This window comes from Streptomyces sp. NPDC001222 (assembly GCF_042896945.1).
Taxonomy (GTDB): Bacteria; Actinomycetota; Actinomycetes; order Streptomycetales; family Streptomycetaceae; genus Streptomyces; species Streptomyces gibsoniae.
Genome location: NZ_JBIAXT010000040.1, coordinates 1 through 57,671, shown reverse-complemented (window position 1 = coordinate 57,671; position 57,671 = coordinate 1). Strand labels below are relative to the sequence as shown.

Annotated in this window: 39 protein-coding genes and 3 tRNA genes (1 of these 42 running past the window's edge); 24 read left to right on the top strand and 18 right to left on the bottom strand. The window is 72.6% G+C overall.

Annotated elements, in window-relative coordinates:
* The 9 genes from ACFY2Z_RS35860 to ACFY2Z_RS35820 form a co-directional block, all read left to right on the top strand.
* On the top strand, positions 1-105 hold the end of the coding sequence (locus ACFY2Z_RS35860; RefSeq protein WP_390748171.1) for a DUF3068 domain-containing protein. The gene continues 873 nt to the left of window position 1, outside the view; 105 of the gene's 978 nt are visible here — the last part of the coding sequence; its start codon lies off the left edge, out of view; its stop codon occupies positions 103-105.
* Between the two features lie 344 nt (positions 106-449).
* Positions 450-1,637: a glycosyltransferase family 4 protein gene (locus tag ACFY2Z_RS35855; protein WP_390748170.1), complete on the top strand. Its 1,188-nt coding sequence runs from the start codon at positions 450-452 to the stop codon at positions 1,635-1,637.
* Between the two features lie 80 nt (positions 1,638-1,717).
* A complete protein-coding gene (locus ACFY2Z_RS35850; protein WP_390748188.1) occupies positions 1,718-2,428 on the top strand; it encodes a class I SAM-dependent methyltransferase in 711 nt (236 codons plus the stop codon).
* Positions 2,425-6,717, top strand: a complete 4,293-nt coding sequence (locus tag ACFY2Z_RS35845; protein WP_390748169.1) for an alpha-(1->3)-arabinofuranosyltransferase family protein — start codon at positions 2,425-2,427, stop codon at positions 6,715-6,717. The genes ACFY2Z_RS35850 and ACFY2Z_RS35845 overlap by 4 nt, the downstream gene beginning before the upstream one ends.
* Positions 6,714-8,015, top strand: a complete 1,302-nt coding sequence (locus tag ACFY2Z_RS35840; protein WP_390748168.1) for a condensation protein — start codon at positions 6,714-6,716, stop codon at positions 8,013-8,015. The genes ACFY2Z_RS35845 and ACFY2Z_RS35840 overlap by 4 nt, the downstream gene beginning before the upstream one ends.
* Positions 8,012-8,746 carry a class I SAM-dependent methyltransferase gene (locus tag ACFY2Z_RS35835; protein ID WP_390748167.1) on the top strand — a complete coding sequence of 245 codons (735 nt, stop codon included), beginning with the start codon at positions 8,012-8,014 and terminating at the stop codon, positions 8,744-8,746. The genes ACFY2Z_RS35840 and ACFY2Z_RS35835 overlap by 4 nt, the downstream gene beginning before the upstream one ends.
* Before the next feature lie 16 nt (positions 8,747-8,762).
* Entirely contained in the window at positions 8,763-9,674 is a 912-nt protein-coding gene (locus ACFY2Z_RS35830) for a hypothetical protein (protein ID WP_390748187.1), read from the top strand.
* The gene (locus ACFY2Z_RS35825; protein WP_390748166.1) at positions 9,671-9,889 is read left to right on the top strand and encodes a Trm112 family protein; all 219 of its coding nucleotides are present in this window, start codon (positions 9,671-9,673) and stop codon (positions 9,887-9,889) included. The genes ACFY2Z_RS35830 and ACFY2Z_RS35825 overlap by 4 nt, the downstream gene beginning before the upstream one ends.
* The gene (locus ACFY2Z_RS35820; RefSeq protein ID WP_390748165.1) at positions 9,886-10,695 is read left to right on the top strand and encodes an FkbM family methyltransferase; all 810 of its coding nucleotides are present in this window, start codon (positions 9,886-9,888) and stop codon (positions 10,693-10,695) included. Before ACFY2Z_RS35825 ends, ACFY2Z_RS35820 begins: the two co-directional genes overlap by 4 nt.
* Here ACFY2Z_RS35820 and ACFY2Z_RS35815 read toward each other — a convergent pair.
* The 3 genes from ACFY2Z_RS35815 to ACFY2Z_RS35805 all read right to left on the bottom strand — a co-directional run bounded on the left by ACFY2Z_RS35815 (position 10,652) and on the right by ACFY2Z_RS35805 (position 15,753).
* Positions 10,652-11,026, bottom strand: a complete 375-nt coding sequence (locus tag ACFY2Z_RS35815) for a hypothetical protein (protein WP_390748164.1) — start codon at positions 11,024-11,026, stop codon at positions 10,652-10,654. The genes ACFY2Z_RS35820 and ACFY2Z_RS35815 overlap by 44 nt on opposite strands.
* A 246-nt stretch (positions 11,027-11,272) precedes the next feature.
* Positions 11,273-11,650, bottom strand: a complete 378-nt coding sequence (locus tag ACFY2Z_RS35810) for a hypothetical protein (RefSeq protein WP_390748163.1) — start codon at positions 11,648-11,650, stop codon at positions 11,273-11,275.
* Between the two features lie 20 nt (positions 11,651-11,670).
* Positions 11,671-15,753: a polymorphic toxin-type HINT domain-containing protein gene (locus ACFY2Z_RS35805; RefSeq protein ID WP_390748162.1), complete on the bottom strand. Its 4,083-nt coding sequence runs from the start codon at positions 15,751-15,753 to the stop codon at positions 11,671-11,673.
* 908 nt (positions 15,754-16,661) lie between these two features.
* Here ACFY2Z_RS35805 and ACFY2Z_RS35800 point away from each other — a divergent pair.
* Complete coding sequence (locus ACFY2Z_RS35800) at positions 16,662-17,246, top strand: hypothetical protein (RefSeq protein ID WP_390748161.1); 585 nt, start codon at positions 16,662-16,664, stop codon at positions 17,244-17,246.
* Between the two features lie 205 nt (positions 17,247-17,451).
* On the opposite strand, the gene ACFY2Z_RS35795 is transcribed toward ACFY2Z_RS35800, so the two are convergent.
* Complete coding sequence (locus ACFY2Z_RS35795; RefSeq protein ID WP_390748160.1) at positions 17,452-18,354, bottom strand: RimK family alpha-L-glutamate ligase; 903 nt, start codon at positions 18,352-18,354, stop codon at positions 17,452-17,454.
* A 186-nt stretch (positions 18,355-18,540) separates the two neighbouring features.
* On the opposite strand from ACFY2Z_RS35795, the gene ACFY2Z_RS35790 reads away from it, so the two are divergent.
* From ACFY2Z_RS35790 to ACFY2Z_RS35780, 3 genes are all read left to right on the top strand, one after another.
* Positions 18,541-20,055 carry an acyl-CoA synthetase gene (locus ACFY2Z_RS35790; protein ID WP_390748159.1) on the top strand — a complete coding sequence of 505 codons (1,515 nt, stop codon included), beginning with the start codon at positions 18,541-18,543 and terminating at the stop codon, positions 20,053-20,055.
* Entirely contained in the window at positions 20,048-21,409 is a 1,362-nt protein-coding gene (locus tag ACFY2Z_RS35785; protein WP_390748158.1) for a carboxyl transferase domain-containing protein, read from the top strand. Before ACFY2Z_RS35790 ends, ACFY2Z_RS35785 begins: the two co-directional genes overlap by 8 nt.
* Before the next feature lie 206 nt (positions 21,410-21,615).
* The gene (locus tag ACFY2Z_RS35780) at positions 21,616-22,653 is read left to right on the top strand and encodes a rod shape-determining protein (RefSeq protein WP_390748157.1); all 1,038 of its coding nucleotides are present in this window, start codon (positions 21,616-21,618) and stop codon (positions 22,651-22,653) included.
* Between the two features lie 1,097 nt (positions 22,654-23,750).
* On the opposite strand, the gene ACFY2Z_RS35775 is transcribed toward ACFY2Z_RS35780, so the two are convergent.
* From ACFY2Z_RS35775 to ACFY2Z_RS35765, 3 genes are all read right to left on the bottom strand, one after another.
* Positions 23,751-23,824, bottom strand: a tRNA-Ile gene (locus tag ACFY2Z_RS35775).
* A gap of 166 nt (positions 23,825-23,990) precedes the next feature.
* A tRNA-Asn gene (locus ACFY2Z_RS35770) sits at positions 23,991-24,063 on the bottom strand.
* A gap of 5 nt (positions 24,064-24,068) precedes the next feature.
* Positions 24,069-24,141, bottom strand: a tRNA-Asn gene (locus ACFY2Z_RS35765).
* 160 nt (positions 24,142-24,301) lie between these two features.
* Here ACFY2Z_RS35765 and ACFY2Z_RS35760 point away from each other — a divergent pair.
* The 4 genes from ACFY2Z_RS35760 to ACFY2Z_RS35745 all read left to right on the top strand — a co-directional run bounded on the left by ACFY2Z_RS35760 (position 24,302) and on the right by ACFY2Z_RS35745 (position 30,194).
* Positions 24,302-24,607 carry a YtxH domain-containing protein gene (locus ACFY2Z_RS35760; protein ID WP_355919599.1) on the top strand — a complete coding sequence of 102 codons (306 nt, stop codon included), beginning with the start codon at positions 24,302-24,304 and terminating at the stop codon, positions 24,605-24,607.
* A gap of 206 nt (positions 24,608-24,813) precedes the next feature.
* Positions 24,814-26,274 (top strand): FGGY family carbohydrate kinase, encoded by a 1,461-nt coding sequence (locus tag ACFY2Z_RS35755; protein WP_390748156.1) that lies wholly within the window; start codon positions 24,814-24,816, stop codon positions 26,272-26,274.
* Positions 26,275-26,532: 258 nt separating this feature from the next.
* Positions 26,533-28,266, top strand: coding sequence for an ABC transporter ATP-binding protein (locus ACFY2Z_RS35750; protein ID WP_390748155.1), 1,734 nt, complete (start codon positions 26,533-26,535; stop codon positions 28,264-28,266).
* On the top strand, positions 28,266-30,194 hold the full coding sequence (locus ACFY2Z_RS35745) for an ABC transporter ATP-binding protein (RefSeq protein WP_390748154.1): 1,929 nt from the start codon (positions 28,266-28,268) through the stop codon (positions 30,192-30,194). The genes ACFY2Z_RS35750 and ACFY2Z_RS35745 overlap by 1 nt, the downstream gene beginning before the upstream one ends.
* Positions 30,195-30,227: 33 nt before the next feature.
* Here the strand turns inward: ACFY2Z_RS35745 and ACFY2Z_RS35740 are convergent, their stop codons facing one another.
* The 5 genes from ACFY2Z_RS35740 to ACFY2Z_RS35720 form a co-directional block, all read right to left on the bottom strand.
* Positions 30,228-31,454: an RNA polymerase sigma factor gene (locus ACFY2Z_RS35740; protein WP_390748186.1), complete on the bottom strand. Its 1,227-nt coding sequence runs from the start codon at positions 31,452-31,454 to the stop codon at positions 30,228-30,230.
* A gap of 233 nt (positions 31,455-31,687) precedes the next feature.
* Positions 31,688-33,595 carry a DNA primase gene (dnaG, locus tag ACFY2Z_RS35735; RefSeq protein ID WP_390748153.1) on the bottom strand — a complete coding sequence of 636 codons (1,908 nt, stop codon included), beginning with the start codon at positions 33,593-33,595 and terminating at the stop codon, positions 31,688-31,690.
* Positions 33,596-33,641: 46 nt separating this feature from the next.
* On the bottom strand, positions 33,642-34,907 hold the full coding sequence (locus ACFY2Z_RS35730; RefSeq protein WP_390748152.1) for an NAD(P)/FAD-dependent oxidoreductase: 1,266 nt from the start codon (positions 34,905-34,907) through the stop codon (positions 33,642-33,644).
* A 138-nt stretch (positions 34,908-35,045) separates the two neighbouring features.
* Positions 35,046-36,422: a deoxyguanosinetriphosphate triphosphohydrolase gene (locus ACFY2Z_RS35725; RefSeq protein WP_390748151.1), complete on the bottom strand. Its 1,377-nt coding sequence runs from the start codon at positions 36,420-36,422 to the stop codon at positions 35,046-35,048.
* Between the two features lie 84 nt (positions 36,423-36,506).
* A complete protein-coding gene (locus ACFY2Z_RS35720; RefSeq protein WP_390748150.1) occupies positions 36,507-37,403 on the bottom strand; it encodes a sirohydrochlorin chelatase in 897 nt (298 codons plus the stop codon).
* Positions 37,404-37,613: 210 nt separating this feature from the next.
* Here ACFY2Z_RS35720 and ACFY2Z_RS35715 point away from each other — a divergent pair, with 210 nt between their 5' ends.
* Positions 37,614-38,309 carry a vancomycin high temperature exclusion protein gene (locus ACFY2Z_RS35715; protein ID WP_390748149.1) on the top strand — a complete coding sequence of 232 codons (696 nt, stop codon included), beginning with the start codon at positions 37,614-37,616 and terminating at the stop codon, positions 38,307-38,309.
* 82 nt (positions 38,310-38,391) lie between these two features.
* Here the strand turns inward: ACFY2Z_RS35715 and ACFY2Z_RS35710 are convergent, their stop codons facing one another.
* Positions 38,392-39,300, bottom strand: coding sequence for an intradiol ring-cleavage dioxygenase (locus tag ACFY2Z_RS35710; RefSeq protein WP_390748148.1), 909 nt, complete (start codon positions 39,298-39,300; stop codon positions 38,392-38,394).
* 113 nt (positions 39,301-39,413) lie between these two features.
* Complete coding sequence (locus ACFY2Z_RS35705) at positions 39,414-39,824, bottom strand: gamma-glutamylcyclotransferase family protein (RefSeq protein WP_390748147.1); 411 nt, start codon at positions 39,822-39,824, stop codon at positions 39,414-39,416.
* A gap of 226 nt (positions 39,825-40,050) precedes the next feature.
* On the opposite strand from ACFY2Z_RS35705, the gene ACFY2Z_RS35700 reads away from it, so the two are divergent.
* From ACFY2Z_RS35700 to ACFY2Z_RS35690, 3 genes are all read left to right on the top strand, one after another.
* Entirely contained in the window at positions 40,051-41,700 is a 1,650-nt protein-coding gene (locus ACFY2Z_RS35700) for a M4 family metallopeptidase (RefSeq protein ID WP_390748146.1), read from the top strand.
* A 334-nt stretch (positions 41,701-42,034) separates the two neighbouring features.
* Complete coding sequence (locus ACFY2Z_RS35695; protein WP_390748145.1) at positions 42,035-42,553, top strand: hypothetical protein; 519 nt, start codon at positions 42,035-42,037, stop codon at positions 42,551-42,553.
* A gap of 134 nt (positions 42,554-42,687) precedes the next feature.
* Positions 42,688-43,326 carry a class F sortase gene (locus ACFY2Z_RS35690; RefSeq protein ID WP_390748144.1) on the top strand — a complete coding sequence of 213 codons (639 nt, stop codon included), beginning with the start codon at positions 42,688-42,690 and terminating at the stop codon, positions 43,324-43,326.
* 39 nt (positions 43,327-43,365) lie between these two features.
* On the opposite strand, the gene nirD is transcribed toward ACFY2Z_RS35690, so the two are convergent.
* The 4 genes from nirD to ACFY2Z_RS35670 all read right to left on the bottom strand — a co-directional run bounded on the left by nirD (position 43,366) and on the right by ACFY2Z_RS35670 (position 51,081).
* Positions 43,366-43,716 (bottom strand): nitrite reductase small subunit NirD, encoded by a 351-nt coding sequence (nirD, locus tag ACFY2Z_RS35685; RefSeq protein WP_390748185.1) that lies wholly within the window; start codon positions 43,714-43,716, stop codon positions 43,366-43,368.
* A 5-nt stretch (positions 43,717-43,721) separates the two neighbouring features.
* Positions 43,722-46,355: a nitrite reductase large subunit NirB gene (gene nirB / locus ACFY2Z_RS35680; protein ID WP_390748143.1), complete on the bottom strand. Its 2,634-nt coding sequence runs from the start codon at positions 46,353-46,355 to the stop codon at positions 43,722-43,724.
* A gap of 260 nt (positions 46,356-46,615) precedes the next feature.
* Complete coding sequence (gene ppdK / locus ACFY2Z_RS35675; protein WP_390748142.1) at positions 46,616-49,357, bottom strand: pyruvate, phosphate dikinase; 2,742 nt, start codon at positions 49,355-49,357, stop codon at positions 46,616-46,618.
* Between the two features lie 503 nt (positions 49,358-49,860).
* Positions 49,861-51,081 carry an ROK family protein gene (locus ACFY2Z_RS35670; RefSeq protein ID WP_390748141.1) on the bottom strand — a complete coding sequence of 407 codons (1,221 nt, stop codon included), beginning with the start codon at positions 51,079-51,081 and terminating at the stop codon, positions 49,861-49,863.
* 120 nt (positions 51,082-51,201) lie between these two features.
* On the opposite strand from ACFY2Z_RS35670, the gene ACFY2Z_RS35665 reads away from it, so the two are divergent.
* The 3 genes from ACFY2Z_RS35665 (at position 51,202) to ACFY2Z_RS35655 (ending at position 57,519) form a co-directional block, all read left to right on the top strand.
* Complete coding sequence (locus ACFY2Z_RS35665; RefSeq protein WP_390748140.1) at positions 51,202-53,004, top strand: hypothetical protein; 1,803 nt, start codon at positions 51,202-51,204, stop codon at positions 53,002-53,004.
* A complete protein-coding gene (locus ACFY2Z_RS35660) occupies positions 53,001-54,938 on the top strand; it encodes a glycogen debranching N-terminal domain-containing protein (protein WP_390748139.1) in 1,938 nt (645 codons plus the stop codon). Before ACFY2Z_RS35665 ends, ACFY2Z_RS35660 begins: the two co-directional genes overlap by 4 nt.
* A gap of 949 nt (positions 54,939-55,887) precedes the next feature.
* The gene (locus tag ACFY2Z_RS35655) at positions 55,888-57,519 is read left to right on the top strand and encodes a sulfatase-like hydrolase/transferase (protein ID WP_390748184.1); all 1,632 of its coding nucleotides are present in this window, start codon (positions 55,888-55,890) and stop codon (positions 57,517-57,519) included.
* Positions 57,520-57,671 lie beyond the last annotated feature (152 nt).

Here is a 57,671-nt window from a genome sequence, read left to right as displayed (position 1 = left end):
GCCGCGACGGGGTTCGTCCTCGCCGTGGTGGGCGGTGTGCTGCTGGTACGGGGGCGACGGGATCCCGGAACATCCGGGTTGTCCGGGCCGACGGCCACGATGTGATGAGGCGTCAGCTCCAAATGGCATCGAAATTGTCACTCCCGTGAGTAGCCCGCGACGGACTCCTGGGCCAAAACTGTCCACCCCCACCCGAGCACGACCTGCCGGCCCGCCCCCGAGGAAAGGCACGCCCCGCCCCACCCGTACCACCGGCGTCACCGCGCCACCCCCCACCACCGGCACCACCCTGCACCCCCCGCACTCCCGCACCGGCCGACCGCGCACCCCGGCCTCGGCGCCCCCCGCACCGGGCGCCGGCCCGCAGCCGCACCGGCGGCCGGGCGGCGATCACCGTCGCTCCCTGCCCCCACGCCGAGTTCCGCACCCCGAGACGAGTTGGAGCACCCATGCCCCAGCACGTACCGTCCCCGCTGCGCGCCGCCGTCCCGCGCGTCGCGCAGCACCCGGCGGCGCTCCCCCCGCACCCGCGCCGCATCGTCTTCCTCGCCCGACGCGATCTCGGCAATCCGGCCGCGGGCGGCTCCGAACTGCTGGTCGACCGCCTCGCCGACGGACTCACCCGCCTCGGCCACCAGGTCACCCTGCTGTGCGGCGGGCCCGCCTCCCCCGCCGCCGACCACGCCCGGGCCGGCGGCAGTCCCCTGCGTGACTACCGGGTCGTCTCGGCGGGCGGCGACCTGGGCCACTATCTGCGCGCCAGGCCCGCCCTGCACCGCCGGATCGGCGACTGCGATCTGCTGGTCGAGGTGTGCAACGGCATGCCGTACCTCGCCCCGTTGTGGCACCACGGCCCCACCCTCTGCCTGGTCAACCATGTCCACACGGACCTGTGGCGGATGCGGTTCCAGGGCCCGCTGGCGCCCGCCGCGCGGATCGGCCGGCGGCTGGAGCACTGGGCCCTGGCGGGCGGGCAGCGCGGCGGTCTGCTGGTCGCGGTCTCCCCGTCGACGGCGCACGCGCTGCGGGCGATCGGGGTCGAGCGCGAGCGGATCCGGGTCGTGCACAACGGCGTCGAGGATCCGGGGCCGCTCGTGCCCAAGGCCCCCGAGCCGCTGTTCGTGGCGATGGGACGGCTCGTCGAGTACAAGCGGATCGAGCTGCTGCTACGGCTGTGGGAGCGGGTCCGCCCGGTCACCGGCGGGCGTCTGGTGATCGTCGGCGACGGGCCAGAGCGGGAGCGGCTGGCGCAGCTCGCCGGTCCGGGCGTCGAGTTCACGGGCCATGTCCCCGAGGCCGAGAAGCACCGGCTGTTGTGCGCCGCCTGGATCCTGCTGCACCCCTCCGCCGTCGAGGGCTGGGGCCTGGTGGTGACCGAGGCGGCGGTGCGCGAGACCCCGGCGATCGCCTTCGACGTGCCCGGACTCAGGGACTCCGTCACGGACGGGGAGACGGGGGTGCTGGCGCGCGGGGAGTCCTCCTTCGCCGCCGCCTGGTGCGCCCTCGCGCTCAGCGACGACCGCCGCCGGCTCATGGGCAGGGCGGCCCGCGAACGCGCGGCCCGATACCGCTGGCACCGTACGGTCCAGCGGTTCCGGGCGGTGGCGGCGGAGGCGGTGAGGAGCTGGGCGCCGTGACCGCGGCGACCGGCCCGGACAGGGACCCCGGCACCCCGGCCACGGGCGCGCCCCCCGGCTCCGGCCTCAAGGACCCCTCCCTGCGCCGCTCCCTCGCCCTCTTCCGTGCCTTCCGTCGGGAGCAGCGGGACCCGGACGCCTGCTACTCGCTCCTCGCCCGGGACGCCGCCGACCAGGTGGAGGCGTACGGCGGCCCGGTGCGCGAGCGCACGGTGGTGGACGTCGGCGGCGGGGGCGGCTGGTTCACCGAGGAGTTCCGGCGGCGCGGCGCGCACGCCTATCTCTTCGAGCCGGACGTGCGGGAGCTGGGCCCGCGGCCGCCCGCCGGGGCGGTGATCGCCGACGGCTATCTGCTGCCCCTCGCCGACGGGGCGGCCGACGTCGTCTTCTCCTCCAACGTCCTGGAGCACGTGGCCGACCCGGGAACCTTCCTCAGCGAGCTGGTGCGGGTGACCCGGCCCGGCGGACTGGTCTATGTGTCGTTCACCAACTGGCTCTCCCCGTGGGGCGGTCACGAATGGGCGCCCTGGCACTACCTGGGCGCCGAGCGGGCCCGGGCCCGCTACCGGCGCCGTACCGGGCGGCCCGCCAAGCACACCCTCGGCGAGAACCTCTTCGCCGTGCACATCGGCCCCACCCTGCGGCAGGTGCGCGCCCGCGACGACGTCACGGTCGTCGCGGCGCGCTCCCGCTACTGGCCGTTCCTCGCGTCCGCGGTCGTGAAGGCGCCGGGGCTGCGCGAGTTCGCCACCTGGAACCTCCTCCTCATCCTCCGGCGGTGTTCCCCATGACGACCACGGTCCAGGCCCCTCCCCCGGCAGCCGTCCCCACCACCGCGGGGAGCGCGGACCCGCCGGAGGGCCCCCGCTCACGGCGCTGGCTGCTGGGGTTCTGGGCCGTGGTGTTCGTGCTGTTCCTGGCCGTGCAGCCGGGGCGGCAGACCTTCGACACCAAGCTCGGGGTCACCGTCGACCCCTGGCAGTTCCTGTCCGACCTCGGCCAGGTGTGGCACGACCGGGGCGGCTTCGGGGGCCTCCAGGACCAGTACGCCGGCTATCTGTGGCCGATGCTGCCGTACTACGCGCTGGCCAGACTGGTCCATCTGCCGGTGTGGCTCGCGGAGCGGCTGTGGATGTCGCTGATCGTGTCGGTGGCCTTCTGGGGCGCGCTGCGGCTGGCCGAGCGGCTGGGCGGGGGCACCCGCGCGTCCCGGCTGACGGGCGCGGTGGCGTACGCGCTGTGGCCGGTGTTCACCGTGGTGATCGGCTCGACGTCGGCCGCCGCGCTGCCCGGCGCCTTTCTGCCCTGGGTGCTGCTGCCGCTGACGGACGAGCGCAGCACCGCCCGGGTCGCCGCCTTCCGCTCGGCGCTGGTCGTGCCGTTCATGGGCGGGGTCAACGCCGCCTCCACTCTGGCGTCCCTGCTGCCCGCCGGTCTCTATCTGCTCTCCCGGCCACGCGGGCCACGGCGGCGCAAGCTGATCGGCTGGTGGGTGCTCGGCGTGGTCCTGGCGACGGCGTGGTGGGTGGTCCCGCTGCTGGTGCTCGGCGTCTACGGCGAGAACTTCCTCCCGTACGTGGAGAGCGCGCAGACCACGACGGACACCATGTCGGCGGTGGAGTCCCTGCGCGGCGCCGGGAACTGGGTGGCCTACCTGCACTTCGGCGAGGCGTGGCTGCCGGCCGGCTGGGCCGTGGCGTCCTCGGGCCTGGTGATCGTCTGCTCGGCGCTCGCGGCGGGGCTCGGTCTCGCGGGCCTGGCCAGACGGGACATGCCGGAGCGGCGCTGGCTGGTGCTGACCGTGCTGGTGGTCGCGGTGGTCACGCTGGCCGGGTACGGCGGCGCGTTCGGCGCGCCCTTCCACGGGGTCGTACGGGACTGGCTGGACGGCGGGCTGTCGCCGTTCCGCAACGTCTACAAGTTCCAGACGGGCACGGCGCTCGCGCTGGCGCTCGGTCTCGTCCATCTCCTGGGGATCGCCGCCGATCCCCGTGGGGCCCGCCGGGTCCGGGGCCGCCGGTTCGCCCCGCTGATCGCGGTGGTGCTCGTCCTGCCCGGACTGGCCTGGCCGTATCTCAACGGCTCGATCCTCCAGCCCGGTTCCTTCCAGCAGCTCCCGAAGTACTGGCAGACCACGGCCGACTGGCTGAAGAAGTACTCCCCCGACTCCCGTGCCCTCGTCGTCCCGGCGACCGCGCACGGCCTGTACACCTGGGGCTCCCCCGTCGACGAGCCGCTCGACGTGCTCGCGGACTCCCGCTGGGCCGAGCGGGACTTCGTGCCCTTCGGCACCGCCGGCAACCGGCGCGCGATGGACGCGGTCGAGCAGGCCCTGATGACGGGCGGTGACATCCCCGGGCTCGCCGACTATCTGAGCCGGGCCGGCCTCTACTACGTGGTCGTCCGCAACGACCTCGACCCGGACCAGATCGGCGCCGTCCCCACCACCACCACCGTGAAGCGCGCCCTCGAACAGTCCGGCTACCGCCGGGTGACCGGTTTCGGGCCGGAGATGACCGGGGGACGGATCGCGCACGACACCCCGCTGCAGATCGAGGGCCTCTATCCCCGCGCGCGGGCCGTGGAGATCTACGAGCCGGCGAACGCGGAGGTGGCGCGGCCGGGCCCGGCACGGCTGCTGCCGGTCGCCGACACCGCCGTCGTCTCCGGCGGCCCGGAGGCGCTGCTGCCGCTGGCCGCCGACCCGGCGATACGGGGTCGCGCGGCCGTGCTCACCGGCGACAGCACCCCGGGACTCGGGACCTCGCCGGTGCAGGTGGTGGGCGACGGGCTGCGCCGCGCCGACACCCGCTTCGGCCTGGTCGACGCCAACACGTCGTACACCTACACCCGTGACGAGAGGAACGCCCCCGACGCCGTACAGGACCCCGGGCGGCAGCCGCACCAGATCCTGCCGGTCACGGGGCTCGGCCACCAGACGGTCGCCGAGCTGCGCGGGGCCCGCTCGGTGACCGCGTCCTCCAGCGGCAACTGGCTGTTCCAACTGCCGCAGTACGACCCGGTGAACGCCTTCGACGGCAACCCGGACACGGCCTGGGCGGAGGGTGCCCCGGGCTCGGCCGACGGGCAGTGGCTGCGGATCACGTTCACCGGACCGGTGGACCTGCCGTCTTCCTTGAAGGTGACGCCGCTGCCGCAGGACGGGGTCCGCGCGGCGGCGACCCGGATCCGGGTGGAGACCGCGAAGGGCTCGGTGAGCAGCTATCTCCGCCCCGACGGTACGACCCAGACCGTCAAGTCCCCCGCAGGCGAGACGGGTTGGCTGCGGATCACGATCCTGGACTCGGTACGGCACCGGACCGGGCTCACGGGCGCGGGCTTCTCGGAGATCAGGATCCCCGGGGTCCAGGTGACCCGGCTGCTCAGGCTGCCGACGGACGCGAACGCAACCGACGCGAGCGCCGAGATCGTCTCCCTGCACCGCGCCGCCGACCCCACCGGGCTGTCCGCCACGGGCACGGAGGCCGGACTGCACCGGCGCTTCACGACCTCGGCGGCGGGGACGTACGAGGTGGCGGCGAGCGCCGTACCGATCCCGGGCGATGCCCTGGACAAGCTGCTGTACCAGGTGGAACCCGAGCGGCGGAGCCGTATCACCGCGACCGCCGACTCCACGGCACAGCTGGGCGCCGGTCTGTCGGCCCGCAACCTCACGGACGGCGATCTGACCACGGCGTGGATCGCCGGGGACCGACCGACGATCCATCTCTCCTGGCCCGGGAAACAGCCGGTGAGCTCGATCGTGCTGGCCGCCGCGGGCGGCCTGTCGAGCCGTCCGACGAAGGTGGAGATCAGCTCCCCGGACGGCGCGACGATCGCCGGCGCCGACGACAACGGCTGGGTCCGCTTCGACCCGATCACCACCGACCACCTGGACCTCACGGTCGTCGAGACGGCCCCGGTGACCCTCCACAACCCGGTCGCGGGCGACGACCTGCGTCTGCCGGTGGGCCTCACGGAGGCGTACATCCCCGCGCTGGAGCGGTACCGCACGCCCCAGCCGTCGGCCTCGCGGACGTTCTCGCTGCCGTGCGGGCAGGGTCCGGTGCTGGCGATCGACGGTGAGTTGTACGAGACGGGCGCGAAGGGGACCGTACGGGACCTGGTGGAACGGCGGCCGGTGACCCTGACGCTCTGCCGGAAGCACCGCGCCGACACCTCCGTCGATCTGCCCGCCGGCGCGCACCGGGTGGAGGCGGGCGACGCCGGGCCGCTGGCGGTGACGGATGTGACGCTGACCCGGGGGACGGTCACCGAGCCCGAGGCCGCGAGCCGTGATCTGCGGGTCGTCGACTGGCTGGGCGACCGCCGCGAGGTACGGGTCGGCTCGGGCACGGCCTCGTATCTGACGACGTACGAGAACTACAACAAGGGCTGGGAAGCCACGCTGAACGGCAAGAAGCTCACGCCGGTACGGCTGGACGGCTGGCAGCAGGGCTGGCGGATCCCGGCCGGGGCGGGCGGCACCGTGAAGCTGTCGTACGCGCCCTCGACGACGTACCAGGCCGGGCTGATCGGCGGCGGGGTCGGGGTGGCGGCGCTGGCGTCCTTCACGCTGTGGCGACGCCGCTCGCCCAACCCGGACGGGCCGTCGGCGCCGGTACCGGGTCCCGGGGTGTGGCTCGGCACGGTGGCACTGACCCTGGCCGGCATCGTGATCGCGGGGCCGTTCGCCCTGCTGGTCCCGCTGCTGGCGCTGGTGGCCTGGCGACGGCACACCCTGCTGGTCCCGATCGCGTTCCTGGCGCTCACGGGCGCGGGGATCGCGGCGGCGACAGGAGCGGGGGCGGCTCCTGCGGCCGGGCGGGGGGCGTTCGGCCCGGCCGCCCAGTTCCTCGCGCTGATCGGGTTGTTCGCGGGTCTGGTGAGCGTACGGGAGCCGGACACGCCAGGGACGACGGCGGTACTGCCACCGGTGAGCACGGCACCGGATACGGCACCGGCACGGCCCCTGCCGCGACGCAGGCTGCCGGCCGCCGCGCGCTTCCCGACGCGCAGGCCGAAACCGCGGGCGACACCGCCCGGGGAACCGGACGACACCGAGAGGGACGGCGCATGAGCGCGCTGGAGCACCGCGCCGAGGATCCCGTACGGCGGCCCGTCCGCATCCCGTTCCCCGTGGTGGACGAGGTGGCCCGGCACTGCCTCCAGGAGGCGGAACCGGAGACGGTCCATATCGAGGTCCATCTCCCGCGCGCCCTGGAACCCTCCCGCCTGCGCGAGGCGTTCACCCGGGCCCTGCACCTGCACCCCCGCATCCTGATGCGCGCGGCCCCCGTCCCCTGGTACGGCCGCCGCTACACCTGGGAGCTGACCGGGGACCCGGAGATCGAGGCGATCACCTTCGCCCCGCCCGGCCCGGACGCGCTGCGGGAGGCGAGGGCGCGGGCGCTGGCGCAGGCCCCGCCGCTGACCCTGTCCCCGCCGATCCGCCTGGAGGTGGTGCCCGGCACCGGTGAGGGCGACGGCACGGTCCTCGTCCTCACCGTCAATCACACCGCCCTGGACGGCCCCGCCTGTCTGCGGATCCTCGCGACGGCCGCCGAACTCTACGGAGGCCGCGACCACTCCCCCACGGCGCCGCCCGTACGCCCGCCCGAGACCCTCCCCCGGCTCCCGGACACCCCCTCGACCTGGGCCCCGCCCGCACGGGTGGCGCCCGGCAGCCCCGGAGCCTCCCCCGGCAACGGCCTCCTCGTCACCGAACTCCCGCTGCCCCGCCGCCCGAAAGGCGCCCCCTACACCGTCAACGACCAGCTGATGGTGGCCACCGCCCTCACCGTCGCCCACTGGAACCGGGAACACGGCGCCCGGCCCCGCCCCATGCGCATCACCATGCCCGTCGACGACCGCCCCCGGGACGCCGGCATGCCCATCGGCAACGGCACCCGCCTCGTCGAGGTCCCCTTCTCACCCGACGAACTGACCGACGCCGACCTCCCCGCCCTCGTACGCCGCACCGCACGGCGGACCCGCGCGCTCAAGTCCCTCCCCCGCCCCCAACTCGGCCACGGCGCCGCCCTGCTCACGGCCCCCGTCGTGCCGGTCGCCTGGCGGGGAGCCGTCACCCGCGCACTGCGCCGGGCCGCCACCCCTTGGACGTCGACCACCCTGCTCAGCAACATCGGCCGTATCCCGTACCCGATGGACTTCGGCGAGCGGGCGGGCCGCGCGCACGCCGTGTGGTTCTCGGCCCCGGCCCGGATGCCCCGCGGTCTGACGTTCACCACCGCCTCCACCGCCGGCCGGCTGCATCTGGCCCTGCGCTGGTCCCGCGCCCTGCTCGGCGAGGACGACGGCGCCCGGCTGCGCGACCTCTTCGAGCACTGTCTGCACGCCGTCGAGGAGGCCCCATGACCACGACCGCCCCCCTCCGCCGCGGACTGCGCGACTTCTACGAGGACCCGGCCGTGCCCGTCGCCTCCGGCACCGCCCGCAGTCTGCGTCAGGCCCGGATGCTGGCCGCCGCCCTCGGTCCGGCCACGAGCGGCGTGCGAACCGTCCTGGACATCGGGTGCGGCGACGGCACCGCGGCCGCCATCGCCGCACCCCTCCTCGCCGGCCACCGGATCGTCGGCGTCGACTGGTCCCAGGACGCGCTCGGCCGGGCGCGCACCCGGCTGCCGTACACGGTGCGCGGCGAACTCACCGACGGCGGGCTGCCGTTCCGTACCGGTGCGGCCGACGCGGTCCTGTTCAGCGAGGTCGTCGAGCATCTCGTCGACCCGGACTCGGCGCTCGACGAGGTCCGCCGCGTGCTGCGCCCGGGCGGCCATCTCATGCTCTCCACCCCGAACCTCGCCGCCTGGTACAACCGCGCCCTGCTGCTCGCGGGCGTCCAGCCCGTCTTCTCGGAGGTCAGCCTGCGCGCGATCCACGGCCGTCCCGGCCGGGAGGTCGTGGGGCATCTGCGGCTCGCCACCGCCCGCGCCCTGCGGGAGTTCGTCGCGGCCGCCGGGTTCGAGATCGTGGCCCTGAAGGGCGCGCCCTTCCACGGCGTGCCGCGTCCGCTGCGCCCGCTGGACCGCCTGGCCTGCGCGGTGCCGTCGGCGGCCTCCATCCTGCTGCTGCACGCGCGAAGGACCTGAGGCCATGTGGTGGGGAGTGGCCGCGGCCCTGCTGGCGAACGTGCTCTACAGCTCCGGGTTCGTCCTGGAGAAGAAGGCCCTCGCCGCGCTGCCCGCGGTGGACTTCCGCCGCCCGGCCCGGCTGCTGCGCCTGGTCCTGGGCAGCCCGCTGTGGATCGGGGGGTCGCTGGCGCTGGCCGCCGGTTTCGGCGCGCAGCTCGCCGTCTACCGCACCCTGCCGATCGCCGCCGCCCAGGGCATCTTCGTCTCCGGTCTGGTGCTGCTGGTGCTGCTGTCGGCGCGGCTGCTCGGCGAGGAGACCACCGGGCGGGAGCGGTACGCACTCGGCGCCATCCTGCTCGCGCTGCTGATGGTGGTGCTGTCGCTGCGGGAGGGCTCGGACGAGGTGAGCCGCAGCGCCCCGTATCCGCTGGTCCTCACGGTCTGCGTGCCGACGCTGACGCTGGGCGTGTGGCTGTACGGGGCCGCCGAGCGGCGCGCCCGCCACCGGCATCGGATGCCCACGACGGGTGTCGAGTACGGCGTGGCGGTGGGCCTGCTGTACGGGGTCAGCTCGCTGGCCATCAAGGGGGTGGCCGGATATCTGACCACGAGCGGGCCCGGGGACGCCGTGCTCGGCCTGGTGCGCTCCCCGTACCCGTATCTGCTCCTGTGCACCGGCGGTTTCGGTCTGGTCATGTCGCAGGCGGCGCTGCAGCGCTGCCGGGCCTCGCTGATCGTCCCGGTGTGCACCACGGTGACCTCTCTGTTCACGGCGGTGCTCGGCACCCTGTCGTTCGGTGAGGCGCTGCCCCATGAGCCGCTGCGGCTCGCCCTGCGTCTCGGGGGCACGGCCCTCGCGGTCGCGGTCCTGCTGGCGATGCCGAGGCACGACACCGCACCGCCGCCCCGACGCCCCCTGCCCGCGAAGGAGTTGACTCCCCCGTGAACCGAGACGACCCGCTGCTGAGGATTCTGGCCTGCCCGCTGGACAAGGGCCCGCTGCATCTGCTCCCCGCCGACGACGCCCCCGAGGCGCTCTACAACCCGCGGCTGCACCGCCGTTACCCGATCGTCGACGGGATTCCGCAGCTGCTGCCCACCTCCGGTGAGCAGGTGAGCGAGGACGAGCACGAGCGGCTGCTGAAACGGCTGACCCGATGACGACGGCCGCCGCCCGCATCGCGCGGTGTCTGCCCACCCGCCTGGTCGCGGCGACCGCCCGGCTGCTGTACCCGCGCTTCGAACCGGAGCTGGCCCGGCTCGCCGAGCTGTGCCCGTCCGGCTGCGGCACGGCGGTGGACGTCGGCGGCTGGTACGGCCCGTGGACGCACCGCATGGCGCGACGGGCCCGCCGGGTGGTGACCGTCGAACCGGTTCCGCATCTGGCCCGGCTGCTGTCCGCCACGGCACCGGCGAACGTCCGGGTCGTGCCGGCGGCGGCCTCCGACCGCCGGGGCACCGCCCGGCTGTGGCTGCCGCCCGGCGACGCGGGCGACCGGGGCGTGTCCTCCCTGGTCCGCCGGGACATCCACGCCCGGTCCCTTCAGGTGCCCTGCGTGCCGCTGGACGCGCTGGGGCTGCGCGACGTCGGCTTCATCAAGATCGACGTGGACGGCAACGAGCCGGCGGTGCTGCGCGGGGCCCGGGAGATCCTGACCCGTGACCGGCCCGCCCTCTTCATCGAGCTGGAGGCCCGCATCCAGCCGATCGCGCCGGTCGTCGCCTTCCTCGCGGATCTCGGCTACGCGGGCTGGGTCCTGCCCGCCCGCTCCTGGCTGCCGCTCGATCCGCGGCTCCTCCAGGCGCACCAGGCGAGGACGTCGTACGTCGTCTCCCACGGCCTGCTGCGCCGCGTCCTGCCCCTGCGCGGCCCGCGCTACGTCAACTCGGTCCTGTTCCTGCCGGACGGGCGCCGACCCGGGGTCACGGGGTTCCGGGGATGGGGCCGAAGTGGGAGGGGTCTCTGAAGCCGCCGTCGTCCTCGTGTCGTTGAAGGGGGCCGCCGACGATGAATCCACGCATACGGTCCTCGCCGATGACGTGGAGATGCACGGGTTCGGACGTGACCGGAATGCCGTAGACGGATTCCACTTCCCGCACTTCCTCGGGAGTGCCCTCGCGGATGACGATGCCGCGGTAGAGCGACTCCAGCAGGATCCCGCGAACACCCTCGACGTAGAGGTCGATGCGCCGCTGGTCCGCTTGGTCCCGCGTGGCCCGCAGCAGGAGCCGGTCGCGATGAGCTGCTGTGTAGTGCCACACCTGAAAGGTGCGTTCCGACCGGAAAAGCTGGGTCATCTCTCTCCGTGCCTTCGGTGTCGTTGCGTTCACGGCGTCCCGGCCCGGCGCGATGCCGGGCCGGGACGCACAGCGCATCTCTCTAGGAGCTCCGGACAAAATGGGAGTCCGATCAGCTCGCGGCGTCTGGTGCGTGCGATCGCAAGTCGCCGGAAGGTCCTTGTAGCGGAGCTACCAGGGCCTTTCGGCGACGCCGCGAGCGGGGTGCCAGACGCCGCGAGCCGGGCGCCCATTTTGTCCGGAGCTCTAAGCGGTCTCCGGCATATGGAGGAAGCCGGAGGGGGCGGCGTCGTCCGCGCCGGGGTGCTCATGACACTCCAGCGGCCCGCCGACGACGAAACCCGTCATGCGGTCCTCCCCGATGACGTGGAGCCGCCCTCCATGTCGGAAGACCTCCGGTCCCAGGACCGACGTGACGTGGCGCACCTCTTCCGCAGTCCCCTCACGGATCACGATCCCGTCATAAGAGGGGCGCAGGAACATCCCGTTCACACCGGCCACATGGAGGTCGATGCGGGTGTCGGACTCCGTGCGGCGGGAACTGCGCAGCAGGAGCCGTGCATGGTGGGCGACCGTGTACTGCCACACCGTGAAGGTCCGCTCAGACCGGAAGGTTTCGCTCATGCCTCTGTCCGCCGCTCGTTCTACTTCTTCTTCGGGGGTTTCGGCGGGTCGATGTCAACCTTGACGCCATTGTCGTCGTAGAATTCCACGTTCTTCCAATCGAGGTCGCCCGTCCGGTAGTACCGCTCGATCTGAGCCATCTCCCACTCGGTGGACGACCAGTTGTCGCCCTGCCCCCTCTCAACGGCCGTGTCGAACTTCTGCTGCCACGTTCCCTCGATCGGGTCGAAGCCCTTCAGGCTCACGTACACCTTCTTGTTGCTCCTGAGCGCGTCCTGCACGGCGGCCATCCACTTGGTGTACGGCTTGCCGTTCACCCTGCCGATTTCTTCCTTCAGATCGTCGTCCATGAAGTTGTAGCCCTTGTGGCGCTCGGTCTCTTCGTCGAGGAACTTCGACAGACCCAGCACCAGCGGCTTGCACTCGGAGTTGTGGACCAGCAGCGGGGTCTTCCCGGCCAGCACGTAGAACGTGTGCAGACCCTCGACCGTGAGGCTGTAGGTGATCGCCCGTCGGTCGAAGGCGTGGTTCGCGACGACGGTCGCCGTCGCACCGCTGTCCGTGCGCAGGCTGTCGCCCGGCAGCAGGTCCGTGGCGGACACCCAGGCGCGGAGGTTGACGCTCCAGAAGGGATGGTCGTAGGTGGCCGTGATGTGGCTCGGGCCGCTGGTCGGACCCCGGATGGTCACCGTGGCGAAGTGCTTGTCGTCCTTGGTGATGATCTGCCGGGTGACATGCCGCGCCCCCGTCTCGCCGGTGAGCGGGTCGGTGGCCCGGACCAGGTCGCCGGCCTGGAGCTTCTCGATCGGCTTCTGGCTGCCGTCCGCCATGAGGACACGGGTGCCGGCCAGGAAACACTCCCCGCAGCCGTGCTCCAGCCTCATCAGCATCTTGTAGGCGGCGCCGACCATGCGGAACTTGGACGACACCGCCATGTCCCGGCCCAGCTGCCAGCACGCCTCCAGGTCGCCCTGCTCGGCGCAGTTCTGCATCTGGTCCAGCGAGCCGAGACCGGTGATGGTTTCGACGAACCAGGTGAAGTTGTCGACGAGGATCGTCAGTTCCGGGGTCTTGGACAGTACGTCGCAGTAGACCTCGTTGTGCTGGCACCAGCGCCCGGGGTTCTTGACGGCGTCGCAGCCCACGATGCCGCACCGGTACAGCTCTTCGGCGCGTGTGCCCGGGTTCTTCTCCGCGGCCTCCTTCTTGGCCACGGCCTCGCGCCGGCGCTGTTCCTCCTCCTCGCGGTACTTCTTGACCGTGACGGTGAACGCGTCGGTCGCGGCCTTCAGGGCCTCGGCCGCGCTCTTGCCGGCTCGGTCCGCGGAGGCCTTCGCCTCGGCCGCCGCCGCCCACGCGGAACTCGCGGAGTTCTGGGCCAGTTCCGCCGACGTGGTGGCGTCGCTGGCCGAGACCGCCGCGTCGTGCGCCGACCGGTTCGCGCGGTCGGCCGCGGCACGTGCGGTCCTCGCCGACTCCGCCGCCTGCCGGGCCGACGCCTCAGCGTCCTTGGCGTGCTGGTCGGCCTCCTTCGCGTAGTCTCCGGCCTGCTCCTCGGACTGCTTCGCCTTCGCCGCCCACTTGTCCGCCTCCGTGCTCGCCTTGCGGGCATTGGCTGCGGTGACCTGGGCCTTCGCGGCGTTCTGCTGGGCCTTGGCCGCGACCTCGGCCGCCTGCGACACCAGCTGCTGCACCTGCTGCTGGTGCGTGAGGGACAGCATGTCCTTGCGCTGGGCGGTGTACTGGCCGGACTCGACGAACTCGCGCAGCAGATAGGAGGGGCCCTCCAGCGCGATACGCGCCGCGGACTTCACCTCCGGGGTGCCGCTGTCGGCGAGCTGGGCGGCCTTCACCCGGTCGTCCTCGACCTGGGCCTTGGCAAGGGTGTCGGTGAGGAACGTCCGGAAGGCGTCGGTGGTGCCGGCGTCCAGCGCCTTGCGGGCCCGCTCCTTGACGATGGGGCCCCCGGCGTCGGCGGCCTGGGCGATCGCCACCCGGAACGCCTGGCTGCCCACCTGGTACTGGCCCTCGTGCAGGAACGCGCTCACGGTGGCGGCATCGCCCTTGAGAGCCTGTTCGGCGCCGTCGCGCACCTCCTTGACGGCGCTCTCCTCGGCCAGCCGCTCGACGTCCGTCCGGTCGTCCTGCTGCTGGGCGTCGGTGCGGCCGGTGCGCACATAGGCGACGACGCCGGCGGTGTCCGCGCCGAGTGCCGTCTGGGCGGCGGCGCGCATCCAGGGCTTGCCGTCCTTCACGTCGGCCAGGGCGAGTTGCCGGCCCAGTCGGGCGATCTCCTCGTCGCCGGTACCGCTCTGCGCCTTCTGTGCGAGGTCGTCCGCGGTGCGGCGGCGCTGGTCGGCGTCGTCGGCCTCCTGCTTGCGCTGCGCTGCCTGGGCGTCCTCCTGGGCCTTCAGATCGCGGGCGTTCTCGATGCCGGCGTTGGTACGGGTGAGCAGTTCCGCGCTCTCCACCTGGCGGGCGAGCGTGTACACGGTCTGCGCCTGCTGGGCGGCCTTGGAGGCGGCGTTCGCCGCCTCGGTGGCCGCGTTGGCGTGCTCGGTGGAACGCTGGGCCGCGGTGTTCGCCTCACCGGCGTGCTTGGCGGCGTCGTTCGCCGCGTCCGCCGCCTTCTTGGCGTGCGCGGCGGCCGCACGGGCGGCGTCGCGCGCGTCGGCGGCCGCCGTGGCCGCCTTGCGGGCGAGCGACTCGGCCTCGCCGGCGGCCCGGTTGGCCTCCGCGGCCTGCCGGCGCGCCTGGGCGGCGGCGGCCCGGGCGTTCGCCGCGGCGGCGCTGCTCTCCCCGGCGTACTGGCCGGCGAGTACGGCGGCGTCGGCGGCCGCGGCGGCGTTGGATCCCGCGCTCGCCGCGGAGGCGGCGGCGTCACCGGCGGCCGTGGCGGCCTTCACGGCCTGGTCCGCGGCGTCGGCGGCCTTGGTGGCGCCCTCGGCCGCCGCGTTCGCCTGCTGGGCGGCCTTCTTGGCAGCGTCCGCCTGCTTCGCGTTGGTGGCGGCCGCCGCGGCTGCATTGCGCGCGTTGGAGGCGGCGTTGGCGGCGCCGACGGCGGCGGCCGCCGCCTGGGCCGCGGCGGAGGACGCCACGCGGGCCGACCTGTTGGCGGCGTCGGCTGCGGCGATGGCCCGCTGGGCGGCCTTCGCGGCTCCGGCGGCGGCACTCGCGGCCCGGTTGGCGGCGCGTGCGGCGTCCTCCGAGTCCTGCTTGGTCGCCTCGGCCTCCTGCGCGGCCTTCTGCGCGGCCTCCTTGGCCTGCTTCGAGGCCTTGATCGCCTCCTTGGAGGCGGCTTCGGCGGCCTTGGTCTCCGTGGCGGCGAGCTTGCCGGCCCGGTCCGCCTGGTCCGCCAGTTCCGTGACGCTCGCGTACTCCTCGTCACGGCTGCGGGCCACGAACTGGCCCACGTCCAGGAACTCGCGGATGTCGTCGGCCGAGCCGTCCAGCGCGAGGCGTCCGGCGGCCTTCACCTGCGTTCCGCCGGCGCCCACGATCTGGGCCGCCAGGACACGGTCGTCCTGCTCCTGGGCCTCGCTTCGGCCCGAGGTCAGGAACTTCTCCATGTCCTCGGTGGTGCCGTTGAGAGCTGCCCGGCCGCGTGCCTGCACCTCGGGGCCGCCCACGTCGATCGCCCGGGCGACGAGAACGCGCTCATCCTGCTGGACGGCGTTCTGCCACCCGCTCCTGAGGAAGCCGGCGAGACCGGACTCCGGACCGTCGAGGGCCTGACGCGCCGCGTCGAGGGTGTTGTCCCCGCCCAGGGAGCCGATCTGTGCCGCCTCGACCCGGAAGTCCTGCGTCTGGAGGTCTCCGTAGGTCGTGAGGAAGACGGCGATGTCGTCGTCGCTGCCGGTGAGGGCCTTCTCGGCCGCGGCCTTGACCTCGGTACCGCCGGTGGCCCAGATGTCCACCACCTGCTGACGGGCACTCAGGTGGTACGGCTCCACCGTGCCGTCCGGCGCGTCGCCCGGCGTGCCGTCGGCGACGGCCGGGTACGCGCTCAGCAGACCGGCCAGGACCGCCGTCGCCGCCGCCCACGAGACGCCTCTGAGGATGCCTCTTCGTCTTCGCACGGGCGGGCGCTGACTCCGTTTCATGGAACTCCTTGCTCATCGGAGAAGGGATGGGTGCGTTCCGGCCCTCGACGGGGCCGGAGGACAGGGGAGTTCTGCCGGACAGCCCGAGCGCGCGGGCGCGGGGCAGGTGGCAGTACCCGTCGCGGGAGCCGGCGAGCGAGGTCGCCGGCACCGGGTCCGCGTCGAACGGGTCGGGGGATCGGGACATCGGGAACCCGGAAGACCGGGCAGGGAGGGTGAGGTGAGCGCCAGGCCGGGTGCGGCGGGCGGGAGGAGCCGGAGGCGGAACGACCTCGCCGGACCGGCGAACGGGAACGCGAGGACGCGTCCGCCCGTCCTCAGCCCCTCACACGCGGTAGGTCACCTGAGCGAGAGGGACGTCACCCGCACGGCCTGAGCGGCGACATGCACGACCGCGCCGCCCCGGGTCCGTCGGCCACCTCGGCGGACGGAGTGTCACCGTGCCGTGCGAGCAGCCCGGCGGCCGTGGTCACGGCAGCAGCAAGCCTCTTCATCTGCGTCCCTCTCCCCCTCGGCGCATCTGTCGCAGGGGGTACTCCGGGACCGCGACGAGATACGGCACCACTCGCGCTGCACTGGTCAGTGAGCAGCCCGAAAGCGTGCCGTGAGCGGCCGGCCGTGCGCGACGCGCACGTGCGCTGCACCCCCTACCACTCCCCCTGCCGTCGAGAGAAGCGACCGCAGAGGGCGTGCGCAGCGAAAATTGCTCGCCGCACACGGTAGACGGTTGACCGTCGCTTTACTAGGTCATGACAATGTGGCCGATCTCATGGGCCTCAGGAGCAACCTGCGAGCCACCGCCCCCGTCCCGCCGCCCCCTGCCCCTCCTGACCGCGGTGACCGTCGACGGGCAGTACGGTGGGGCCCGTAGACCCCTCCACCGAGACCCAAGGCTGTCGGCGGCGCCCGTGAACCGGATCCCCCAACCCCCCTTCGGCCCCCAGGACTTCCAGCTCGTCCTGTTGCGCCGTATGGCCGACCACAACCCGGACCTGGTGGAGGACGCCCGCCGGACCCTGGGCGTGTCCATCGCCGACATGCGTGAGGCCAACCGGCGCTGGCAGGCGATGGTCCGGTCACCGCGCGCCCGGGCGACCGGCGCCCTCATCCGCTCGGTCCTCGGCGAACCGGAGTCCAAGGCCCCCCGCCGGATCGGTGACCTGGACTGCGAGGCCCGGCTGTGGCCCGTCCCGCTCTGGCCCGACCTGCGCTTCGAGGTGCTGGCCGGCCCGGGCGGGCAGGTCTGGAACGAGTGGCTGATCCGGGCCCCCGGAGCACCGGCGCCGAAGCTGGAGACGATCGACGACCTGACCCCCTGGTCCTGCACGGTCGACGAGGTCGCCCGCGCCTTCGCCCCGGCCCGCCCCCTGGAGGGCACGGCCCCCACTCGCTGGGGCCTCGCCTTCACCGCCCCGGACGCGAACGGCGTACGGCGGGAGGTGGTCGCCGAGTTCACCTGGGGACTGTTGCAGCGGGTGGCCGTCGGGGACTAGGGAGTGTCTGACGATTCGCGCCGGATCAGCGCGCGGCGTCCGGCGCAGGGGGGCACCTCCCGGCGGTAGCCGGGGGAGCATCGCAAGGCGGAGGATCATCCGCGTACCGGACGCACTCGGGTGATCCGACAACGCGACGAGGTGCCGTGCCTGGGGGCACCTCCCAGCCGCCCGGCTGGGGGAGTCGCGCGCCCGGCGGGAATCGTCAGACATCCCCTGGCGCGCGCCGGTCCGCGGCGGCCAGGACGGCCTCCACCACCTTCGGCACGGAACCCGGGTGCAGTGAGAGGAACAGATTCGGCTCGACAAGTTCCAGTTCCATCACCCACGGCTGCCCGTCCGCGCCGTCCACCAGGTCGACACGGGCGTAGAGCAGTTCCGGAGCGCCCGGTACGGCGGCCAGGGCGCGCTCGGCGACGGCGCGTTCGGCCGGGGTCGGGGTCCAGGGCTCCAGGCCGGGGTGCGCCACCTTCCGCTCGTCGTACGGAGTGCCGGGCGTGAGAACGGCCCCCTTCCGGCTGGCGTGCAGCAGCCGCCCGCCGAAGAACTGCAGCGCCCGTTCCCCGGCCACGTCTATGCCCCGCACATAGGGCTGCACCATCGCCGTGAACCCCTCGGCGTGCATCCGCGCGAGCTGCCGTACGGCGGTGTCGTGCTCCTCGGGTGTGTACCGGGCGGCGAACCGGGCGCCCGCGCCCGAGGTCGGCTTGACGACGTACTCGTCGTCGGGCAGCTCGACGGGGTCGCCCGGGGCCAGATACCGGGTGGGGACGACCGGGACGCCCGCGGCGGCCAGCTCCCCGAGATAGCGCTTGTCGGTGTTCCAGCGCACGACGGGCGCCGGGTTGGCCAGCCGCGTGAGCTTCCCGCACCGCTCGGCCCAGGCGGTGAACTCCGCGGCCCGCCAGCTGTAGTCCCAGGTGGAACGGATCACGGCCAGGTCGTACGCCGCCCAGTCGACGTCCGGATCGTCCCAGTAAACGGCGTCGGCGCCCGCTCCGGCAGCCGTCAACTCCCGTACGAGCGCCGGAAGATCACCGTCGGTCGTCACCTCGGGACCGGGACGGCAGGTGACGAGCGCGACGCGCGCGGTGGCGGTACGAAACACGTCTGGACTCCTGTTCGCGGGACGACATGTGCGCGCAGGCTAACAACGCCCCAAAAGACCGCGGCACCCGTGTTGACCTTCACCTGAGGTCTCCGTCACGGCGGAGGCAGGTTTCGCTCACTCTGGTGTAGGAACGGATTCGATGTCCGCACCACGCCCTGTCCGCTTCGACGCGAGGAGTCCCGCGTGCCCTCCCTCTTTCCGGCCCTGACCGACCCCGGGGCGGCGCGGCGGCCCGCGCTGCGGTTCGGGGAGCGAGCCCTGACCCGTGCCGAGCTGGCCGCGGCGGCGGGCGCGCTCGCCGGGCGACTGGGCGGCGCGGTACCTCCTGGGACGGAGCCGACCCGAACGGAGCCGACCGCTCCGGGGAAGGCGGCCCGAGCGGCCCGGAGGGTGGCCCTGTGGGCCACGCCCTCGCTGGAGACCGCCGTCGCGGTGGTGGCCGCGCTGACCGCCGGAGTGCCCGTCGTCCCGCTCAACCCGAAGTCAGGGGAGCGCGAGCTCGGCCACATCCTGGCGGACAGCGCGCCGTCGCTCGTCCTGGCCTCTCCCGGCGACGAACTGCCCGAGCCCGTAAGGGCGTTGGAGCGCGTGGACGTCGACGTACGCGGCACGGGAACGTACGCACCCGCCGAGGTCGACGACGAGAGCCCCGCCCTCGTCGTCTACACCTCCGGGACCACCGGCCCGCCCAAGGGCGCCCTCATCCCCCGCAGGGCCGTGGCCTCGACCCTCGACGCGCTCGCGGACGCCTGGCAGTGGACCGAGGACGACGTCCTCGTGCACGGGCTCCCGCTGTTCCATGTGCACGGGCTGGTGCTCGGCATCCTGGGCCCCCTGCGGCGCGGCGGCTCCGTACGGCACCTGGGGCGCTTCGGCACGGACGGTGTGGCCCGCGAACTGGGCGCCGGGGCGACCATGCTGTTCGGGGTGCCGACGATGTACCACCGGATCGCGGAGGCACTGCCCGGCGACCCCGAGCTGGCCAAGGCGCTCGCCGGGGCCCGGCTGCTGGTCTCCGGGTCCGCCGCGCTGCCGGTGCACGACCACGAGCGGATCGCCACCGCGACCGGGCGCCGGGTCATCGAGCGGTACGGCATGACGGAGACGCTGATGAACACCAGCGTCCGCGCGGACGGGGAGCCGCGCGCGGGAACGGTGGGCGTGCCGCTGCCGGGCGTGGACCTGCGGCTCGTCGAGGAGGACGGCACGCCGGTCCCGGCGTACGACGGGGAGACGGTCGGCGAGATCCAGGTGCGCGGCCCGAACCTGTTCACCGGATACCTCAACCGGCCCGACGCGACCGCCGCCGCCTTCACCGCCGACGGCTGGTTCCGCACCGGGGACATGGCGGTGCGCGAGCCCGACGGCTATGTGCGCATCGTGGGCCGCAAGGCCACCGACCTGATCAAGAGCGGGGGGTACAAGATCGGGGCGGGCGAGATCGAGAACGCGCTCCTGGAGCACCCGGGGGTGCGGGAGGCCGCCGTCACCGGCGAACCCGACGACGATCTGGGCGAGCGGATCGTCGCCTGGGTGGTGCCTGCCGACCCCGACGTCCTGCCGGGCGCCGACGAACTGGCCGACCATGTGGCGCGCCGGCTCGCCCCGCACAAGCGGCCCCGCACGGTCCGCTACCTCGACGCCCTGCCCCGCAACGACATGGGGAAGATCATGAAGCGGGCACTGGGCGATGCCTGAGCGCCTGTCCGCGCGGGAGGCGCTCGCCCTCGTCACCGACGACTTCACCCGGCTGCCGGGCCCGGCGGCCGGGGAGTCGCGCCCGGACGGCCCGCTCACCTGGACGGGCTACGACGCCTCGCGCGCCCGCGCCACCGCGCGCACCGGCGAGGAGGAGTCCGTGGTGGTCGGGCGCGGGACCGTCGGCTCCACCCCGGCCGTGCTGATCGCGTTCGAGTTCGGCTTCCTCGGCGGCTCGCTCGGCGAGCGCACCGGGGACCGGCTGGAGGCGGCGCACACCTACGCCCGTACGCACCGGCTGCCGGTCGTCTCGCTGGTCGCGACGGGCGGCAGCCGGATGCAGGAGGGCATGCTCGCGCTGACCCAGCTCCAGCGCGTGGCCCGGCAGTCGGCGCTCACCCGTGCGGCCGGGCTCGCGCAACTCGCGGTCCTGCGGGACCCGACGACCGGCGGCGGCTGGGCCACGCTGGGCGCGGGCGCCGACGTGGTGCTGGCCCTGCCCGGCGCCCAGGTGGGCTTCGCGGGCTCCCGGGTGCGCCCGCCGGACGCGGACCCGGCGGCGTACTCGGCGGAGGCGCAGCTGGCGGCGGGCACGGTCGACGCGGTCGTACCGCCCGGGGAACTGCGGGCGGCGTCGGCCCTGTGGCTGGGACTCCTGACGGCGTCCTCGGCCGAACCCGCCCCGGTGCCCCGGGCGCTGGGGGCCGTGGACCTCCCGGCGACCGGCTGGGACGCCGTACGGCGGGCCCGGGATCCGGAGCGGCCCCGCGCGCGGGCGTATCTGGACTCGTACTTCACCCGCCGCGCGGAGCTCGGCGGCGACCGCGGCGGCGGCCGGGACCCGGACGGCATGCTGTGCGGCTTCGGCGGCCACGACGGCCGTACGATCGCGTACGCCGCCCAGACCGGCACCGCCACCCGTCCCGCCGGATACCGCACGGCCGCCCGGCTGATCCGGCTGGCCGACGCCCTGTCCGTGCCCGTGCTGACGCTGGTGGACACACCGGGCGCCGCCAACGACGCGGAGGCCGAGCGGCAGGGGGTGGGCGCCGCCATCGCGGACCTGTTCACCGCCGTGGCGACGGCCCGTACGCCGCTGACCACCCTGGTGATCGGGGAGGGCGGCTCGGGCGGGGCGCTGGCCCTGGCCGCACCGGACAACACCTGGGCCACCCCGGACAGCTACTTCTCGGTCATCGCGCCGGAGCTCGCCGCCGCGATACTCAAGCGCCCGGCGGACCAGGTGCGGGCGACGGCGGACCAGCTGCGCGTGCGCCCCCAGGATCTGGTAGCCCTCGGGGTGGTACGGGGAATCGCGGGCGAGAGGACCGTCTCACCCCCGCCGCGCGGATGAACCGGCACTGCACCGCTGCGGACGAGCACGGGGCTCCGACACGGACCGCGCACAGCCTCTCCAGGACACAACGCACCCGCGCACACCCGATCGGGTGAACCCGCCTGGCCCTCTTCAAGGGGCGAGGTCTCCCGGACCGGGCGACGATGCTGAGGAGAGGCCCGCCACCCGGCGGCCGCCCGCGGTCCGTTCTCGGGAGGTACCGCATGACCGTCAGCCTGGACCAGCTGCGCCGTTGCCACTTCGCTGTCGACCTCGGCGCGGCCAGGACCCGTGTGTACGTCAAGGGCTCGGGGCTGGTCGTCGACCAGCCGAGCGCCGCGGCGGTGAACACCCGGACCGGTTCGCTGATAGCGGTCGGCGAGCTGGCCGAGAAGATGACGGGGCGGACCCCCTCGTACATCCGCGTGATGCGACCGGTGTCCGGCGGCACCGTCGTCGACATCGAGATGGCCCAGCGCATGCTGCGCCATCTGCTCGGTGAGAAACTCCGCCGCGCCCTGCGCCGCAAGCCCCGGCTCCGGGCCGCCGCCTGCACCCCGCACGACGCGGACCCACTGGCCCAGCGCGCGGCGGTGGAGACGCTCGTCGGGCTGGGGGCGCGCCGGGTGGAACTGGTCGACACGCTGGTCGCCGCCGCCGTGGGCTGCGGGCTGCCCGTCGAGCAGCCCGAGGCCTCCATGATCATGGTGTGCGGTGCCGCCGCCACCCAGATCGCCGTCCTGTCGCTGGGGAACATCGTGACCGCGGAACGGATCCCGGTGGGCGGCGAGGCCGTCGACCACGCGATCGTCCAGCATCTGCGCCACGAGCACGCGTTGATGCTGCCGAGCCAGTCCGTACGCCCGCTGCGACTGGCCCTCTCCGGCAACGGGACCGCCCCCGACACACTCGCGGCCACCGAGATCCTCGGCCGGGACGTGGCGACCGGGCTCGCGCGCTCGGTGAAGGTCGACACGGCGGCGGTGCGGGAGGCGATCGAGACCCCGCTGACGGCCATGCTCGACGGCATCGGCAAGGTGCTGCGGGACTGCCCGCCCGACCTGGTGGCCGACCTCGCCGACCGCGGCATCATGATGGTCGGCGGCAGCGCCCTGCTCCCGGGCCTCGACCAGATGCTCCGGCAGTGGACCGGCATGCCGGTACGCATCGCCGAACGCCCCGACATCTGCGCCGTACAGGGCCTGGGCGCCATGCTGGAAGGCAAGATCAAACCCCTGACCCTGAACCCGCTGGCGGCCTGACCCCCCGCACTACCGGCCGGCGAGCGCCCGCAGTCCCTCCGCGGACTCGGGCGCCGGCCGGTGGCTGCCGTGCCCGCTCACGGCACTACGCCCCCGGACACAACTCCGGCGCGCGAGAAACTCCGCAGCGACCGATGGGGCCCAAGCACCCCGAGCCACTCCCCCTCGAAGCCGCCCGTGGCCGCGCCGGGCGCTGTCGACGTTCGCCCTGTTCCCCGGGCCGCGCCTGGCTGCCACCATGAGCATGGCTGTGTGTCCGGAGTGTCTGGTGCTGTGACCGGAAAGGTTCACCGGCTCGCCCCCCGGCCTGGCGGCCGGGACGTGCGCCCGGGCACGGCGGGAATTGTCAGGCACCCCTAGGGAAGCCCGTGGCCCAGTCCGACGTGCCCGTGGCCTGGATCGGTCTCGGCGGCGTGCCCGCGGGTGCCGTGGCCGCCGCGCCGGGGGCCAGATACACATCGCTCTGAGGGATCAAGGCAGCCACCTCCCGCAGCTCGACCCCCTCCAGCCGAACTCCGCGCGTTCACCACGCCGTTCATCGAAGCCAGGATCCAGCTGATGCCGGTGCTCGGCGGGCAGACTCCACCGGACGAATGGGCACGGATCGCGCCCACCCTGCCTCGTACGGCGCCCAAGTGGTGGTCCAGGGCGGCCGATCCGCTCGCCCTGTACGAGATGCCGGTCATCGTGCGCGGCAACGCCCATCGGGTGGACGGCCGGATCCGCTCCCACCAGGCCCGTCGCTCCCCCCACGCTGGACCCGGACACCCACTCCGGCGTGCGGGCCCTGCACAGGGAACTCGGCATGGCGGTCACCGAGTTCTCACACGCCCTCAAGCGGCTCGCGAAGCGGGGGCTCGGGGTGATGTGAGCCCCGACGGTCGGGCGTCGTGTCTTTCATCCCGTCGGTCGCGTCCGCGCGAGTCATGTCCCTCGCACCGACGGCCGGCCGGGTCGTCCGTGATCCTCCGCCGACCGAGTGCACCTGCGGCGAAACGGACGACTGCGGCCCCCGGAGCCTGTCCGAGGACCACAGACTTGATCGGCGTGCTCTGCGTCACTGCTGATCACATCGTTTCTGCGCGCGTAGCGTGCAGTGGGGCGGGTGGGACTCGAACCCACGGCCGACGGATTATGAGTCCGCTGCTCTAACCGGCTGAGCTACCGCCCCGTCACGGCGCGTCGCGTACATGTGTGCGCGCCGTCTGCCGCAGCATAGCCGCTCATACGATCTCCTGCTTCGGATGGTCGGCTACACGTGACCTTGAGGACTCCGCCGTGGGCGTGACGGTTCCTGCGGACATGAAAAAGGACCCCTGAGGGGTCCTCTTCAGACGCTCCCCCGACTGGACTCGAACCAGTAACCTGCCGGTTAACAGCCGGCTGCTCTGCCAATTGAGCTACGGAGGATCGAGCTCCCCCGACTGGACTCGAACCAGTAACCTGCCGGTTAACAGCCGGCTGCTCTGCCAATTGAGCTACGGAGGAATGCCTCGTTGCATCGAACGTACCCTCCTGGGTATCCGCCAGGGGGCGCGCGCTCGCTGCGACACATACATTAGCGCAAGCAGAGGGGTGCTCCGCCAATCGGTACCCGCCGCGCCGGATACCCAAGGCACGACGCAGACGCAAGGGAAGGATGGCCGCCATGCGCTATCGGCTCACGTTCGTCGCCGGGCTTGTCCTGGGCTATGTGCTCGGCACACGAGCCGGACGCGAACGTTACGAGCAGCTGAAGAAGTCCGCCCGCCAGGTCGCGCAGAACCCCGCCGTGCGCAACACCGCCGAGACGGCCGCCCAGCAGGGGCGCGAGATCGCCGGCAAGGCGTACCACGCGGTGAGCGACAAGGTCGGCGACCACATGCCCGACTCGGTCGCCGGCCGGGTGCGCTCGCTGCGGGCACGGAACGCGAACGGCGACGGCTCGGACGACTGGGGCACCAGCAACACCTGACCCCGGACCGGACCCGGGCAGTGGGGATCGGACCGGCAACACCACCTGCCGCTCCCGCCCCGGCCACAACCGACCGCTTCTGCCACGGCCGCCCCTCACGCCCCAGCGGCACCCGGACCACCTCCGCCGCAGTAGCCCTCCGATGACACTCCGCCGCCGCCCCGGGACGACGCGGCCACCCTCCTCCGTACGGCAGAATTTCCGCCATGGGGATAGTCGCCGGGTTGGACAGTTCGCCCGATTTCACTCGTATCGTCGTCTGCGACGCGGACACGGGGTCCGTGCTCAGGCAGGGATATGCACCGCATCCCGTCGAGAGCAGTGAGGGTGGCAGCCGTCCCTCCGATGTCGATCCGCAGGCCTGGCTGCTGTCCCTGGGGGAGGCGGCCGGCGGCGGACTCCTGGAGGGCGTCCAGGCCATCGGTGTCTCGGCGCAGCAGAACGCGCTGGTCCCCCTCGACTCCCAGGGCGCCACCGTGCGGCCCGCGCTGGTCGGCGGTGACAAGCGGGCGCAGGTCGCGGCGGCCGACCTGATCGACGCCCTCGGCGGCCGGCAGGCCTGGGCCGAGGCCGTCGGATGCGTCCCGCAGGCCGCGCAGCCCGTGACCAAGCTGCGCTGGCTCGCCCGGAGCGAACCCGACAACGCGCGCCGCACCGCCCTGCTGCTGCAGGCCCATGACTGGCTCGTGTGGCAGTTGCTCGGGCGACCCCTGAGAAGGACCACCGACCGCGGCGGGGCCTCCGGCACCGGGTACTGGTCGACGGCGACCGGCGCCTACCGCGCCGACCTCGTCGAGCTGGCGCTCGGCCACCAGGCCGCGCTCCCCGAGGTGCTCGGCCCCTCGGAGGCGGCCGGTACGACACCGGAGGGCCTGCTGATCTCCGCGGGCACCGGCGAGACCATGGCCGCCGCCCTTGGCCTCGGCATCGGGCTCGGCGACGCGGTCGTCTCGCTCGGCGCCTCCGGGTCCGTGATGGCCGTACACCCCGAGGCGCTCGTCGACTCCACCGGGATGATCACCTCCCTGGCGGACGCGACGGGCATGCATCTGCCGGTGGTGACCACGCTCAACGCCGTGCGCACCCTGCGCGGCGCCGCCGAACTCCTCGGCGTGCCCGACCTGGAGTCCCTGTCGGAGCTGGCCGTGAAGTCGACGCCCGGCTCCCACGGACTGGTGCTCCTGCCCTATCTGGAGGGCGAGCGGACCCCGAATCTGCCGCACACCGCAGGCACCCTGGCCGGACTGCGGCGCGAGTCGATGAAGCCCGAGCACCTGGCGCGCGCCGCGTTCGAGGGGATGCTGTGCGGGCTCGCGGACGCGCTGGACGTGCTGCGCGGGCGCGGGGTCGACGTGCGGCGGATCTTCCTGCTCGGTGCCGCCGCGGAGCTGCCCGCCGTACAGGCGGCGGCGCCCGCCCTGTTCGGCGTCCAGGTGGTGGTGCCGCAGCCCGCCGACTACGCGGCGATCGGCGCGGCCCGGCAGGCGGCCTGGTCCCTCGGCGTGTCGCAGGGCACCCTCGACCCGCGCACCCCGCCGGCCTGGCAGGGGGCGGTGGCGCAGGTTCTGGAGCCCGGCGACGAGCTGGCCGTGGGTCAGGCAGTGCGTCAGCAGTACGTGTCGGTACGCGAGCAGACGCATCCGGGGGCGTTCCGGTCACAGTCGTAGCTCATGGGCCGTGAGCCGAAGGCCGGCCCCGCGCCTGCCCGCGCCGCCCCCGATGTCGTACACGTCACACGCCCGGATGTCCCCGCGCCACCCCACCCGTCACCTCCCCCTGCTCCGCCCCGTGGCTGAGTCCGAGTCAGCCCGACGGCCCCGCCGTCGGCTTAATTCGGTTGAGGTAACGCGGGTGGAGTGTCCGACGATAGGGGGTGGTGCACCACCGCCCGCCCCGCCTCCGTCTGCAACTCCGAGAGATCTCGCGTGCTCATACGACTTCTGAGGGCCCACCTGGCCCCATACCGGAAACCCATCATCCTGCTGGTGCTGCTGCAGTTCCTGCAGACCTGCGCCACGCTCTATCTGCCCACCCTCAACGCGCACATCATCGACCACGGTGTCGTGAAGGGGGACACGAACTACATCGTGACCTTCGGCGGTCTGATGATCGCGGTCTCGCTGGGTCAGGTCCTCTGCAACATCGGCGCCGTCTACTTCGGCGCCCGTACCGCGTCCTCCGTCGGCCGGGACATGCGGGCGGCCGTCTTCGACCGGGTGCAGTCGTTCTCCTCGCGTGAGCTGGGCCACTTCGGAGCGCCTTCGCTGATCACCCGCACCACGAACGACGTGCAGCAGGTGCAGATGCTCACGCTGATGACGTTCACCCTGATGGTGTCGGCGCCGATCATGTGCGTGGGCGGCATCGTCATGGCACTCGGTCTGGACGTGCCGCTGTCCGGCGTCCTGGTGGCCGTGGTGCCCGTGCTCGGCATCTCCGTGACGCTGATCGTGCGCCGGCTGCGCCCGCTGTTCCGCACCATGCAGGTCCGTCTGGACACCGTGAACCGGGTGCTGCGCGAGCAGATCTCGGGCAACCGGGTGATCCGCGCCTTCGTCCGCGACGACTACGAGAAGGGCCGCTTCGAGGGTGCCAACACCGAGCTGACCGAGGTGTCCCTCGGCACCGGCCGCACGCTGGCGCTGATGTTCCCCCTGGTGATGACCGTGGTCAACCTGTCGTCGATCGCCGTGGTCTGGTTCGGCGCGCACCGCATCGACAGCGGCGGCATGCAGATCGGCGACCTGACCGCGTTCCTCGCCTACCTCATGCAGATCGTGATGTCCGTCATGATGGCGACCTTCATGTTCATGATGGTGCCGCGCGCCGAGGTGTGCGCCGAGCGCATCGAGGAGGTGCTCGACACCGAGTCGAGCGTCGTGCCGCCCGCCGCGCCGGTGGTCGAGCTGCGCCGCCACGGGTATCTGGAGATCCGCGGCGCCGGGTTCCGCTACCCGGGTGCCGAGGAGCCGGTCCTCAAGGCCATCGAGGTGGAGGCCCGGCCGGGTGAGGTGACGGCCGTCATCGGGTCCACCGGCAGCGGCAAGTCGACCCTGCTCGGGCTGATCCCCCGCCTGTTCGACGCCACCGAGGGCGAGGTGCTCGTGGACGGCGTGAACGTCCAGGAGGTCGACCCGGTGCTGCTCGCTAAGACGGTCGGACTCGTCCCGCAGAAGCCGTATCTCTTCGCCGGGACGGTCGCCACCAATCTGCGCTACGGCAACCCGGACGCCACCGACGAGGAGTTGTGGCACGCGCTGGAGGTGGCGCAGGCCAAGGAGTTCGTGTCCAAGCTGGACAACGGCCTCGACTCCCCCATCGCACAGGGCGGGACCAACGTCTCCGGCGGCCAGCGCCAGCGTCTCGCCATCGCCCGCACCCTCGTGCAGCGTCCCGAGATCTACCTCTTCGACGACTCCTTCTCCGCGCTCGACTACGCGACCGACGCGGCCCTGCGCGCGGCGCTCTCGCGGGAGACCGCCGAGGCGACCGTCGTCATCGTCGCCCAGCGGGTGGCGACCATCCGGGACGCCGACCGGATCGTGGTCCTCGACGAGGGCCGGGTCGTCGGCACCGGTCGCCATCACGAGCTGATGGCAGACAACGAGACCTATCGGGAGATCGTCCTCTCCCAGCTGACGGAAGCGGAGGCCGCCTGATGGCCGGGCCCATGGGACGCATGATGGGCGCGGGCGGCCCCGACCAGCGCTCGATGGACTTCAAGGGGTCCGGAAAACGGCTCCTCGCCCAGTTCAGACCCGAACGCACCCTCATGATCGCGATGCTGGTCTGCGGTGTGCTGAGCGTCGGGCTCTCCGTGATCGGGCCGAAGATCCTCGGCAAGGCCACCGACCTGGTCTTCGCCGGCATCATCGGTCGGCAGATGCCCGCCGGACTCACCAAGGCGCAGGTGCTCGCCTCCATGCGCAAGCGGGGCGAGGGCGGCATCGCGGACATGCTCTCCGGCACGGACTTCACCCCGGGCAAGGGCATCGACTTCGGCGCCGTCGGGAACATCCTGCTGCTCGCGCTGGGCACGTTCCTGGTGTCCGGCCTGCTGATGGCGGTCACCACCCGGCTGTCCAACCGGGCCATCAACAAGACCGTCTACCGGCTGCGTGAGGACGTACAGGCGAAGCTGTCGCGGCTTCCGCTGTCGTACTTCGACAAGCGGCAGCGCGGCGAGGTGCTCAGCCGCGCCACCAACGACATCGACAACATCGGGCAGACGCTCCAGCAGTCGATGGGGCAGATGATCAACTCGCTGCTGACGATCATCGGCGTGCTCGCGGTGATGTTCTGGGTGTCGTGGCTGCTGGCGCTGGTCGCGCTGGTGACCGTGCCGCTGTCCTTCGTCGTGGCCACCCGGATCGGCAAGCGGTCGCAGCCGCACTTCGTGCAGCAGTGGCGCACCACCGGCCAGCTGAACGCGCACATCGAGGAGATGTACACCGGGCACACCCTGGTGAAGGTGTTCGGGCGCCAGGAGGAGTCGGCGCGGCGGTTCGCGGAGCAGAACGAGCAGCTCTACGAGGCCGGGTTCAAGGCGCAGTTCAACAGCGGCATCATGCAGCCGCTGATGATGTTCGTGTCGAACCTCAACTATGTGCTGGTGGCCGTCGTGGGCGGTCTGCGGGTGGCGTCGGGTGCGCTGTCCATCGGTGATGTGCAGGCCTTCATCCAGTACTCGCGGCAGTTCTCCATGCCGCTGACGCAGGTCGCGTCGATGGCGAACCTCGTGCAGTCGGGTGTCGCCTCGGCGGAGCGGATCTTCGACCTGCTCGACGCCGAGGAACAGGCGGCGGACCCGGTGCCGGGCCTGCGTCCCGAGGAGCTGCGCGGGCGGGTCGCGCTGGAGGACGTGTCGTTCCGCTACGACCCGGACAAGCCGCTCATCGAGCACCTGTCGCTGGCGGTCGAGCCGGGGCACACGGTCGCGATCGTCGGCCCGACCGGAGCCGGCAAGACGACGCTCGTGAACCTGCTGATGCGGTTCTACGACGTCACGGGCGGCCGGATCACGCTCGACGGGGTCGACATCGCGAAGATGTCCCGGGACGAACTGCGGGCCGGGATAGGGATGGTGCTCCAGGACACCTGGCTGTTCGGCGGGACCATCGCGGAGAACATCGCCTACGGTGCCGCGCGCGAGATCACGCGCGGGGAGATCGAGGAGGCCGCGCGGGCGGCCCACGCCGACCGGTTCATCCGTACGCTGCCGGACGGCTACGACACCGTGATCGACGACGAGGGCACGGGCGTCAGCGCGGGCGAGAAGCAGCTCATCACCATCGCGCGGGCGTTCCTGTCGGACCCGGTGATCCTGGTCCTCGACGAGGCGACGAGCTCCGTCGACACCCGGACCGAGGTGCTGATCCAGAAGGCGATGGCGAAGCTGGCGCACGGACGGACGTCGTTCGTCATCGCGCACCGGCTGTCGACGATCCGGGACGCGGACACGATCCTCGTGATGGAGAACGGCTCCATCGTGGAACAGGGCTCGCACGAGGAACTGCTGGCGGCCGACGGCGCCTACGCGCGGCTGTACAAGGCGCAGTTCGCGCAGGCGGTCGCGGAGGTCGACTGAGTTCCCGGGGCCGCTCCTCGTGAGCGGCCCCTCTCAGTCGAGATAGCCCCTCAGCTGGTCCGCGAACGCGTGGTCCCGGAGCTTGTTCAGGGTCTTGGACTCGATCTGGCGGATGCGTTCGCGGGTCACGCCGAAGATACGGCCGATCTCCTCCAGGGTGCGGGGACGGCCGTCGGCGAGGCCGTAGCGGAGTTGTACGACCTTGCGTTCGCGTTCGCCGAGGGTGGACAGGACCGCCTCCAGGTGCTCCCGCAGCAGCAGGAACGCGGCGGACTCGACCGGGCTCGCGGCGTCGCCGTCCTCGATGAGGTCGCCGAGGGCCACGTCGTCCTCCTCGCCGACGGGCGCGTGCAGCGAGACGGGCTCCTGGGCGAGCCGCAGCACCTCGATGACCCGCTCGCCGGGCAGCTCCAGGTGTGCGGCGACCTCTTCCGGTGTCGGTTCGTAGCCGCGTTCCTGGAGCATGCGGCGCTGGACGCGGACGACACGGTTGATGAGTTCGACGACATGCACCGGGACGCGGATGGTGCGGGCCTGGTCGGCCAGGGCGCGGGACATGGCCTGGCGGATCCACCAGGTCGCGTACGTCGAGAACTTGTAGCCGCGGGCGTAGTCGAACTTCTCGACGGCCCTGATCAGGCCGAGGTTCCCCTCCTGGACGAGGTCCAGCATGGTCAGCCCGCGGCCGATGTAGCGCTTGGCGACGGAGACGACGAGCCGGAGGTTGGCCTCGATCAGCCGCCGCTTGGCCAGCCGCCCCATGACCACCAGCCGGTCCAGGTCCAGGGCGAGTTCGGTGTCGAGGTCGGGGGTGCGGGCGAGCTTCTCCTCGGCGAACAGTCCGGCCTCGACGCGGCGGGCGAGTTCGACCTCCTCGGCTGCCGTGAGCAGGGGGATGCGGCCGATCTCGCGCAGGTACTGGCGGAACAGGTCCGAGGAGGGACCACCGGTGTCGGCGTGCCCGCGGAGCGGCTCGACGGGCTCGGGCGCGGTCTCCGCGGCGTCGGCGTCGGGGAGTTCGGGCGGCTCCTGCGTCCCGGGCGGGTCCTGCGGTTCGGCGTCCGTCTCGGGGTGGTGCGCGAGCCGGCCCTGCGGGGGCACCGCCGCAAGGACGTCGCTGTCGGCGTCCGGATCGTCGTGGCCGGTCTCGGTCTGTATCAGGGTCTGGGTCTGCACGGGTGCGACCTCCAGGAATGTCGCTGCTGAGGGGTGCGACAGCGGTACGTCGGGGATGGGACCGGTGGTCCGCCCGCCGGCCATCCCGTAGTCGTCGAGCGGGACCGCGGGGGTGTCGGACCCGTGGACGGGCCGGCCGCGCTCCGGGGGACTCAGGCACCGCACCCCAGTGTGGGGTACGACACATCGCCGCCACGAGGGGCGTGCGACCACTTTTTGAGTCCGGTGCGTGACCGGCCGGTTACTCAGGTCGTCCGACCGTCGCACCGGCAGTGACCGATGGGGCAGGACGGGGAGCCGGAAGTCCCCGGCGGCGCTCAGAGGGCTGACGCGCCGCGTTCCCGCAGTGCCTGGTCGTACTGCTGCAGGACCCACAGCTCGTTCTGCACGGCGGCGAGTTGGGCCGGGTCTCCGTAGGTGCCGAGGCGGGTCAGGGTGCTCTGGACGTCACGGACCCGGCGTTCGACCGCCCGGCGGCGGACCGTGACCAGCTGGGCGCCCACGTAGGCCTCGTCCACCTCCTTACGGAGCATGATCGCCTCGACCGCCAGCTCCGTGACCATGGCGCGGACCGTGTCGTCGGGTGCCGCGTCGCGGACACGGACCAGATACTCCTGCGGGTCATGGGCGCCGTACTCGGCACCTCCCGCGTCCATGATCGCCTGACGGACGGCGGCGTACGGCGCCGCTGTGAACTCGTCGACCCCGTACGCGTCGAACGCCGGGGAGACCATCTCCGGCCGCTGGAGCGCGAGTTTGAGCAGTTCCCGCTCGGTCGCGTACACCGGGTTGCGCAGGTTGAGCGCGGGGCCCGAGACCGCCGGGCGGGGCGCCGCCTGGTACGGCTGCTGTGCGCGCTGTCCGGCCGGCGCCGGTCCCCGGCCACCCCGGTCGCGGGCCCAACGGGCCAGCTGGGCCACCCGCTTGACCACGAACTGGGTGTCGAGGATGCCGAGCATGCCGGCGAGCTGGACCGCGACCTCGTGCTGGGCACCGCTGTTCTTGATCCGGGCGACGACCGGTGCCGCCTCGTCCAGCGCGGCGGCGCGGCCCGCCGGGGTGTCCAGGTCGTAGCGGCCGACGATCTGGCGGAGCGCGAACTCGAAGAGGGGGGTGCGGGGTTCGGTCAGGTCGGCGACCGCCTCGTCGCCCTTGGCGAGACGCAGCTCGCAGGGGTCCATGCCGTCCGGCGCGATCGCGATGTAGGTCTCGGCGGCGAACTTCTGGTCGTCCTCGAAGGCCCGCAGGGCCGCCTTCTGCCCGGCCGCGTCACCGTCGAAGGTGAAGATCACCCGGGCCGAGCCGTTGTCCATCAGCAGCCGGCGCAGGATCTTGATGTGCTCGCCGCCGAAGGCCGTGCCGCAGGTCGCGATGGCCGTGGTGACACCCGCGAGATGGCAGGCCATGACGTCGGTGTAGCCCTCGACCACCACCGCCCGGCTCACCTTGGCGATGTCTTTCTTCGCCAGGTCGATGCCGTACAGCACCTGGGACTTCTTGTAGATCGCGGTCTCGGGCGTGTTCAGGTACTTGGGTCCGTTGTCCGCCTCGTACAGCTTGCGCGCGCCGAAGCCGACGACGTCCCCGCCGATGTCGCGGATCGGCCACATCAGCCGGCCGCGGAAGCGGTCGATGGGGCCCCGGCGGCCCTCCTGGGAGAGGCCGGAGAGGATCAGTTCCTTGTCGCTGAAGCCCTTGCCGCGCAGATAGCGGGTGAGGTGGTCCCAGCCCTGGGGGCTGTAGCCGACGCCGAAGTGGACCGCGGCGGCCTGGTCGAAGCCCCGCTCGGCCAGGAACGCGCGTCCCGTGTCGGCCTCGGGGCTGGTGCCGAGCTGCTCGGCGTACCAGTCTGCGGCGAGCCGGTGGGCCTCGACCAGGCGGATGCGCTCACCGCGCTGGTGGGTGGGGTTGTACCCGCCCTCCTCGTAGCGCAGCGTGATGCCGGCGCGGGCGGCCAGGCGCTCGACCGACTCGGAGAAGGACAGGTGGTCGACCTTCATCACGAACGTGATGGTGTCGCCGCCTTCCTGGCAGCCGAAGCAGTGGAACAGTCCCTTGCTCGGGCTGACCTGGAAGGACGGGGACTTCTCGTCGTGGAACGGGCACAGGCCCTTCAGGTTGCCGCCGCCCGCGTTGCGCAGCTGGAGATACTCGGACACGACGGCGTCGATCGGGACCGCGTCCCTGACCGCCTTCACGTCCTCGTCGTTGATCCGTCCTGCCACGAGGAGATTCTACGGGGGCGGTGCGACAGCGGCGGCGGCCGTCGTGTCAGGGGACCAGGCTCTCCAGCGGTACCCCGGGGTCCGCCAGTGCCTCCTGGTCCACCGGTGTCCTGGCCCGGATCAGGTTCTGGATCCGCTCTGTGACGTCCCACACGTTCACGTTCATCCCGGCCAGCACCCTCCCCTCCTTCAGCCAGAACGCGATGAAGTGCCGCTTGCCCACGTCACCTCGCAGCACCACCTCGTCGTACGACCCGGGCGGCGCCCACCCCGAGTACTCCATCCCCACGTCGTACTGGTCGGAGAAGAAGTACGGCACCCGGTCGTACGTCACCTCGCGCCCGAGCATCGCGCGAGCGGCCGCCGGACCGCCGTTCAGCGCGTTCGCCCAGTGCTCCACGCGCAGCCGGGTGCCGAAGAGTGGCAGGTGGAAGGAGGCGATGTCGCCGGCCGCGTGGATGTCGGGGTCGGAGGTGCACAGCCGCTCGTCGACCACGACGCCCCCGCCGTGCGCGCGGTCGGCGATCTCCAGGCCCGAGGACTCCGCGAGCGCGGTGCGCGGCGCGGCGCCGATCGCGGCGAGCACGTCGTGCGCCGGGTGCTCCTCGCCGTCGTCGGTGCGGGCGGCCAGCACCACACCGTCCTGGCCGACGATCTCGGTGAGCCGCACCCCGAAGCGGAAGCGGACGCCGTGCTCGCTGTGCAGCTCGGCGAAGAGGCTGCCGAGCTCGGGGCCGAGGACCGCGTGCAGCGGGGTCGGCTCGGGCTCGATGACGGTGACCTCCGCGCCGTACTCGCGGGCCGCGGCGGCGACCTCCAGGCCGATCCAGCCGGCACCCGCGATCACGAGATGGCCGTTGTCCCGGCCGAGTGAGGTGAGGACGCCCTTGAGGCGCTCGGCGTGGGCGAGGCGGCGCAGATGGTGGACGCCCGCGAGGTCCGTGCCGGGGATGTCGAGGCGGCGCGGCTCGGCGCCGGTGGCCAGCAGCAGCTTGTCGTAGTGGACGAGGGTGCCGTCGTCGCCGAAGCGGACCGTCTTCGCCGCGCGGTCGATGGCGTCCACGGTCTGGCCGAGATGGAGCTCGATGTCGTTGCGCGCGTACCAGGAGGGTTCGTGGACGAAGACGCTGTCGCGCTCCTCCTTGCCCAGCAGATAGCCCTTGGACAGCGGCGGTCGCTCGTAGGGGTGGTCGCGTTCGTCGCAGATCAGTATCACGCGGCCGGTGAAGCCCTCCGCGCGGAGCGTCTCGGCCGCCTTCGCGCCGGCGAGACCTCCTCCGACGATGACGAATGTCTGATCCGCGTCGACCACTTGATGCCTCCTCGTAAGGATGTCGTCACATGGGAGCGTCCCGCACGTGGTGTGCTGCGGGAAGAGGGGGTGGCCCGATCAGGCCACTCAGGGTCACCTCCGGGACCCGTACGTCCCGGCTGTCTCAGTGTGTGCGGGTCACCCGGGTCCCGTCAGCCGGGCGTGCAGGGATCCCGCCGAGGCGTCGGTGAGCGAGGCGATCTGGTCGACGATCACCCGCTTGCGGGCGCGGTCGTCGGCCGCCTCGTGGAACAGCGCCCGGAACTGCGGGTCGAGCCCTTCGGGCGCGCGGGCGGTGAGCGCCTCGGCCAGTTCGGCCACGACGATCCGCTGCTCGGCACGGATCCGCTCCTGCTCGGCGCGCTGCATCACATACCGGTCGGCGACCGCCTTGAGGACCGCGCACTCCATGCGGGTGCTTCTGGGGACGACGAGTTCGGCGGCGTACCGGGTGAGGCGGCCGCTGCCCCAGGCCGCCCTGGTCGCGCCCTCCGCGGCCAGGCAGAAGCGGCCGATGAGCTGGCTGGTGGCGTCCTTCAGCCGGGCCTGGGCGACGGCGGAGCCGTCGTAGCCGTGCGGCCACCACTCCTGGGACAGCAGCCGGTCGAGGGCTTCGGCCAGTTCCTCGGGGTCGGTGTCCGCGGCCACGTAGCGTCCGAGGGCGACGGCGAAGACCGCCTGCCGCTCGGGTTCGGCGTGCAGACAGCCCGGGTCGACATGACCGGCGTGCAGGCCGTCCTCGAAGTCGTGCACCGAGTAGGCCACGTCGTCGGACCAGTCCATGACCTGGGCCTCGAAGCAGGTGCGGTCGTCGGGGGCGCCCTTGCGGAACCAGTCGAAGACGGGCCGGTCGTCCTCGTACACCCCGAACTTCGGGGACGCCGGGTCGGCGGGGTGGGCGCCGCGCGGCCAGGGGTACTTGGTGGCGGCGTCGAGGGCGGCGCGGGTGAGGTTCAGCCCCACGCTGACGAGTTCGCCGGTGCCCGGGCTGCGCACGAACCGCTTGGGCTCGATCCGGGCGAGCAGGCGCAGGGACTGGGCGTTGCCCTCGAAGCCGCCGCAGTCCCGGGCGAACTCGTTCAGCGCCTGTTCGCCGTTGTGCCCGAAGGGCGGGTGGCCGAGGTCGTGGGAGAGGCAGGCGGCCTCGACGAGGTCCGGGTCGCAGCCGAGGGCCGCGCCCAGCTCCCGGCCGACCTGGGCGCACTCCAGGGAGTGGGTGAGCCGGGTACGGGGGCTCGCGTCCCAGGCGTCAGTGGGGGTCCCCCCTGATCGAGCGGAGCCGAGAACCTGGAGGACGCTGCCCGGGGTGACGACCTGGGTCTTGCCCGCCAGACGGCGCAGCGCCGCCGAGTGCAGCACGCGGGCGCGGTCGCGCTGGAAGGCGGTGCGGCCCGGGCGTTTGTCGGGCTCGGCGGCCCAGCGCTCGGTGTCCGTGTCGTCGTAGGCCCGAGCGGTCGCCGGACCGTCCCCGTACCGCGCGGAGGTCGTGTGGCCCTTCGGTGCAGTCCCGTCCATGACCCGACAGTAGACGCAGCCGGTGACAATCGGGATGTCGGAGTCCGCTTGGACTCGGCCGTTTCCCGCGCGGCCCGGTCGCGGTCAGGCCGACGCCAGGGCGTGGACGGCGGCCGGCTCGGGGGCCGCGAGGGCCTGGTCGTAGCGGTGCAGGACCAGACGGGCCACTGCCGGGTGCGCGCCGAGCGGGGCGGCCGCGATCCAGGGGGCCGCCGCGGCGCACTCGGTGGCGAACCGGCCCGGCGCCGCGAAGTACGAGGAGACGGCGATCCGGTGGTGGCCGCGGGCGCCGAGCGAGCGCACCGCCGCGGACACGGTGGGCGTGGCGGCGGAGGCGTAGGCGGGGACGACGGGCACCCCGAGGCGTTCGGCGAGGAGCCGGGCGGTGCGGCGGGTGTCGGCGGCGGAGTCGGGGTCGCGGGAGCCGGCGGCGGCGAGCACCACCGCGCTCGCCCGGCGCCGGGCGTCGCTCCCCTCGGCCGGCCAGCCGGCCTCGACGAGCCGGGCGTAGAGCGTCTCCACGAGCAGGGGGTGCGGGCCGAGCGGGGCGGCCACACGGGTGCCGGCCCGCGCCGCGCCGGCCATCTCGGGAATGTCCCGCTTGACGTGGTGGCCGCGGCCGAGGAGCAGCGGTACGAGTACGGCCCGGCCCTCGCCGAGGGAGGCGAGCGTGTCGGGGAGCAGCGGCGCGTTCAGCTCGATGTGGCCGAGGCGCACCGGCAGCCGGGGCCGCAGCTCGCGCACCCGTTCCGCGAGGGCTCCCACGGTGGACAGGGCCCGCGGGTCGCGGCTGCCGTGCGCGACGAGCACCAGCGTGGGCGGGGCCGGGTGCCGGGTGCCGTCGCGGGCGACGAGGCTGAGCCGGCTGCCGAGCTCGCCGGCGATCCGGTTCATGAGCTGCGCCGCGCTGTCGAGGCCGGCGCCGTGGGGCGACCGGCCGCCGGGGCGGGACTCGTCGGGGGAAGGGTTCGACGCCGTCATGGACCGATCCTGGCGGTGCCACGTTGCCGTGCCGTTGCAGGGCCGTGACGGGTGTTTTCCGGGGTTTCACGGTGGCGGGGCGGGTGGTGTGATGGGGCGCCCGGGGACCGGCGGCACGCCGGGCGAACCGGAGCACCGTACGCCGCGTCTCCACAGACGACGACCGGCGACGACCGGTGACACCACCGAATCCCGGGGGGACGCGTTTCGATGGGCCTGCCGCGCCTGAGGATCCGCAGACCGAGGCTGCCGCGCACCCGCGCCGGGCGGCGGCGCACCGTACAAGGCCTGGTGCTGCTGTGCGTCCTGGCGCTGCTGCCGTCGACCTGGCTGTATCTCGCCGCTGACGACCGGCTGCGCGCGGTCGCGGACGTGCCGCGGACGGAGGTCGCCGTGGTGTTCGGCGCGGGTCTGTGGGACGGCGAGCCGTCGCCGTACCTCGCCCACCGTCTGGACGCGGCGGCGAGGCTGTACCGGGAGGGCCGCATCGGGGTCGTGCTCGTCACCGGCGACAACAGCCGTGCGGACTACGACGAGCCGGACGCGATGCGAACCTATCTGACGCGGCACGGTGTGCCGGACGAACAGATCGTCAGCGACTACGCGGGCTTCGACACCTGGGACTCGTGCGTCCGTGCCCGGAAGATCTTCGGCGTGGACCGGGCGGTCCTGATCAGCCAGGGCTTCCACATCCGCCGCGCGGTCGCCCTGTGCCAGGCGGCGGGCATCACGTCGTACGGCGTCGGCGTCGACGACAAGCACGACGTGACCTGGTACTACGGCGGCACCCGGGAGGTCTTCGCGGCGGGCAAGGCGGCCCTGGACGTGGTGTTCCACCCGGACCCGAGGTTCCTCGGCCCGCGGGACCCCGGGGTCGCGAAGGCCCTGGCCGCGGCCGGGAAGTAACGGCCGGAGCTCCGGGCGCAAGGCGGCGCCGGGCAGCTGGGGCTGTGGCCTCGAGGAGGCGCCGGGCCATGGCCCGCCGGGCTCAGGGAGACGGGGGGTTCGCGGGGCGGGAGGCGCTCGCGGCGCTGTCCGGTGCCGGTGTCCTCGCGGTGCGCGGGGCGCTCGTCGCGGACAGCGAGGGCTCCCGCGCCGGGTCGATGCCGATGGTCAGCACCCCGACGAGCCCCCTGTCCACGCTCCCCGTGACGCTCATCAGTCCGTCCTTCCCGCCGCCCCCGCGGTACACCGGGTCCTCGGCGAGCAAAGTGCGTGTGCCGGTGCGCCGGGTGTACGGGGACTTCGCGTACACCGCGTCGGTCCAGCGGTCGGGGAAGAAGAGCTGTCCGGTCCAGTTGACCCTGCCGCCCCGATAGCCCCGGCCGGTCCGGCTGCCGCCGGTGCGGACCATGACGTTGATGTGCGGGGCCCGGCCCGTGCTCCAGCCGGGGAAGACCGTCGTGAACTCGGCGAGGCCCGCGTCGTCGGTCGTCTGGGCGCCGCGCAGGAACGTCCTGGAGCCGGCAGGGCCGCCCTGTGCGGGTGCCCTGCCGCCCGGACGCGCGTCGGGATGGCCGGAGTAGGAACCCCAGGCGTCGCAGTGCCAGATCTCGACGTCGGCGCCCGCGAGAACGGCGCAGGCGTGCGGATGGTCACGCACGGTCAGCCGCAGCCTCAGCGGAACGCCCTGCCTGCCCTCGGTGACGTCCTTGCGCAGGGGCGCGCCGTCCAGGTGGTGAGGGCCCGGCGCGACACTGCGGTTGAGCACGCACAGCTCGGCGTCCGGTGCGGTGTCCGGCACCCCGTCGCGCCCGGGTCCGGCCCCCTGGCGCCCCCGCGCACCGGTGTCGCCGTCCGAGGAGAGGACGGCGAAGAGCCCGAATCCGAGGACGGCACCCGCGGCGGCCCCGCCGAGCGCGAGTGCCCGCCGCCGGGTGGTGTCGCTGTCGGTCATGGGCGGGACCCTAGGGCCGCGCGGGGCGGCGGCGGGAGGGGACGCACGGTGCGGTCGCCCGCACGAGCGACACGGGGCCGGGGGCTCACAACTCCGCGCAGGGGACGCCCGGCTCAGCCCCGGGCGCGCCAGTCGCCGCCCTCGACGCGTCTGCCGTGCGTCCGCAGCCGTGCCGCGACGGCGGGCCCGGCGACGTACACCCAGGCTCGTACGGTCCGGCCGTCCCCCGTCGTCACCACCCGCGCCACCCGGTCGTAGAGACTGCGGGGGTCGCCCGGCACACAGTCCTCCAGGCGGTCGAGGGCGACGAGGAGCGCGTCGTACGAGCCGGGCAGCGCGGTGACGATGTCGCCGCTGACCGTGCCGCCGTCCGTCTCCACGGCGTACGGGTATCCGGGGCCGTGGTACAGCACGGCCCCGGCCAGCAGCCCCGGTTCCTCGGAGCGGGTGCGGCCGCGCAGGAAGAGGTCGTGGTTGCGCTCGCCGGGGCGCAGGGTCCCGTACACGAAGAACGGCAGACTCACGGGCCCGCCTCCCGGCCGCCGTCCCGGGCGGATCCGCCGGCCCTGACCATGGCCGTCTCCTTCCGCGCTCTACCGAAGCCTTGCAGGAACGATTCTGACCCCTCACACACCTCCGCGAACGCGCTATGGACATGACATGTCATGGACCTTTAAATCTGAGCGACGTCAGGGGACCCACGCCCCTGGCTCCCCACACGCGCCCCCGGGCGCCTTCCCGAGGAGACCGATGAGTCGGATACGGCACATCCGAGCTTCCCGTCTCGCCGCGGCCGGCACCGCCGTGACCACCGCGGCCCTGTTCGCCGCCGCGCTCGCCCCGGCCCCCGCCGCCGGCGCGGCCGACAGACCCGGCCGCGCCACCGCGATCGACCACGCCACTGCGGCGCTGGTGCACCAGGCCTCGCGTCTGGGCCTCACGCCGGCGGAGGGCACCAGCGTCCGCGACGTCGTCGTCGACGCGAACGGCACCCAGCATGTGCGCTACGACCGAACGTACCGTCACCTCCCCGTCCTGGGCGGCGACTTCGTCGTCCACCTCGCCCCGAGCGGCACCTACCGCGGCGCGGACCTGGCCACCCGGCGCACCGTCTCCCTGCCGACCGTCACCCCCTCGGTCAAGGCCCCCAAGGCCGCCGACCTCGCCTCCGCCGCGCTGCGTGCCGCCAACGCCGGAGAGCTGCTGAAGAACGTGACCGCCAAACCGCAGCTCGTCGTCGACGCGCTGCACGGCGCGCCCCGGCTGGCGTGGCGCACCGACGCGGTCGGCCAGGACTCGCTCGGCAACCCGGTCGCGCGCACGGTCCTCACCGACGCCCGCACCGGCCGGCAGATCGACGCGTGGGACAGCATCGAGACGGCGACGGGCGACGGACAGTCCCTCTACAGCGGCACGGTCCCGCTGGAGACCACGCAGTCCGGGTCGACGTACCAGCTCAAGGACGCCACGCGCGGCAACACGTACACCGGCGACGCCGCGAACAAGACGGACCTGTGCTTCCTCGGGATCTGCTTCAGCCGCGCCCCCGCCACCCTGTTCACCGACGCCGACAACCACTGGGGCACGGGCGCGACGTCCGACCGCTCGTCGGCGGCGGTGGACGCGCAGTACGGCACCGACGAGACCTGGGACTACTACAGACAGGTCCACGGGCGGAACGGCATCGCGGGCGACGGCAAGGGCTCGTACAACCGCGTGCACTACGGCAACAACTACAACAACGCCTTCTGGGACGACAGCTGCTTCTGCATGACGTACGGCGACGGCGACGGGACGACCTTCGGGCCGCTGGTGGCGCTGGACGTGGCGGGCCACGAGATGTCCCACGGCGTGACGTCGAAGACGGCGGCGCTGACGTACTCCGGCGAGTCCGGCGGCCTGAACGAGGCGACCTCGGACATCTTCGGGACGCTGGTGGAGTGGTACGCGAACAACTCCTCCGACCTCGGTGACTACCTCATCGGCGAGAAGATCGTCCGCTCCGGCTTCGGCAAGTCGGCGCTGCGGTACATGGACCAGCCGTCCAAGGACGGAAACTCGGCGGACTGCTGGAGCAGCTCGGTCGGCAACCTCGACGTCCACTACTCCTCGGGCGTCGCGAACCACTTCGCGTATCTCCTCGCGGAGGGCAGCGGCGCGAAGACTCTCAACGGTGTCAGCTACAGCTCCCCCACCTGCAACGGCTCGACGGTCGCGGGCATCGGCCGGGACAAGCTCGGCAAGATCTGGTACCGGGCCCTGACGGTCTACATGACGTCCTCGACGAACTACGCGGGCGCGCGCACGGCGACCCTGAACGCGGCGAAGGACCTCTACGGCGCGGGCAGCGCGGAGTACAACGCGGTGGCCGCGGCATGGAGTGCGGTGAACGTCGGCTGACGGGCCGTCATGACTGACCGGACCGGGTGCCGGGGAGTCCACGCTCCGGCGCACGGCCGGCCACCCGCCCTGTCCCGGTCACCCGTTCATCGCCACTCCTCCAACTTTCGTGATCTTTTCCGCGACGGTCCCGCCGTGCGGTCGTGACCTGCACAAACGCCTCCAGGGTTCACCCGCGAGGACCGCGGCTGAGCACCCGTTCGCCACAATGCCGACGCATCGTCGACGAGCGGCAGCCGCCCGGTGCGCTTTTCCTCGGAAGAGCAGGGGCACGACCGACACAGCGGCATGCTGGGGATGCCGCGGGCCGTGCCCTCTCGGAGGAGCACACACGATGCGACGTACGGCCCGTCTGCTGACCGGCACCGCGCTCGCCCTCGGCGCCGCGGTCCTCGCCGCCGCGCCCGCGTACGCCGGTGACACCGGAATCCTGGAGGTCTCCCCCTCCGCCGTCGTCCCCGGCGCGCAGGTCACCGTCAACACGGCGGCGTGCGGAGCGAACCGCGCGGCGGCGGGCGACGCCAGCGCGGTCGGGGCCGGCCAGTTCGTCATCGCGCCCGGCACGCACCAGCAGTACGCGAGCGGGCAGTTCCGGGTCCCGCCGGGCGCGCAGCCCGGCACGTACGAGATCGTCGCCAAGTGCTCGGGCGGCGCACACGCCACCGTGACCGGCGATCTGACGGTGACCCTGACCGCGGCCCAGACCCAGCCGCGGGGAAGTGTGAAGACGGGGGTCGGCGGCGCACTGGGCCCCGACCCCGTGAAGACCGCGGCCGGTGTGGCGGCTCTCGCCGTCGCCGCCGCGGGCGGTACCTGGCTCCTGCATCGCCGACTACGAGGCGACGAGATGTGAGCGGACGCCCCCGCGCTGTCCGCTCACCGGTACCGCCCTCCCCATCCCCCTCCGGGTCCGACTGCCCCTCGCGGCCCGGAGGGGGTCCCCAAGGCCCACGGTCCTCAGGGCCGCCGGTCCCAGAAGGAGGACCCGTGCGCAAGGTCGGCAGGTCCGGCACGGCCGGCGACGTCGTCATAGCGTCCGTCACGGTGATCGCCCTGTGCTCGGGGGTGTGGCTGCTGCGCGGCGCCGCCGAGACCCACGCCCCACCGCAGCCCTCGGGCACACAGACGGTCGCGCACGTCGGACGCGAGCCGGCCGCCGTGTCCGCGCTGCCGCCCTCGGTCCCCGACCGGATACGCATCCCCGCGATACGCGTGGACGCCCCGCTGATGGGACTCAGGCTGACCCGCACCGGCAGCCTCGACGTCCCGCCCGCCGCCTACAAGAACCTCGCAGGCTGGTACGAGGCGGGCACCATGCCCGGCGAGACCGGCACCGCGATCGTCGCCGGGCATGTCGACAACGCCGAGGGCCCGGCGGTCTTCTACGGCCTCGGCGCACTGGGCAGGGGCAGCACGATCGAGGTCGACCGGCGCGACGGGTCGACGGCCGTCTTCACGGTCGACTCGGTCGAGGTGTACCAGGCGAAGGACTTCCCCGACCAGAAGGTCTACGGGGCGGCGCCCCGCCCCGAACTGCGGGTCATCACCTGCGGCGGCGGCTACTCCAGGACGACGGGCTACCAGGGGAACGTGGTCGTCTTCGCGCATCTGACCGGCAGCCGCTGACGGCCCGGCAGAGTCGCGGAGTACGGCGAAGTGGCGTGTTCAGACCGCCCGCACCTCGTACGTCGCCAGCCGCACGGTCTCGTCGTCCAGGCACTGCCCCGACAGCAGGTCGAAACGCTGCTTGAGAAGCGGCGAGGCCACATAGGGCCGGCCCTCGTGGGTGCCGGTCAGACCGCGCGAGAGAACGGCGGCTCCGCCGAACGGGTCGCGGTTGTCGACGGCGTACAGCCGGCCCGCCCGGTCCAGGAACAGGGCGACCTGACGGCCGTCCGGCAACAGCGCCGCCACCCCGCGCCCCGGCGTCAGCAGGGCGAGGTCGCAGAGGGTCAGCCAGTCCTCCCCGAAGCGCAGTTGGACGCTCAGATCCGTCTTCTCGGGGGCCAGGGTCAGCAGGGTCATCGCGAGGCACTTCCTTCCAGAGGGCGCCTGCCGAGGGTCAGCAGCGGCAGGTCGGGCTTGATCTGGCCGCGCTCGGCGACGAAGCCGACGACCGGATCGGGGGTGTCGGGGGCGTTGACGAAGGACACGAACCGGGCCAGCCGCTCCGGGTCGCCCAGGGTCTCGGCCCACTCGTCGCGGTAGTTGGCCACATGCGCGGCCATCAGGTTCTCCAGCTCCCCGCAGATACCGAGCGAGTCGTGCACGACCACGTCCCGCACATGGCCGAGGCCGCCCGGGATCCGCTCCAGCCAGGCCGAGGTGCGCTCCAGGGGGTCGGCGGTACGGATGTAGAACATCAGGAAGCGGTCGATCAGCCGGACGAGTTCGGCGTCCGACAGATCCTGGGCGAGCAGATTCGCGTGGCGCGGGGTGGCGCCGCCGTTGCCGCCGACGTAGAGGTTCCAGCCGCCCGCAGTGGCGATCACCCCGAAGTCCTTCGACTGGGCCTCGGCGCACTCCCGGGCGCACCCGGAGACCGCCGACTTCAGCTTGTGCGGGGACCTCAGGCCCCGGTAGCGCAGCTCCAGGTCGATCGCCATGCGGACCGAGTCCTGGACGCCGTAACGGCACCAGGTCCGGCCGACGCAGGACTTCACGGTGCGCAGCGCCTTGCCGTACGCGTGCCCCGACTCGAAGCCCGCGTCCACCAGCCGGGCCCAGATGAGGGGGAGCTGCTCGACCCGGGCGCCGAACAGATCGATGCGCTGACCGCCGGTGATCTTCGTGTAGAGGCCGAAGTCACGGGCGATCTCACCGATCACGATCAGCTTCTCCGGGGTGATCTCACCGCCGGGGACCCGGGGCACGACGGAGTACGACCCGTTCTTCTGCAGATTGGCGAGGAAGTGGTCGTTGGTGTCCTGCAGGGCGGCCTGCTCCCCGTCCAGGATGTGTCCGTCGGCGCCGATCGAGGGAGCGAGCGAGGCGATGATCGAGGCCACCGCCGGCTTGCAGGTCTCGCAGCCGTCGCCGCCCCGGGCCCCCTGTCGGCCGTGGCGCTCCAGCAGATCGCGGTACGAGGTGACCCGCAGCGCCAGGACGATCTCGTACAGCTCCTCGCGGGTCTGCGCGAAGCAGCCGCACAGGCCCTTGTCGATCTCGATGCCGCCCGCCTCCAGCTCGGCGTCGACGAGCTGCCCCAGCACCTTCAGACAGCTGCCGCAGCCCGTGCCGGCCCTGGTGCACTTCTTGACCTCCGGCACCGTCGTACGGCCTTCCTCGGTCACCGCGGCGCGGATGGTGCCCTTGGTGACATGGTGGCAGGAACAGACGACCGCCTCGTCCGGCAGCGCCGACGGGCCGAGCTGCGCCGGGCCGCCCGAGCCCGCCGGGAGCACGAGCTGCTCGGGGGCGACGGGCGGCACCGAGCCGGTGAGCGCGCGCAGGGTCCCGTACGCCTCCGCGTCGCCGACCAGGATGCCGCCGAGCAGTTCGCCGTCACGGCCGATGACCAGCTTCTTGTACGTGCCCGAGCGGGCGTCCGCGTAGACGACGTCGAGGCAGTCGGCGGTGGTGCCGTGCGCGTCACCGAAGGAGGCCACGTCCACGCCGAGCAGCTTCAGCTTGGTGGACAGGTCGGCGCCGGTGAACGCGGACCGGTCGGCCTCGTCGGCGGCGATCGTCGCGGCGGCCGTCTCGGCCATCTCGTAGCCGGGCGCGACCAGGCCGTAGACCCGGCCGTCGGCCGCCTGCGCGCACTCGCCGATCGCGAACACCCGCGGGTCGCCGACGGTGCGGCAGCGCTCGTCGACCGTGATGCCGCCGCGCTCGCCGACCGGGAGGCCGCAGTCACGGGCGAGCTGGTCGCGGGGGCGCACCCCGGCCGAGAACACGACCATGTCGGTGGCGAGCAGGGATCCGTCGGACAGTCGCATGCCCGTCACCGCGCCGTCCTCGCCGGTGCGGATCTCCTGGGTGCCGGTGCCCGTGTGCACGGTCAGGCCCATGTTCTCGATGGTGCGCAGCAGCGCGGCGCCACCGCCCTCGTCGACCTGCACCGGCATCAGGCGCGGCGCGAACTCCACGATATGGGTGGCAAGGCCCAGTCCCTTGAGCGCGCCGGCCGCCTCCAGGCCGAGGAGACCGCCGCCGACCACCGCGCCCGTGGCCGCCCCCGCCCTCGCGTACTCCTCGATCGCGAGCAGGTCCTCGATGGTGCGGTAGACGAAGCAGCCCGTCGCGTCCCTGCCCTCGACGGGCGGGACGAAGGGGAAGGAGCCGGTGGCGAGGACGAGCGTGTCGTACCGGACCGTCAGCCCGGACCGGGCGGTCACCGTGCGCGCCTGCCGGTCGACGGAGGTCACCGGGTCGCCGAGATGCAGCTCGACACCGTGCCGGTCGATGAACTCCGGTTCTGCCAGAGATAGTTCGTCGGGGGTCGTGCCCGTGAAGTACGAGGTGAGGTGGACTCGGTCGTAGGCGGGGCGGGGCTCCTCGCCCAGCACGACCACCCGGTGCGTGGCGGTCAGACCGCGCTCGGCGAGCGCCTCGAGGAAGCGCTGGCCGACCATGCCATGGCCGACGAGCACGATCGTGGGGGTGTCTGCGAGTCCGGTGCCGGTCGTCGCCGCGCGCATGTCCGAGGTCATGCACCGCAGCGTGCGGCGCCGACGTTACCCGGCCGCATCACCCCTGTTTCCCGGGCGGAACGCTGCGCTCAGCGGGGGCCGGGCGCCGGTGTGAGGGGGGACGAGCGCCCACCGGGCCGGGGCACGGCATACGCCGCGTACGGCGAGAGGACGGCACCCCCCGCACAGGGGTGCCGCCCTCTCTGGATGGTCCGGAGCCGCCTTCGTGAGTCGGTGAGGGTCGGGTACCGACGACGGCTCCGGAGGTCTTGCGGTGTGCGTCAGCGGTGGTCGCTGCCCTGCGACTGCGACGCCGCCCGGCCCGCCTCCAGGCGGGCCACCGGGATCCGGAACGGCGAGCAGGACACGTAGTCCAGCCCCACCTCGTGGAAGAAGTGCACCGACTCGGGGTCGCCGCCGTGCTCGCCGCACACACCGAGCTTCAGGTCGGGCCGGGTCTTACGGCCCGCCTTGGCCGCGTCACGGACCAGCTTGCCGACGCCGTCCCTGTCGATGGTCTCGAACGGGGAGACGCCGAAGATGCCCTTCTCCAGGTAGGCCGTGAAGAAGCTGGCCTCCACGTCGTCCCGGCTGAAGCCCCACACCGTCTGGGTGAGGTCGTTGGTGCCGAAGGAGAAGAACTCGGCGGCCTCCGCGATCTGTCCGGCCGTCAGGGCGGCGCGCGGCAGCTCGATCATCGTGCCGATCGCCAGCTTCAGCCGGGTGCCCGTGGCCTCCTCGACCTCGGCGATGACCCGGTCCGCCTCCTCGCGCACGATCTCCAGCTCCTGGACCGTGCCGACCAGCGGGATCATGACCTCCGCGCGCGGGTCGCCCTTCGCGGCCTTGCGCTCGGCCGCCGCCTCGGCGATCGCCCGTACCTGCATGGTGAACAGGCCCGGGATCACGAGGCCGAGTCGCACGCCCCGCAGGCCCAGCATCGGGTTCTGCTCGTGCAGCCGGTGCACGGCCTGGAGCAGGCGCAGCTCGTTCTCGTGCGGCTCCTGGCGGGACTCGGCCAGCGCCACGCGCACCGACAGCTCGGTGATGTCGGGCAGGAACTCGTGCAGCGGCGGGTCGAGAAGGCGGACGGTCACCGGGAGCCCGTCCATCGCCTCGAAGAGCTCGACGAAGTCCTTCTTCTGCAGCGGGAGCAGTTCCTTCAGGGACTCCTCGCGCTCGGCCTCCGTGTCGGCCAGGATCAGCCGCTCGACCAGCTCGCGCCGGTCACCGAGGAACATGTGCTCCGTGCGGCACAGGCCGATGCCCTGCGCGCCGAAGCGCCGCGCGCGCAGCGCGTCCTCGGCGTTGTCCGCGTTGGCGCGCACGCGCAGGCGCCGCTTGCGGTCGGCGAACGCCATGATCCGGTGCACCGCCTCGACCAGCTCGTCGGCGTCGTCGGCGCCCGCGTGCATCCGGCCCTCGAAGTACTCCACGACCGGGGAGGGGACCACCGGGACCTCACCGAGGTAGACCTTGCCGCTCGACCCGTCGATCGAGATGACGTCGCCCTCCTCGACCACATGGCCGCCGGGCACGGTCATCCGCCGGCGCTTGGTGTCGACCTCCAGCTCCTCCGCGCCGCACACACACGTCTTGCCCATGCCGCGCGCGACGACGGCCGCGTGGGAGGTCTTGCCGCCGCGGGAGGTGAGGATGCCCTCGGCCGCGATCATGCCGTCGAGGTCGTCGGGGTTGGTCTCACGGCGGACCAGGATGACCTTCTCGCCGGAGCGCGACCACTTGACGGCGGTGTACGAGTCGAAGACCGCCTTGCCGACCGCCGCGCCCGGCGAGGCCGCGATGCCCCGGCCGACCTGCTCGACCTTCGCGCTCTCGTCGAACCGCGGGAACATCAGCTGCGCGAGCTGCGCGCCGGTGACGCGCTGGAGCGCCTCGGCCTCGTCGATCAGGCCCTGGTCCACCAGCTGGGTGGCGATACGGAAGGCGGCGCCCGCCGTGCGCTTGCCGACGCGGGTCTGGAGCATCCAGAGCTGACCGCGCTCGATGGTGAACTCGATGTCGCAGAGATCCTTGTAGTGGTTCTCCAGGGTCTCCATGATCTGCATCAGCTGGTCGTACGACTTCTTGTCGATCTGCTCCAGCTCGGCGAGCGGGACCGTGTTGCGGATGCCCGCGACGACGTCCTCGCCCTGCGCGTTCTGGAGGTAGTCGCCGTAGACGCCCTGGTGGCCGGAGGCGGGGTCGCGGGTGAAGGCGACGCCCGTGCCGGAGTCGGGGCCCAGGTTGCCGAAGACCATCGAGCAGACGTTGACCGCCGTGCCCAGGTCGTGCGGGATGCGCTCCTGACGGCGGTAGAGCTTGGCGCGGTCGCCGTTCCAGGAGTCGAAGACCGCCTTGATGGCGAGGTCCATCTGCTCGCGCGGCTCCTGCGGGAAGTCGCGCCCGGCCTCGGTCTTGACGATCTTCTTGAACTTGGTGACCAGCTTCTTGAGGTCGGCGGCCTCGAGTTCCGTGTCGACCGTGACCTTCTTGGCCGCCTTGGCCGCCTCGAGCGCATCCTCGAAGAGGTCGCCCTCGACGCCGAGCACGGTCTTGCCGAACATCTGGATGAGGCGGCGGTACGAGTCCCACGCGAAGCGCTCGTCGCCGGCCTGCTTCGCCAGACCCTGCACCGACTTGTCGGAGAGGCCGATGTTCAGGACGGTGTCCATCATGCCGGGCATGGAGAACTTCGCCCCGGAACGCACCGAGACCAGCAGCGGGTTGTCGGCCTGGCCGAGTTTCTTGCCCATCCGGTTCTCGAGGGCGGAGAGGTGCGCACTCACCTCGTCACGCAGTGCCGCGGGCTCCTGGCCGCTGTCCAGGTAGACCTTGCAGGCCTCGGTGGTGATGGTGAAGCCCGGAGGGACGGGCAGACCGAGGTTGGTCATCTCGGCGAGGTTCGCTCCCTTGCCGCCCAGGAGGTCCTTGAGGTCCCTGTTGCCCTCGGTGAAGTCGTAAACGAACTTCACACCCTCCACGCCGTTCTCCGTTACGTGGGGATCTTTGTTTTCCGACACGGTCTCGACTCCTCGAGGACGCGGTGGCTGCCCTGACGGCGAGGAACATACCCAGATCGAAGGAGCCTGGGTACGTCCACTTGCGCGTCATGCGCCTGTAACCACTCGTCCGCCACTGGATCGAAAGTCAAAGCTTCGCAAGCGCCGACCGGGGGATGTTTTCACTTCTTGAACGCACCAACGCCCGTAGGCCCGCTTTACTGCTCGGATGAGCATCTCTCGCCACGTTTGATTTCGATCGATGAACGATCAAAGGGTGGCACTGAGTGCCACCCTTTGAGAAGTGCAGTCGCCCAAGATCTGCTCATCTGAGCGCAACCCCTATCAGGGGTGGCGAGAATCACGCTATGCGAGGCAGCCCGTTTTCACCATACGGACGCCCGTACGGACGGAAATATCCGCGTCATGCGCACGACACCTCGGAGGGCATCGCACCTCCGGTCCGCACCTCCGGACCGCATCGCACCTCCGGACCGCATCGCACCTCCGGACCGCGTCGTGCCTCACACCCCGAGCGCGAGCAGCCGTTCCTCCACCCGTTCCGGGGCGTAGAGGTGCTCGACGACCAGGGCACCGGCCCCGACCAGGCCCGCCCGCTCCCCGAGCCGGGAGGTCACCACGTCCAGATGCCCGGTGGAACGCGGCAACGCCCGCTGGTACAGCAGCTCCCGCACCCCCGTCAGGAAGGGCGTTCCGGCCAGATCCCCGGCGATCATCAGCACCCCAGGGTTCAGCAGCGTCACGACCGTCGCGAGGACGTCCCCGACCCGTCGTCCGGCCTCCCGGGCGAGCGCGGCGGCCTCCGGGTTCCCCGCGGCCAGCAACTCCCGCACGTCCGAGCCGGAGGCGGCCCGCACCCCCTTCTCCGCGAGCCGGCGCGCGACGGCACCGCCGCTCGCCACGGCGGCGAGACAGCCGTAGGAACCGCACCGGCACAGCGCACCCGAACCCTCGGGGACCCGGATGTGGCCGATGTCCCCGGCGCCGCCGTCGACGCCCCGGTAGATCCGGCCGTCGACGACCACTCCCGCGCCGATGCCGGTGGACACCTTGACCAGCACGAACGCCGAGCAGTCCGGGTGCGCGACACGCTGTTCCCCGTACGCCATCAGGTTCGCGTCGTTGTCCACGAGCACCGGTACGTCCAGGGCGCCGTGCGCGTGCTCGGCGAAGGCGCGGCCGAGGCGCCCGCGTATGTCGTACGCGTCCCAGCCGGGCATGATCGGCGGCTGGACGACCCGTCCGGTGTCGCTGTCCACGGGTCCGGGGACGGCGAGCCCCATCCCGCAGACCTCGTGCGCCCCGTGCCCCGCCTCCTCCAGCAGCCGGGCGAACCGGCGGCCCAGTTCGCCGAGCACGGCGTCCGGGCCCTCCTCAATGACCAGGACTCCGGTGTGCTCGGCCACGATCTCCCCGGTCAGGGAGAGAACGGCGGCGCGGGCGTGCCGGGTGTCGAGGTCGGCGGCGAGCACCACGGCGTGGGCGTCGTCGAACTCCAGGGTGATCGAAGGGCGCCCGCCCAGCGGGGAGTCCACCGGTCCGCCCGCGCCCTCGCGCAGCCAGCCGGCCCGGAAGAGACGGTCCAGGCGCTGCCCGACCGTGGCCCGGGACAGGCCCGTGGCCTGCTGAAGGGCACCACGGGTCGTGGCGCGGCCGCTGCGGACCAGTGCGAGCAGATCTCCCGCGCCGGCCTGCCGACCCGGCGTCCCGGCTCTTCCTCTCATGCGCACCCCCTTGCGTTCACCAACCGCGCCTTACATAGTGAGTTTTGCATGTTAAATAGACGTAACTCCACGGTAGCCACCGCCGAACCGAGCGGCAGGACGTCGTTCAGGGAGACCTGAGTGGACCGCACTACCCGACTCACCGCCCGCCGTACGGCACTCGCCGGTCCCGTACGCACGCCCGGCACGCCACCGGCGCCCCCTCCGCGCGTCGCCCCCCGCCCCGGACCCGCCGTATACGGTCCGTCCACACACCGGGGGGCGCTGCACGCGAGGGCCGCACAGGTGCTCGAGGGAAACTGGACGGGCACCTCCACGGTGCCGTCGCACAGCCTGTACCCCCACCAGTGGTCCTGGGACTCCGCGTTCATCGCGATCGGCCTGCGCCATCTGTCGCCGCTGAAGGCGCAGACGGAACTGGAGACGCTCCTCGACGCCCAGTGGGCGGACGGACGCATCCCGCACATCGTCTTCAACCCCTCCGTGCCGCTCGACGCGTACTTCCCGAGCCCCGACTTCTGGCGTTCCTCGACCGCGGGGCGTGCTGCGGGCGCCCCGCGCACCGTACAGACCTCGGGCATCGTGCAGCCACCGGTGCACGCGCTGGCGGCCTGGCTGGTGCACCGGGCCGACCCGGAACTGTCCCGGGCGCGCGGCTTCCTGCCCCGCATCCACCCACGCCTCGCCGCCTGGCACCGCTACCTCTTGCACCGGCGGGACCTGGGCGGCGGCGGGCTCGTCTCGGTGGTGCACCCCTGGGAGCAGGGCATGGACAACAGCCCCGCCTGGGACGCGCCGTTGTCCCGGATCACCCCGGCCCCGGCCCGCACCTTCCGCCGCGCCGACCTGGACCACGGCGCACCGGAGGACCGCCCCACGGACCTGGACTACGGGCGCTATGTACGACTGGCGGCGGACTACCGGGAAGGCGGGTACGCCGACGGGGAGGGAGGGTTCGCGGTGGAGGACCCGGCGTTCAACGCGCTGCTGATCGCGTCGGAGCACGCGCTGGCCCGGATAGCCCGGGAGCTGGGCGCGACGGGCACCGCCCGCCATGCCCGGGCGCAGCGTCTGACGACGGCCCTCGTGGACCGCCTCTGGGACCCGGCCGAGGGGATGTTCTTCTGCCGGGACCTGCGGGGCGGGGCGGACGAGAGCGGTGCTCTTCATGCGGAGCAGGGCTCTCGGAGGAACGGCGCTCTCCATGCGGAGCAGGGCTCTCGGAGGAGCGACGCTCTCCATGCGGAGCAGCGCTCCCGAAGGAGCGACGCTCTTCATATGGAGCAGCGCTCTCGAAGGAGCGGCGCTCTCCCTTCGGAGCAGCACTCTCGAAGCGGTGCTCTCCCGACGGAGCGGCGCCCTCGGAACGGCGCTCGCTCATCAGAACAGCGCTCCCCCTCCGGCGCCCTCGTCCCCGAGCGCTGCGTCTCCGGGCTCATCCCGTTGCTCCTGCCCACGCTCCCCCGCGACATCGCGGCCGCGCTCGTGCGCACCCTGTCCGGGCCCCACTTCGGACTGGGCGGCGCGACCCGGCTCGTACCGAGCTACGACCTGCTCGGCGAGGCCTTCGACCCGCACCGCTACTGGCGCGGCCCGGCATGGTTCAACATCGGCTGGCTGCTGGAGCGCGGCCTGAGGACACACCGGGAGCAGACGGCGGCCGACGCACTGCGCGAGGCCCTGCTGGAGACGGCGGACACCTCGGACTTCGCCGAGTACGTCGACCCGTACACCGGCGAGGCGTGCGGCGTGCAGGGCTTCAGCTGGACCGCCGCGGTCACCCTCGATCTGCTGCACAACCCCCCACACCCAGCGGTGCATCCGAGAAAGCCAAACAAGGGGGAATCCCTTACCAAACGCGGCGTATCCCCCGCGGACACCGGCACGTTCGACAGGAGTGACAAGGGAGAGGACCGGGGATGACGGACCGGCATCATCTACTCGTGCACGGCGGCACGTTCGCCGCTGTGGGCGACGGCGGCGACATCAGCGGAGTGCGGGGCGGCAACTCCCCGGCCGGGTTCTTCGTACGGGACGCACGGCACTTGAGCCGGTGGCAGCTCACGGTCGACGGCGCGGTGCCCGAGACGCTCACACCGGTCACGGCAGGGGACACGGCACGCTGTGTTCTCGTACCGCGCAGCGGCCGGCAGGAGCCGCCCGCCTACACCCTCTTCCGTGAACAGGCTGTCATGGACGGCGCGTTCGTGGAGTCGCTGCGGGTCACCAACAACCGCCCGGTGCCGACCACGGTACGGGTGGCGGTCACCGCGGACGCCGACTTCACCGACCAGTTCGAGCTGCGCTCCGACCACCGGACGTACGCCAAGTCGGGTGCCGTGCGCTCCCGTCAGGTCCGCGACGACGGCGTGGAGTTCGGCTACCGGCGCGGCGAGTGGCGGTCCGGCACCACCGTCACGTCCGAGCCCCCGCCGGACGGCGTGGAGGAGACCGGCACGGGCGCCCGCCGCCTGGTGTGGACGCTGGAACTCGACCCGCACGGCTCGGCGGAGCTGTTGCTGCGGGTCGCCGCCCGGCCGCACGGGGTCGTGCGGGGCCCTGCGGTCCCGGCGTCCCCCGCCGCAGCCGTCGAGCAACTGCGCGCGCTGGAGGACGCGTTCGTCGAGGGCGTGGCCTTTCCCACCGGCTGGCCCGAACTGGCCACGGCGTGCGCGCAGGGCCTGAACGACCTGGCCTCGCTCCAGGTCCCGGCGACCGGACCCGACGGCGAGGAACTGCTCGTCCCCGCCGCGGGCGCCCCCTGGTTCCTCGCGCTGCTGGGCCGCGACGCGCTCCTCACCTCCCTCTTCGCGCTGCCCTACCGCCCCCGGCTGGCCGCCGCCACCCTGCCCGCGCTCGCCGCGACGCAGGCGACCGAGCTCGGCTCACGTTCGGTGGCCCAGCCCGGAAAGATCGTGCACGAGGTGCGGCACGGAGAGCTGGCGCACTTCGGGCAGGTGCCGTTCGGGCGCTATTACGGCTCGGTCGACGCGACCCCGCTCTTCCTGGTGCTGCTGGGGGCGTACGTCGAGCAGACCGGCGACCTGGCGCTCGCCCGCCGCCTCGAACCGCACGCGCGGGCGGCGATCGGCTGGATGCTGGACCACGGCGGGCTCACCTCCCGGGGCTATCTCGTCTACCGCGCCGACCATGGCGGCCTCGCCAACCAGAACTGGAAGGACTCCCCCGGCGCCATCTGCTCCGCCGACGGCAGCCGTCCGCACGGACCGGTGATGGCGGCGGGCGCGCAGGGATACGCGTACGACGCGCTGCGCCGCACCGCGCACCTGGCCCGCACGGTGTGGGACGACGAGGTGTACGCGGCGCTGCTGGAACAGGCGGCCGGGGATCTGCGCGACCGGTTCCAGCGCGACTTCTGGATGGAGGAGCGCTCCTTCCCCGCGCTCGCACTGGACGGCGAGGGCCGCCAGGTGAACGCGCTCGCGTCGGACGCGGGGCATCTGCTGTGGTCGGGCCTGCTGGACAAGGAGTACGGCGAACTGGTCGGCCGACGCCTGCTGGAACCGGACTTCTTCTCCGGCTGGGGGGTGCGCACCCTGGCCGCGGGCCAGGCGGCGTACCACCCGTTGTCGTACCACCGCGGCTCGGTCTGGCCGCACGACAACGCGCTGATCACGCTGGGCCTGGCCCGCTACGGGCTGCACGACGAGGCCCGTACGGTGGCGAACGCGCTGGTGGAGGCGTCGACGGCGACCGGTCACCGGCTGCCGGAGGCGTACGCGGGCTACAGCCGTGACACCCGTCCGGAGCCGGTGCCGTACCCGCACGCCTGCACCCGGGAGTCCCGTTCGGCGGCGACACCGCTAGCCCTGCTCACCGCGGTCGGGGGCGTCTGACGCGCGTGTCCGTGGAGCCGGGCAGAGCCGGTTGACCTCGGGTTTGCCCGGTGTTTGCCGGGCGCTGGGGCGGCCGGCTTGAACGGAGCCCCGCGGCGGCCCGTACGGGATGACGGCGGGCCCAGCCTCCCCAGCGCGGCCCGCCCCTCCACCACGGGCTTCGCACGGAAGGACCCTCGGGTTGCCTCTCAACACACGTCAACGACAGACGAAGGACAAGGCCGGGGTGGTCGCCGACGGGGTCCTGCCGACGGAGGATGAACAGCCGGACGCGGAGGGGACTGCGGCCGCTCCGGAGACGCCGCCTGAGAAACCGACCCCGGAGCACCAGACGGCGGAGGAACGGCCGTCGGAGTCGTCGAAGCCGTCGGAGCACCCGACCACGGAGGAGCCGGACGGTCCCGACACCGCCGAGGCCGAGGCCGCCCCCACCGACGAGCCCGTTGCCACGGACGAGAACGACGAGGCGGAGGAGACCACTTCCGCCGACACCCCCGTCGCCGCCCCCGCCGAAGGCGAAGCCACAGTCGAGGAAGCGGCAACGAACACGCACGCGGACGTGGACACGACCACGACCGCGGAGACAGACGCAAACGCTGACGCTGACGCTGACGCCGATACGGATGCCGACGCAAAGGCAGAGGTGAACACCGCTGCGGACACGGACGCAGACGCAGACGCAGACGCAGAGACGGAGCCAGAAGCAAACACAGCCGCGGACACTGACGCTGACGCAGAGTCAAATGCGGACGCAGCCGCGGACAAGGTGGCCGACGCAGAGGTACAGGCACAGACAAAGGCAACCCCGCCCGCAGACAAGGAAGCCGACGCGGACAAGGACGCCGGCAACCCCGTACCCGCCGCCGGGGAAGGGGGGACGGCAGCCGGTGTCCCGTCCGCCCGCTCCCGGCGCGGGCGGCGGCTGCGCGCCTGGAAGGAGAACCACCCGATGGCCGCCCAGGTCATCGGGATCAGCGTCTCCGTGCTCGCCGGTCTGTTCGTCGTCGCCTCGTTCGTGCTGCCCAACCGGCCGGAGAACTTCGAGCTCGCCCAGTTCGCCCGGCTCCCGGTGGAGGCGCTGCTCGGCGCCGTCGTGCTGACCGCGCTGCCCCGCCGGCCCCGGCTGATCACTGCCTGGCTCGGCGGCGTCGTGCTCGGCGTGCTGACCGTACTCAACCTGCTGGACGTCGGCTTCTACCAGTACCTCGGCCGCGGCTTCAACGTCATCCTCGACTGGCCGTTGTTCACCGACGCCTACTCCTATCTCCAGGACACACTGGGCGGAACGGGCGCCTTGGGCGTGCTGATCGCGGCGCTCGTCATCCCCGTCGTCGTGCTCGGCGTCTCGGCACTCGCCGTCGTCCGGCTGAGCAACGTGATGGCCCGGCACCGCGCCACCACCACCCGCAGTGTCCTGGTGCTGAGCATGGTGTGGATGACCTGTCAGGCCCTGAGCCTCCAGGTCGCCGGCGTGCCGCTGGCCGCCGAGCACACCGTCACGATGCTCCAGTACCGCTCCGACCGCATCCGGGAGACGGTCCGTGACGAGCGGGCGTTCGGCAAGACGGCCAGGGCCGACACCTTCGGCACCACCCCGGGCTCCCAGCTCGTGCCCGATCTGCGCGGCAAGGACATGATCTTCACGTTCATCGAGAGCTACGGCCGTAGCGCCGTCGAGGACCCGATCATGGCGCCCGGCGTCGACAAGACCCTGGACTCCAGCACCCGGGCCCTGGCGAAGGCCGGCTTCCACGCCAAGAGCGGCTGGCTGACCTCGGCGACCTACGGCGGCAGCAGCTGGCTCGGCCACTCCACTTTCATGTCCGGCCTGTGGGTCAGCAACCAGAACCGCTACCGCACCGTCACCGCGAGCGACCACCTCACCCTCACCGACGCGTTCAAGAAGACCGGCGCCTGGGACACGGTCGGCGTCATGCCGGGTGTGCAGAAGGGCTGGCCGGAGTCGAAGTGGTACGGCCTCGACAAGGTCTACAACGCCTTCCAGCTCGGCTACCAGGGCCCGAAGTTCAGCTGGTCGACGATGCCGGACCAGTACGCGCTGGAGCAGTTCCAGCAGCGGGTGCACGGCAAGAAGCACGACAAGCCGCTGATGTCGTTCGTCATCCTGACCTCCAGCCACCAGCCCTGGGCGCCCATCCCGAAGATGGTCCCCTGGAACCAGCTGGGCAACGGCTCGATCTTCGACGCCATCCAGAAGGCGGGCAACAAGCCGGCGGACATCATCGCCGACCCCGCCCGGTCGAAGGAGGAGTACGGCAAGACCGTCCAGTACTCGGTGACCGCCCTCACCCAGTGGCTGGAGCGCTACGGCGACGAGAACACGGTCCTCGTCTTCCTCGGCGACCACCAGCCGATCTCCCGGGTCAGCGGCAACCACGCCAGCCGTGACGTGCCGTGCGCGATCGTCGCCAAGGACCCGAAGGTGTTCGACAAGATCGCCGACTGGGGCTGGTCGGACGGCCTGCGGCCCGCGCACAACGCGCCGGTGTGGAAGATGAGCGCCTTCCGCGACCGCTTCCTGAAGGCGTACGGCTCGACCCCGCACCCGTCGAAGGGCTGACCCGCCGCCCGAATCCCCGAGGGGGCGGGCCCCCCCCCGCCCGGGGGGGGGGGGGGCCCCGGGGGGCGGGGCGCGGGGGGGGGCCCCCCCCGGGGGGCCCCCCCCCGGCGCGCGGTGGGCCCCGGCCGCGGGACGGGGCGGGGGGCGCCCCG

Coding starts and splice junctions, on each gene's coding strand:
- ACFY2Z_RS35835 (WP_390748167.1), top strand. CDS start 8,012: ATGACCACGACCGCCCCCCTCCGCCGCGGACTGCGCGACTTCTACGAG.
- ACFY2Z_RS35845 (WP_390748169.1), top strand. CDS start 2,425: ATGACGACCACGGTCCAGGCCCCTCCCCCGGCAGCCGTCCCCACCACC.
- ACFY2Z_RS35695 (WP_390748145.1), top strand. CDS start 42,035: ATGCGACGTACGGCCCGTCTGCTGACCGGCACCGCGCTCGCCCTCGGC.
- ACFY2Z_RS35855 (WP_390748170.1), top strand. CDS start 450: ATGCCCCAGCACGTACCGTCCCCGCTGCGCGCCGCCGTCCCGCGCGTC.
- nirB (WP_390748143.1), bottom strand. CDS start 46,355: ATGACCTCGGACATGCGCGCGGCGACGACCGGCACCGGACTCGCAGAC.
- ACFY2Z_RS35700 (WP_390748146.1), top strand. CDS start 40,051: ATGAGTCGGATACGGCACATCCGAGCTTCCCGTCTCGCCGCGGCCGGC.
- ACFY2Z_RS35655 (WP_390748184.1), top strand. CDS start 55,888: ATGGCCGCCCAGGTCATCGGGATCAGCGTCTCCGTGCTCGCCGGTCTG.
- ACFY2Z_RS35720 (WP_390748150.1), bottom strand. CDS start 37,403: ATGACGGCGTCGAACCCTTCCCCCGACGAGTCCCGCCCCGGCGGCCGG.
- ACFY2Z_RS35820 (WP_390748165.1), top strand. CDS start 9,886: ATGACGACGGCCGCCGCCCGCATCGCGCGGTGTCTGCCCACCCGCCTG.
- ACFY2Z_RS35725 (WP_390748151.1), bottom strand. CDS start 36,422: ATGGACGGGACTGCACCGAAGGGCCACACGACCTCCGCGCGGTACGGG.
- ACFY2Z_RS35785 (WP_390748158.1), top strand. CDS start 20,048: ATGCCTGAGCGCCTGTCCGCGCGGGAGGCGCTCGCCCTCGTCACCGAC.
- ACFY2Z_RS35810 (WP_390748163.1), bottom strand. CDS start 11,650: ATGAGCGAAACCTTCCGGTCTGAGCGGACCTTCACGGTGTGGCAGTAC.
- ACFY2Z_RS35805 (WP_390748162.1), bottom strand. CDS start 15,753: ATGAAACGGAGTCAGCGCCCGCCCGTGCGAAGACGAAGAGGCATCCTC.
- ACFY2Z_RS35670 (WP_390748141.1), bottom strand. CDS start 51,081: ATGAGAGGAAGAGCCGGGACGCCGGGTCGGCAGGCCGGCGCGGGAGAT.
- ACFY2Z_RS35815 (WP_390748164.1), bottom strand. CDS start 11,026: ATGACCCAGCTTTTCCGGTCGGAACGCACCTTTCAGGTGTGGCACTAC.
- ACFY2Z_RS35710 (WP_390748148.1), bottom strand. CDS start 39,300: ATGACCGACAGCGACACCACCCGGCGGCGGGCACTCGCGCTCGGCGGG.
- ACFY2Z_RS35715 (WP_390748149.1), top strand. CDS start 37,614: ATGGGCCTGCCGCGCCTGAGGATCCGCAGACCGAGGCTGCCGCGCACC.
- ACFY2Z_RS35780 (WP_390748157.1), top strand. CDS start 21,616: ATGACCGTCAGCCTGGACCAGCTGCGCCGTTGCCACTTCGCTGTCGAC.
- ACFY2Z_RS35840 (WP_390748168.1), top strand. CDS start 6,714: ATGAGCGCGCTGGAGCACCGCGCCGAGGATCCCGTACGGCGGCCCGTC.
- ACFY2Z_RS35745 (WP_390748154.1), top strand. CDS start 28,266: ATGGCCGGGCCCATGGGACGCATGATGGGCGCGGGCGGCCCCGACCAG.
- ACFY2Z_RS35760 (WP_355919599.1), top strand. CDS start 24,302: ATGCGCTATCGGCTCACGTTCGTCGCCGGGCTTGTCCTGGGCTATGTG.
- ACFY2Z_RS35755 (WP_390748156.1), top strand. CDS start 24,814: ATGGGGATAGTCGCCGGGTTGGACAGTTCGCCCGATTTCACTCGTATC.
- ACFY2Z_RS35740 (WP_390748186.1), bottom strand. CDS start 31,454: ATGGCCGGCGGGCGGACCACCGGTCCCATCCCCGACGTACCGCTGTCG.
- ACFY2Z_RS35660 (WP_390748139.1), top strand. CDS start 53,001: ATGACGGACCGGCATCATCTACTCGTGCACGGCGGCACGTTCGCCGCT.